This is a genomic window from Halomonas denitrificans (assembly GCF_003056305.1).
Lineage (GTDB): Bacteria > Pseudomonadota > Gammaproteobacteria > Pseudomonadales > Halomonadaceae > Halomonas > Halomonas denitrificans.
In genome coordinates this window covers 112,159-169,098 of sequence record NZ_PYVX01000004.1, presented here as the reverse complement: position 1 = coordinate 169,098, position 56,940 = coordinate 112,159, and the positions used below count along the sequence as shown (strand labels likewise).

The window sequence follows — 56,940 nt, the reverse complement described above, 5'->3', positions numbered from 1 at the left end:
AAAGCGGACTCGAGAAGCTTGCCGAGGAGCAGAGCATTCTTCAGGAGCGGCTCGCCCAGCGCCGCGCCGAGCTCGAGGAGGCCCAGTCGCGGCGGGATACCGCGGCCCGGGAGCTGGGCATGGCCAGCCAGGAGCTCAACCTCACGCGCCCCCTGCTTCAGTCCGGTGCCGTCTCCGAGGTCGAGGTGCTGCGCCTGCGGCGCGAGGTGTCACGGGCCAGCGGCGAGCGCACCCAGGCGGCCGCCCAGGTGGAACGCCTGCAGTCGGCGATCGACGAGGCCCAGGCCCAGCTGCGGGAAGTGGAGCTGAACGCCCGCAACGAGTGGCGGACCGAACTCTCACGCACCCTCGGCGAGCTGGCCGCGCTCGATGAATCGAGCGCCGGGCTCGAGGACCGGGTGCGCCTCTCGGAGATCCGCTCGCCGGTCGACGGCGTGGTGCAGCGCCTGGGGATCAATACCCTCGGCGGGGTGGTGCAGCCCGGTCAGGAGGTGGTCGACATCGTGCCCACTGACGATGCCCTGCTGGTGGAGGCACGCATCGCGCCCCAGGACATCGCCTTCCTGCGGCCCGGCCAGCCGGCCACCATCAAGCTGACCGCCTACGACTTCGCCATCTACGGCGGCCTCGAGGCCGAGCTCGACCACATCAGCGCCGACACCATCACCGACGACGAGGGCAATACCTTCTATCTGGTGCGCGTGCGCACGCGCGAGGACGCCCAGCAGCACCGCGAGTTGGAGGTGATCCCGGGGATGACGGCCCAGGTGGACATCCTGACCGGCAAGCGCACCGTGATGCAGTTTTTGCTCAAGCCCGTGCTGCGGGCCTGGGAGAATTCCATGGGAGAACGATGATGACACAGCTCTTCGTCTCTGACGGCCGTGACGAGAGTCCTCGCTGGCGCGCCGCCTTCGGCGAGATTCGCCTCGCCAGTCGCCAGCAGGCTCGCGCCCAGGTCGGGGAGGGCGACAGCGTCTGGGTGATGAGCCATCTCGAGGCCTGGCCCACCCTGGTTACCCTGCTGAGTGGCCGGGGGGCCATCGTCCAGGTGCTGAGCTATACCCCCGATTCGCTGGAGGCCCTGCGAGCGCTCGATGCCGGCGCCCGCGGCTACGCCCATGCCCTCTCGCCCCCCGAGCTGCTGCGACAGATGGCGCTGGTGACGAGCCATCGGGGGATCTGGGTGCCCCCCGAGCTGCTGGCCCGGGTCATGGGCAGTGCGTACCGGGCCCTGGGGGGCGAGTCGCGACAGCAGGACGAGCTGCTCACGGAGTTGACCGAGCGCGAACGGATCGTGGCACTGGCCGTGGCCGAGGGGCAGAGCAACAAGGAGGTCGCGCGTCGGCTCGAGATTACCGAGCGCACGGTCAAGGCGCACCTCGGTGCCATCTTTCGCAAGCTCGGCGTACGCGATCGGCTGCAGCTGATCCTGAAGCTCGGGCATCGGGAAACCGCCTGAGTCCTCGTCGTAAGTCCCGGCCTCATGCCGATGGCCAGCAGACCTGGCCATGGCCATCGGTACAATAGTGTGGCCTTCGCGGCTGCACTAGTTTCTGAGTATCAGCCGTCCGACCTTGGGCGGCCTCGCACGAGCGTCGTACGCAGGGAGTCGGCTCATGACCATCGCTACCATCATCTCCATCACTGGCCAGGCCTGGGCGCGCGATGCCTCGGGCGAGCTCCGCGAACTGCGGGTGGGTGACACCCTGCAGGAGGGCGAGACCCTTGTCACCTCGGACAATGGCCGGGTGCTCCTCGACTTCGCTGACGGCCTCGATCCCGTCGTGATCGGCAACGGGCAGGAGGTCGCCATCTCGGCCGATCTCGACGCCGAGCAGCCGGTGGCCGCGGAGGAGGCGAGCGTCCAGGACGAGGACCTGGAGGCGCTGCTGGCGGCTCTCGAGGAGGGCGAGGGTGACCTGCTCGAGGGGCTCGATGCCACCGCGGCCGGCGCCGGCGGCGCCGGTGGGCCAGGCGGCGGACACGACTTCGTGCGCCTGGCGCGGATCAGCGAGAACGTCGATCCGCTCTCCTTCGAGTACGGCCTGAATACCCTCGAGGGGACGTCCGAGGTCGAGGGGCAGGCGCTCGATGAGGTCCAGGATTCCTTCCCGACCGTCGAGACCATCGATCTCGACGGCGATGGCGATATGGTCTGGGAGTCGGCGTTGACCGATGGCAGCGGTGGCGGCTCGCTGACGACGTCCGGGGCGCTGCAGATCGATACCGGCAGCGACCTGCTGGCCCTTATCGAGGTGCGGGACGCCGATGGCAACTGGGTCGAGATCCTGGCCGATGCCACCCAGGTGGCCGGTGTCTATGGCGTGCTGACGGTGAATACCGACGGCAGCTGGAGCTATACGCTCAGCGACAATTCCCTCGACCATGAGGGGACCGGTGCCGTCGGCACCGCCGACCAGCTGCAGGACCTCTTCGGGGTGCGCGTGACCGACGACGACGGCGATGTCTCGGCGCCCGCGACGCTCGCTATCGCCATCAATGATGACGGCCCGGAGGCTCAAGACGATATGGCCGGCCTCGTCGAGGACGGCGAGAGCAGCGTCGTCAGCGGCAACGTGCTGGTCAATGACATCGCCGGTGCCGATGCGCCGGCGAGCTTCGTGGGCTGGGGCGACAACGGGGCGGCTCTTACCGAGCTGGCCAAGTACGGCACCCTGACGCTGGACGCCAATGGCGATTACCGGTTCGAACTGGATAACAGCGATCCCGACGTCCAGGCGCTGAGTGCCAGCGACGCCGTCAGCGAGACGCTGACCTACACCATGCGCGACGCCGAGGGTGATACCAGCCAGGCCAGCCTGACCATCACCATCGGTGGGGCCGCGGACAGCGCCGGGGTCACGGTGGCGGCCCGCGGGATTCCCGGTGTCACTGAAGTTTACGAGGCAGGCCTTGAGCCGGATGGCTCCAACGCCGACGGTGATGGCGAGACGGCCGGCGGCAGCTTCAGCGTGTTCGCCACCGACGGCATCGCCAGCCTCACTCTGGGTGGACAGACCTTCACGCTGGACGAGCTCAAGCAGTTCAACGATCAGTCGTCGGATCCGATCGACACCGGCGAGGGTTCCCTGGTCATCACCGGCTACAGCAGTAATGACGGCGATGTGAACGCCACCATCACCTACGAGTACACCCTGAAGGAAGCGCAGGATCACAGCGGTGCGGATAGTGACGAGCGGGTCAGCGACAGCATTGAAGGGTCTCTGACGGGAGTCGGCGGCTCGAGTTCCAGCGGTACCCTGATCATCGATATCGTCGATGATGTTCCGCAGGCGGCTGATGATGCCGTGGGCGAGATCGCCGAAAACAGCAGCGTAAGTATCGACGTTTTCGGCAACGACACCGGCGGGGCCGATGGCGTCGACCTGGCTACAGGCGTGGTGATTGCCAGCGGACCGGGCAAGGGAAGCGTGGTCTACAACGGCGACGGCACTTTCACTTATACCGCCGCGGCTGGTGCCGAGGGCAATGACAGCTTCAGCTACACCATCACCGACGCCGACGGCGACACCGCGACCGCCACGGTGACACTGAGTGTCGCTGAGGACTCTACTCCTACTGTCAGCGTGGCCGATGCCAGCGTCGACGAGACCGGCGGTCTCGAGTCCGATACCCAGGCGTTCAGCACCACCTACGGCAACGACAGCGCCGGTACCCTGGCACTGAGTGCCAGCGGGGCGACCTGGAACGAGACCACCAACACCCTGACGGCCGATAACGGTGACTGGCAGATCGTGGTCAACGGCGACGGCACTTACACCGTGACCCAGCTGCAGGTGATGACGCACCCCGACGGCACGGATCCGAACGACCCGATCACGGTGAACGTGACCGCCAACATCACCGACAACGAAGGCGATCCGGCGACAGACACCTTCAGCGTGACCTTCCTGGATGACGGCCCGGTGGCCGCCAACGACAGCACCACCACCGCGGAAGACACCGCGGTGACCTACAACGTGCTGGCCAACGACGCCCAGGGCGTCGATGGCGCCACCGTCACCGGCATCGTCTCGACCAACGGGGCCGGCAGCGCCGTGGTGACGGGGACCGACAGCGTGACCTACACCCCGGCGGCCGGTGAGGCCGGCAGCATCGAGGTGGTCTACGAGATCACCGATGGCGACGGCGACACCTCGCAGGCGACGCTGACCATCGAGATCGGCGCCGACTCCACGCCGAGCGTGACCGTGGCCAATGCCAGCGTCGACGAGACCGGCGGTCTCGAGTCCGATACCCAGGCGTTCAGCACCACCTATGGCAACGACAGCGCCGGTACCCTGACGTTGAGCGCCGCCGGCGCGACTTGGAGCGAGACCACCAATACCCTGACGGCCGACAATGGCGACTGGCAGATCGTGGTCAACGGCGACGGCACTTACACCGTGACCCAGCTGCAGGTGATGACGCACCCCGACGGCACGGATCCGAACGACCCGATCACGGTGAACGTGACCGCCAACATCACCGACAACGAAGGCGATCCGGCGACAGACACCTTCAGCGTGACCTTCCTGGATGACGGCCCGGTGGCCGCCAACGACAGCACCACCACCGCGGAAGACACCGCGGTGACCTACAACGTGCTGGCCAACGACGCCCAGGGCGTCGATGGCGCCACCGTCACCGGCATCGTCTCGACCAACGGGGCCGGCAGCGCCGTGGTGACGGGGACCGACAGCGTGACCTACACCCCGGCGGCCGGTGAGGCCGGCAGCATCGAGGTGGTCTACGAGATCACCGATGGCGACGGCGACACCTCGCAGGCGACGCTGACCATCGAGATCGGCGCCGACTCCACGCCGAGCGTGACCGTGGCCAATGCCAGCGTCGACGAGACCGGCGGCCTGGACGCCGACACCCAGGCGTTCAGCACCACCTACGGCAACGACAGCGCCGGCACCCTGGCACTGAGTGCCAGCGGGGCGACCTGGAATGGGACCACCAACACCCTGACGGCCGACAATGGCGACTGGCAGATCGTGGTCAACGGCGACGGCACCTACACGGTGACCCAGCTGCAGGCGATGAGCCACCCGGACGGCAGCGATCCGAACGACCCGATCACGGTGAACGTGACCGCCAACATCACCGACAACGAAGGCGATCCGGCGCAGGACAGCTTCACCGTCACCTTCCTGGATGACGGGCCGACCTTCACCAACATCATGGATGCGATTATCGCCAATGAGAGCGGTACGACGGTAACGGGTTTCCATGATCTTGAATTCGGTACAGATGGATTAGGAGAGCTCTCTGTCAATGACCCAACCAATGACTCGTTGAATGGTTCGGTCACCTATATCACCAGCATCAATGCTGACGGTTCGGTAACCAAGCTTGCACAAGTAAGCGGCAGCGATTTCTTTACCCTAACGGTCAAGCCCGACGGTACCTATGACTTCACGTTACACGAGGCACGTCCATCAACTAGCCAGTCCGTGAATTTCGCAAGCGTAAATGGACAGCAGGCCGTAGAGGATCTTGTGATAGGAGATGTCACCTTCAGCGCCGTTGATACTAATGAAAATGGCAGTATCGGTAATGCGGAGACTCTCAAGCCAACAAGCGCTGGTTTCGGCGTGGGCAGTGGTAATGTTGATGCCGGTGAACAGTTCGCTATAAGTTTTACCAATGCGGTCTTGGTTGACAGCGTTAGTTTCGATATCAAACACCAAGGCTCCACAAATTTTGTGATGAGTTGGGTTACCGATACCGGAGAGAAAGGTTTTACTGCCCCTTTAAGTAATGATGGCTGGGTCAGCATTGACCCGTCACTGGACTTTACCAAGATCACGTTCACGATCGAGCAGGGAAGCGGAAAGATCGACGGTGTCGAGTACGATCAACTCCTCTTGCCCGATGACACTGTCTTTGAGTTCGACATTAAAGGTGCCGATGCTGATGGGGATTCATCCGCATCACAGACGTTGAGCGTTACTATTCTCGGTGGGGAGTCTTCTGATGCCAAAATTAACGGCACGATAGGTGACGATGTTGTCGCTGGCACTTCCAGCAGCGACACCTTTCTTGGTGGGCAAGGCGATGACGTGTTGGCTGGGGGCCTTGGTGCGGATACTTTCGTCTGGAACTTCGGTGATCAGGGTACAACTACTGATCCGGCCGAGGATAGTGTCACGGACTTCACCCTTGGCAGCTTTGGCGTAGATGATAATGCCGACAAGCTGGATATCTCGGACCTGCTGAGCAACATGGATGTCGGTTCGGATCTCTCAAGCTTTATCCAGGCCGAGGACAGCGGGACCAATACCGTTCTGCATATCAGCACCACAGGCGGTTTGACATCTGGTGGGAGTGGAATAAGCGGAGCCGATCAGACCATCGTGCTGGAGGGTGTCGCTGCCGGGGCTGATCCTGCCGATTTTATCGAGTCACTGATCCAAACCAATCAGCTCGACATCGAGTAACCGTCCACCTCCGACCCCAGCGCCCGGCATTGGCCGGGCGTTGGCCTTTTTTCTCACGCCGAGCCGTGTAGCCAACCGTGAATTTTTGCTCCAAGGAGTCCGTTCATGTACATCAAGCGCGACAATGATGAGCGCATCGAGCTGGTCAGCCGGGAGGAGACGCCGGAGTGTCGGGAGTATTTGGCGGCGGATTCTCCGGAGCTGCTGGCCTTCCTGATGGAGGGCCAGGTCGGCAGGAGCGCGGCGCGTTTCCAGGCCTCGGATCTGGCCTTCGTGCGGGTGCTGGAGGACGTGATCGAGCTGCTGATGGACAAGGGGGTGATCAGCTTCACCGACCTGCCGGAGCCCGCCCAGGAGAAGGTGATGGAGCGCCAGACCCTGCGGCGCCGGCTCAACGGCCTGCAGCTGGTGACCGGCAGCGATGATGAGGACGGCGTGATCTAGCGCGGCGTGTCATGTTCGGAGAGTTGTGAGCCGGCGTCCGTGAGGACGCCGGCTCTTTTTGATGCTCAGTCCACCGGCTTCTCGTGCTGGCGGATGCCGGGCCCGGTGGCGCCATCCAGGCCCAGCTCGAAGAGCACCCGGGCCTCGTCCCGGTGCTCGACGCCTTCGCCGATGGCCAGGATGCCCAGCGAGTGGCAGAGCGTGGCCATGCCGCGCAGGATGGTCTGCTGCTCTGCGACCCGGTCGATGCCCCGGACCAGGGTGCGGTCGAGCTTGAGGTAGGCGAGCCCCAGGTCCTGCAGGTCGGCGATCCGAGTGAAGGAGGCGCCCACGTGCTCCAGGCCGATCCGGCAGCCCAGCGGCTGCAGGGCGTGGCAGAGGCTGCGAAAGCTCGTCAGGTCGTGGATCGCCATGGCCTCGGGCAGCTCCAGCCACAAGAGCTCGGCGACGTCGGGGCGCGCCTTGAGTCGGGCCTGCAGCTCCATGACGAAGTGCACGTCCTGGATCGACGCCGCCGAGAGGTTGATGCCGAGCGGCTTGCCGCGCTGGGTGATGTCGCGAACGGCCTCGTCGATCACCGCCAGGTCGAGTTGGCTATCGAGCCCCAGGCGCGAGACCCACGGCATGAAGACCCCCGCGGGCTGCCAGTCGCCGGCCAGGCGCAGGCGCGAGGGGCACTCGAAGTGCAGCAGCTCGCCCGTGGCGTCCAGTACCGGGTAGTGGGCCAGGTAGACGCCCTTGGCCATGGCAACCTGCAGGGCGCGGCGCCACTCGTCGTGGCTGGTGAAGAGGCTGTGTCGCTGCGGACCCTCGGCGATCAGTAGACGCTCGTCGCTGCGTGCCTCGGCCGCCGACAGGGTGCCGTCGAGGCTGGCCAGCAGCATGCCGCGCTGATCGCCCTGGGCGTAGTCGATCAACGCACCGGGCAGGCCGATGGCGGTCCGACCGTGTTCACGCAGCGCCGCCAGTCGCCGACCGAGATCGTGGCGCAGCCGCGCCAGGTCGACCTTGCCGGGCAGCAGCATCATGAAGTCGCTGCCGTTGAGCCGGCCCACGATGCCGCCGCCGTGCGCCTGGCCGAACTGTTCCAGGCCGTGGCCCACCTCATGGAGGAGGGCGTCGGTCTCGGCGCGGCCCAGCCGCTCGTTGATCTCGGCCAGGTGGGCCAGGCGGATCAGGGCGAGGGCGCCGCTGGCTCGCGCATCCTGGCTGTCCAGGTGGATCTGCAGCTGCGAGAGCAGCGCCTCGCGATTCAGCACCCCGGTCACCGGGTCGTGCTGCAGCTGCTGTCGCAGCCGGTCGAGTTTCTGGCTTTCCTCGCTCAGCATGGCGTGCACCGCGCCGGAGAGGTGGTTCATGGCCTCCACCACGTCGCGTAGTTCACGGGTCCGCGGGGCGGGGATCGTGGTGAAGCGACGCTCGCCGATCCTCCGGGCCTGATCGACCACGGCGCCCAGCGGTTGCCGGATCTGGCGCACGACCCACCAGGCCAGCAGCAGGCTGATCGCCGCGGCGAGGCCGAACCAGCCCATCAGGCTCAGGGTGCTCGCCCACAGCGAGCGGTAGGCGAAGCTGTGCTGGCTCTCCAGCACCAGGGTGCCGAGCTGTCGCCAGCCGTCCTGGACCACGGCGCGTCCGGCGGGGACCTCGATCTCCACCAGGTCCACGAACCAGGCCGGCACGTCCTCAATGGCATCCGCGCCGAGGCGCCGCTCGAGGATCTCGCCCTCCGGGGAGCGCAGCTCGACCCGCCGGTAGTGACCGGTGTCGAACTGGGCCGAGATCAGCAGCTCCAGGGTGACCGGGTCCTTGGGCATCTGGCTCATCGTCAAGGCCAGGGCGCGGGCGTTGTCGGCGTTCTTGATCAGCACTTCCTGCTGGATGTAGGCCCGGCTGGCATTGACCCCGATGACCAGGCTGCCCCCGAAGGCGAGCAGCAGCAGTACCACGACGATCAGCCAGAGCTGCTTGATGAGTGACATGTCCTACTCCCCTTGAATGAATCCCTGCTGCTGCATGCGATCGATCACGCGTCGCCAGCGCGACAGCCGGACGACCGGGTCGGCGCGGGAGCGCGACGAGCCGGCGGCCCACAGGCCACGGCCGTTGAAGCTGAACAGCGGATCGAGGTCGGTGCGCCGGGAGCCACGGGTGATCGAGGGCACCAGGTTGTCCAGTACCAGCGGGTCCGCCGCGGCCGTCTCGTAGTAGCCCAGCACCATGTGCGCCTGGGTGAGGCTGCTGCGCCCGATGCGCGCGCGCACGTAGATCAGGCGCAGCTGGTCTTCCGGTACGCCGAGCTCCTTGAGGGTGACGTACTTGGCGATGGTGAAGTCCTCGCAGTCGCCCTCGCCGCGTCCCAGGGTCTCCAGCGGCGTGGCCCAGTAGTCTTCCTGGCGCCAGATGTCGATGTCGTCGAGCCAGCGCACCCGCCGGTTGAAGAAGTCGTTGACCTCGCGCAGCCGGGTCTCCAGGTCGGTCGGGCGCAGCCGCTCGAGCAGCGCGAACCACGCCTCGAGGGCCGCGACGCCCGGCGCGCCGTACTGCGCCTGCATGACCCGGCGCAGGCGCTGCGGTTCGAGGCCGGCCGCGACCGGTGACGGCCCGAGCCCCAGGCCCGCAAGCAGCCACAGGCCGCCGAGCCCCGCCAGAAAACGGCGACGCCCGGGCGAGTCGAGTGTCCGGTATGACGGGGGAAACATGGCGTCGGCCTGAATGAGCACTTGCTCAAGTCTAGGGGGAGCAGGCGGCTAATGCGAGCAGGGTGGCCGCCGTGAGGCGGGCGGCCTATCCCTTGCCGGGGCCGAGCCAGACCCGCAGGCGGCCGACCCAGTCGAGCCGGCGGGCGGCCTGGCGCAGGGCGGTTGCCGCGGCGTCGAGATCCTGCCCCGGCGGCAGGGCGTCGACGTAGAGCGAGACGTCGACCCGGTTGTCCAGGTAGTGGAGGTCCAGGTCGACCCGGGCATGCCAGATCGGCAGGTCGTGCCAGGCCTGGTCGAGCACCCCCTCGACGTCGGCACGCAGCGGCGGGGCGGGGCGCAGGCTGTGCTCGGTCTCCCCCGAATCGTCTTCGGGATCGATGTGGAAGGTCACGTCGTGCAGGTTGGGAAAGGTCTCGCGCAGTCGGCGGCTGGCCTCGTTGCCGATCTCGTGCGCCTCGGAGACCGTGACCCGCGGGGGCACCACGATGTGCAGGTCGAGCAGGATGTCGCTGCCGAGCTTGCGGGCGCGCAGGTCGTGCACGCTGCGCACCCCGGCGACCTCCTCGGCGGCGCGCTGCATGGCGTCGCGCTCCTCGGCCGGCAGGGCGGTGTCGATCAGCTCACGGCCGGACTCCCACAGCAGCCGTCCGCCGACCTGGCCGACCATGATGCCCACCACGATGGCGGCGAGGGCGTCCATCCAGCCCACGCCGACCTGGGCGGCCACCAGGCCGATCAGCACCACCACGGTGGAGAGCGCGTCGGAGCGGGAGTGCCAGGCGTTGGCCTCGAGCAGCCGTGAATTGACGCGGAGGGCCACCCGCATGGTGTAGCGGAAGATCCACTCCTTGGCGAGCAGGGCGATCACGGCGATGCCGATGGCCCAGAGGCCCGGGGCGGGGATGGGCTCGCCCTCGAGGAGGCGACCGATGCTCGCCCAGGCGATGCCGCCGGCGACGAAGATCAGCACGCTGCCAAGCCACAGCGTCGCCAGGGTCTCGATGCGGCCGTGGCCGTAGGGGTGGTTGCTGTCGGGTTCCTGGCGGCCGAAGTGGGTGGCGGCGACCACGAAGAGGTCGGTCAGGATGTCCGAGAAAGAGTGGATGCCGTCGGCCACCAGCGCCGCCGAGCCCACCATGAAGCCGGCGATCATCTTGGCCACGCCGACGGCGAAGTCGATGAGGGCACCGATCAGCGTGACGCGATGCGCCTCGCGGGTCTGGGCGGCGCGCGTCGCCGCATCGCCGCGGCCGTTCATCGGCGGTGCATGGGCGCTCGACGACTCCTCCTTCATGTCGTGCGCCTCACTGGCAGCGTCCCGCCTTGTTGAGCACCGGATTGGCGTACTGGGTCAGCCACCAGTGGCTCAGCTCCTCGGGGACCGTCTGCAGTCGCGCCTGGAAGCGGGCGCGGTCGGCGTCGCTGACCTCGCTCATATCCAGCAGCTCCGGCGCCTTGCCCAGCGCCTCGAGGGCCAGGTAGTGGCTGGGGAAGAGGCGGTAGCCGGCCAGCACCTGGCGGTCGATCTCGGCGGCCACCTCGTCGGGGCCCGCGAGGTCGGACGAGAGGGGTGTGCCGAAGGTGAGCTGTACGCGCCCCTTGTGGCCGGTGATGCCGGCGACGATGGAGCTGATGTCCTCGAACTCGCTCTTCTCGTAGTTGCCGCTGTCCTCGAGGGCTCGCAGCTCGCGGGCCTTCTGCAGGTCGCAGGGGTCGTACTCGTAGCTGATCGACACGGGCACCAGGCGCAGCTCGGCGACGGCGTCGCCGATGCCGGCCTGGCGATCCTCGCCGCGCCGCGCCATGGTCAGCATCTTGATGATCGCCGGATCGGTGCGGTCGATGCCGTCCTTGGCACGCCCCTCGCGCTGGGCCATCCAGATCGAGTGGTTGTCCTCGAGGATGGAGTGGCGGATATAGGCGGAGAGCTGCTGGTAGGCGGCCAGCATGGCGCGCTTGCCCCGGGCGCTGCGCGGTACGATGAAGCTCTTGTTGAGCCGCATCAGGTCGTTGACGTAGGGCTTCTTCAGCAGGTTGTCGCCGATGGCGATGCGCACGGTGTCTCGCCCGGCGAGATAGAGCGCATAGTTCACGAAGGCGGGATCCATCGAGATGTCACGATGGTTGCCGACGAAGAGATACCCGGTGCTCGGGTCCAGCTGTTCCAGCCCCTCCACCCGGAAGTCGTCCGTGGAGTTCCTGAGCATGCGCTGCATGTAGCTGGCGATGCGCATCTGGAAATCGTGCACGCTGGCCACGCCGCGGGTCTCGCGGCGAATCGCGAAGCTGGCCAGGGCGCGCGAGAGCCGCGGCATGACGCGGGCCAGGCGCGGCAGCCGGTAGCGGGTCAGGGCGTCCAGCAGTTCGCTGTCGTGGACGAGGCGCTCGAGCACCTCGGCCACCTCGGCGTCCTGGTAGGGGCGAATCTCGGCCCAGGGATCGGCTGCGGGGGTGTCTTGTGTCTCGGTCATGTGTTCCAGGCTGTGGTCGTGGGCGATCAGGCGCTCGGGGCGTCGCCGGCGCTGCCGGCCTCGCCACCCAGCCACTCGATCAGGCGCTCGATATTCTCGGCCAGCGCCTGTGTCATCAGGATGAAATCGGTCTCCAGCCGCACCACGGCGTCGTCGCCGTCGTCGGTCTGAGAGGCCTCGTCGATGAGGGCGTCATCGAAGCGCAGCGACTTGATCGCCAGGTCGTCATGCAGCACGAAGCTTAGCCGGCCCTCGATCGAGAGGGCCAGCTTGCTGGCCTGGCGGCCGCTCTCCAGCAGCTGCTGGATCTCGTCGCTGTCGAGGTCGACCTGGCGGGCGCGCAGCACGCCGTCGTCGCCCTTGGCCTTCAGCTCCACCTGGTCGCCGAGCACCAGGTCGGCGGGGCGCGAGCCGGGGTCGCCGAGCCAGGTGGTCATGGCGCGCATGGGTAGCGTCTGGCTGGCAAGCGGCGTCACCTTGAGGCTGCCCAGGGTCTCGCGCAGCAGGTCGAGGAGCTCCTCGGCGCGGGTGCGCGAGCTTGAGTTGATGGCGATCAGCGACCGGCGGCTGTCCCACCACAGGTCGACCTTCTGGCTGCGCACGAAGGCGCGGGGCAGCAGGTCCTCGTAGACCTGCTCCTTGATGGTGAGCTTCTCCTGGCGGCGCAGCTTGCGCCCCTCGCTGGCCTCGATCGCCTCGCTACGCTCCTCGACCTCCTCGCGGACCACCGAGGCGGGCAGGATGCGTTCCTGGCGCAGTGCGGTCATCAGCCGCTGGCCCTGCAGCTCATGAAGCAGCTGCGTCCCGGCGCGCCCGGCCGGCGCGCACCAGCCGAGGCGGCGGGCTTCGCTGCCGCCCAGCGGACGAAAGGCCTGCTCGCCGAGGGCGGTTTCCAGGCTGGTGGCGTCCAGCTCGGGGGCGTCATGCAGGCGGTAGAGATGCAAGTGCTTGAACCACATGGAGCATTTCCCGGGAGAAAAAGGGGGCATATTATGGCCAAAGGGCGCCGCGGGTGCCAGCGCACGGCGGCATCGCCTGCGCCTCAGTTTCAAACGGTGGTTTGAATGTCGGCGCCCCGGCTGGCTAGAATCGTTCCTTTGCCCGCCGTTCACGATCAAGCCCAGGAGCCTTCTGCATGGATTCTCGCCTCTCCCGTACCACCCTGCGCGTCAGGGGCTACCACCTGGATGGCTATGGCCACGTCAACAACGCCCGCTACCTGGAATTCCTGGAGGAGGGGCGCTGGGCCTATTTCGACGAGCATCCCCGCTTGGCGGCCTTCCTGGGGCGCGGCGACCTGGCCTTCGTCGCGGTCAACCTCAATATCGACTACCGGCGTGCCGCGGTGGCCGGCGACGACCTCGCGGTGCTGACCCGGCTCGCCGAGATCGGCTCGCGTCGGGCCCGCATCCATCAGGAGATTCGGCGCGTGGCCGACGACGCGCTGGTGGCCCGAGCCGACATCACCTTCGTGCTGCTCGAGGTGGCGAGCGGTCGGGCGGTGACGATCGACGGCGAGATCCGCGAGGCAATGGCGGCGCTGGTGCTCGCCTAGCTCCCTTATCAGTATCCGGGATGGTATGATGTAAGGCTGTTATTGCGCGCCATGTCACGGCCACGTGACGCGCCAACCTGTTGCAGTGCAAAGGATTCGACGACCCATGGGTGACATCGCCAGAGAGATTCTGCCAGTCAATATCGAGGACGAACTCAAGCAGTCGTACCTCGATTACGCGATGAGCGTGATCATCGGCCGTGCGCTGCCCGACGTGCGCGATGGTTTGAAGCCGGTGCATCGGCGCGTGCTGTTCGCCATGCACGAGCTCGGCAACGACTGGAACAAGCCGTACAAGAAGTCCGCCCGCGTGGTGGGCGATGTCATCGGTAAGTACCACCCCCACGGGGACAGTGCCGTCTACGACACCATCGTGCGCATGGCCCAGGACTTCTCGATGCGCCACGTGCTGGTCGATGGCCAGGGCAACTTCGGCTCCATCGACGGCGACAGCGCGGCCGCCATGCGTTACACCGAGGTGCGCATGGCCAGGCTCTCCCACGAGCTGCTGGCCGACCTCGAGAAGGACACCGTCGACTGGGTCGACAACTACGACGGCACCGAGCGCATCCCCGACGTGCTGCCGACCAAGGTGCCCAACCTGCTGATCAACGGCTCCTCGGGCATCGCCGTTGGCATGGCGACCAACATCCCGCCCCACAACATGGGCGAGATCATCAACGCCTGCCTGGCGCTGATCGACGACTACACCCTCACCGTCGACGACCTGATCGAGCATGTTCCCGGCCCGGACTTCCCCACCGGCGGCATCATCAACGGCCGCGCCGGCATCCTCGAGGCCTATCGCTCCGGCCGCGGGCGCATCTACGTGCGCGCCTGTCACACCATCGAGCACGACGACAAGACCGGTCGCGACCACATCATCGTCAGCGAGCTGCCCTATCAGGTGAACAAGGCGCGGCTGATCGAGAAGATCGCCGAGCTGGTGAAAGAGAAGCGGATCGAGGGTATCGCCGAGCTGCGCGACGAGTCCGACAAGGACGGCCTGCGGGTGGTGATCGAGGTCAAGCGCGGCGAGTCCGGCGAGGTGGTGGTCAACAACCTCTTCGCCCAGACCCAGCTGCAGACCGTCTTCGGCATCAACATGGTCGCCATCGAGGATGGCCAGCCGAAGATCATGAACCTCAAGGAGATCCTCGAGGCCTTCATTCGCCACCGCCGCGAGGTGGTCACCCGTCGCACCCTCTTCGAGCTGAAGAAGGCTCGCGAGCGCGGCCACATCCTCGAGGGCCTGGCGGTCGCCATCTCCAACATCGACGAGGTGATCGAGCTGATCAAGGCCTCGCCGAGCGCCGCCGAGGCCAAGGAGAAGCTGCTGGCGAAGTCCTGGCAGCCGGGGCAGGTCACCGCCATGCTCGAGCGCGCCGGTGCCACCTCCTGCCGGCCCGAGGACCTGGAGGAGGGCTTCGGCCTCAGCCAGACCGGCACCGACTACCGCCTGTCGCCGGCCCAGGCCCAGGCGATCCTCGAGCTGCGCCTGCACCGCCTGACCGGGCTCGAGACCGAGAAGCTCCTCGACGAGTACCTCTCGATCCTCGAGAAGATCGCCGAGCTCACCGCCATCCTGGCTTCCGCCGACCGCCTGCTCGAGGTGATCCGCGAGGAGCTCGTCGCGGTGCGCGACCAGTTCGGCGACCCGCGCAAGACCGAGATCCAGGCCAGCCACCTCGACCTGCGCCTCGAGGACCTGATCGCCGAGGAGGACATGGTGGTCACCGTGTCCCGCACCGGCTATGCCAAGACCCAGCCGCTCTCCGACTACCAGGCCCAGCGCCGCGGCGGTCGCGGCAAGTCGGCCACCGCCATGAAGGACGAGGACGTCATCGAGCATCTGCTGGTGGCCTCCACCCACGACACCGTGCTGCTGTTCTCCAACCGCGGCAAGGTCTACTGGCTGAAGGTCTACGAGATGCCGGTGGCCAGCCGCGGCTCCCGCGGCAAGCCGCTGGTCAACCTGCTGCCGCTGGACGAGGGCGAGGCGATCAACGCCATCCTGCCGGTGCGCGACTACGACCCGCAGAGCTACATCTTCTTCGCCACCGCCAAGGGCACGGTCAAGCGCACCAGCCTCGAGCAGTTCTCGCGGCCGCGCAGCGTGGGCCTGATCGCCATCGACCTCGACGAGGACGACCGCCTGGTCGGCGCCGCCATCACCTCGGGCGCCGATCACGTGATGCTGCTCTCCTCCAACGGCAAGGCGATTCGCTTCGAGGAGGCCAACGTGCGCGCCATGGGCCGCACCGCCCGCGGCGTACGCGGCATGCGCCTGCTGGACGACGCCGAGGTGATCAGTCTGATCATCCCGCAGAGCCAGCAGATAGACGCCGAGGCGGACGTCGAGGCCGAGGGCGAGGAGGGCGCCACCGTGGAGGCCGGCAACGGCGGCCAGATCTACATCCTCACCGCCAGCGAGAACGGCTATGGCAAGCGCACCCGCCTTGAGGAGTTCCCGCTGCGCGGCCGCGGCGGCCAGGGCGTGATCGCCATGCAGACCAGCGAGCGCAACGGCGCCCTGGTGGCGGCCATGCAGGTCTACTCCGCGGACGAGATGATGCTGATCACCGATCGCGGCACCCTCGTGCGGACCCGCGTCGAGGAGGTCTCCACCACCTCGCGTAACACCCAGGGCGTGATGCTGATCCGCCTCGGCAACGACGAGAAGCTGGTCAAGACCGTGCGCGTCGACGAGCCCGAGGAGGCGGCGGAGCCGGAAGCCGAGGAAGGCACCGCGTCCGCTGGCGAGGACGCGCCCGCAAGCGACGAGAACGAGAAAGAGACCGGCGGCGAGGCCGGCGAGGAATAAGGACACCCAACGCTGATGACACGTCACTACAACTTCTGCGCCGGCCCGGCGGCCCTGCCGGCCGCGGTGCTGGAGCGCGCCCGCGACGAGATGCTGGACTACCAGGGGCGCGGCCTCTCGGTAATGGAGATGAGCCACCGCTCCCCGGAGTACGTGGCCATCGCCGAGCGGGCCGAGGCCGACCTGCGCGAGCTGCTGGCCATCCCGGAGAACTACCGGGTGCTCTTCACCCAGGGCGGCGCCAGCCTGCAGTTCTCCGCGGTGCCCTACAACCTGCTGGGGCAGGGCGGTCGCCCCAACTTCCTGCACACCGGGATCTGGGGCAAGAAGGCGATCGCCGAGGCGCGCCACCTGGTCGGCGACGTCCACATCGCCGCCAGCAGCGAGGGCAACGGCCACAGCGCGGTGCCGCGCCAGGAGGAGATCGTGCTCTCCGACGACGCGGCCTACCTGCACTACACCGCCAACGAGACCATCGGCGGGCTCGAATTCGACTACATCCCCGAGGCGCGTCGCCCCGACGGCACCGAGGTGCCGCTGGTCTGTGACATGTCCTCGAGCATCCTCTCGGGGCCCCTCGACGTCTCCCGGTTCGGCGTGATCTACGCCGGCGCCCAGAAGAACATCGGCCCGGCGGGACTCGTCGTGGTGATCGTGCGCGACGACCTGCTCGACCGTGCCCGCCCCGACATGCCCTCGCTGCTCGGCTACCGGGCGCTCGCGGAGGCCGGCTCCATGGTCAACACCCCGGCGACCTACAGCTGGTACCTGGCCGGACTGGTCTTCGACTGGCTGAAGAACGACATCGGCGGACTGGCCGCCATGGACGCCCTCAATGCGCGCAAGGCCGCCAAGCTCTATGCGGCGATCGACGAGAGCGCGCTCTTCGCCAACCCGATCACGCTCGGCAATCGCTCGCGGATGAACGTGCCCTTCGTGCTAGCCGACGCGAGCCTCGACGCGGCCTTCCTGGCCGAGGCCGAGGCGGCAGGGCTCCTGAATCTCAAGGGGCATCGCAGCGTCGGCGGCATGCGGGCGAGCCTCTACAACGCCGTGCCCGAGGCCGCCGTCGACGCGCTGATTGCCTTCATGGCCGATTTCGAGAAACGCAGGGGATAACTCCATGACCGAGCCTTCCGTCAGCCTCGAGGCGCTCCGCCAGCGCATCGACGCCCTCGACAACGATATCCTGCGCCTGATCAGCGAGCGCGCCGCCTGTGCCCAGGAGGTCGCCGCGATCAAGGCCGAGCACGAGCCCGGCGGCGTCTTCTACCGCCCCGAGCGCGAGGCCCAGGTGCTGCGTCGCGTCATGGAGCTCAACCGCGGCCCGCTGGACAGCGAGGAGATGGCGCGGCTGTTCCGCGAGATCATGTCGGCCTGCCTCGCCCTCGAGCGGCCGGTCAAGGTCGCCTATCTGGGGCCGGAGGGCACCTTCACCCAGCAGGCCTCGCTCAAGCACTTCGGCGAGAGCGCCATCAGCCTGCCGATGGCCGCCATCGACGAGGTGTTCCGCGAGGTGGAGGCCGGCGCCGTCAACTACGGCGTGGTGCCGGTGGAGAACTCCACCGAGGGCGTGATCAACCACACCCTCGACTCCTTCATGGACTCCAGCCTGCGCATCTGCGGCGAGGTGGTGCTGCGCATCCACCATCATTTGCTGGTGGGCGAGACCACCCGCCGGGACAAGGTGTCGCGGATCTACTCCCATCCGCAGTCGTTCGCCCAGTGCCGCAAGTGGCTCGACGCCCACTTCCCCCACGCCGAGCGGGTGCCGGTCTCCTCCAACGCCGAGGCAGCGCGCCTGGTCAAGACCGAGTGGCACAGCGCGGCCATCGCCGGCGACATGGCGGCCAAGCTCTACGGCCTCTCCAAGCTGGCCGAGAAGATCGAGGATCGCCCGGACAACTCGACGCGTTTCCTGATCATCGGCAACCAGGACGTGCCGATCTCCGGCGAGGACAAGACCTCGCTGGTGGTCGCGATGCGCAACCAGCCCGGCGCGCTGCACGATCTGCTCGAGCCCTTCCACCGCCACCATATCGACATGACGCGTCTCGAGACGCGGCCGTCGCGAAGCGGCGTGTGGAACTACGTCTTCTTCATCGACTTCAAGGGGCACCGCGAGGAGCCCCAGGTCGCGGCCATGCTCGAAGAGGTCAAGCTGCGGGCCGCCGAAGTGAAGGTGCTGGGCTCCTACCCGGCCGGCGTACTCTAGGCATGGCGGAGGAGGTGCGCGAAGCGCGGATCCTGATCGTCGGGCTTGGCCTGATCGGCGGCTCGCTGGCCGCCGCCCTCCGTGCCGCCGGTTACGGGGCGGCTAAAGAGGGCGCCGCCGGCTTCGGGGTGGCGAAAGAGGGGGCTGACGGCCAGGGCGAACTCCTGGCCTGCGACCCCGACGCCGGCGAGATCGCCCGCGGCGTCGAGATGGGGCTGATCGATCGCGGCGAGACCCGCCTCGAGGCGCTCATCGACGGGGTGTCGCTGGTGGTGCTGGCGGTGCCCGTGATGGCCATGGGCGGCGTGATGCGCGAGCTCGCCGGCTGCCTGGGGCGGGCCGCCCCGGATGTCGTGGTCACCGACGTGGGCAGCGCCAAGGCGGCGATCCGCCGCTCGGCCATCGACGCCTTCGGCCGGATGCCGACCAACCTGGTGCTGGGCCATCCCATCGCCGGCTCCGAGAAGAGCGGCGTGGCCGCCGCCGATCCCGAGCTCTACGCGCGCCACAAGGTGATCCTGACCCCCGATCCCGATACCGACCCGCTCGCCACGGCGCGGGTGCGGCGGCTCTGGGCGTGCTGCCGGGCCGAGGTGCTGGAGATGGCGGTGGAGCGCCACGACCAGGTGCTCGCCCGCACCAGTCACCTGCCGCACCTGCTGGCCTTTTCGCTGGTCGACACCCTGGCCCGCCAGGACGAGCGGCTGGAGATCTTTCGCTATGCCGCCGGCGGCTTTCGCGACTTCACCCGCATCGCCGGCAGCGACCCGGTGATGTGGCGGGACATCTTCATCGCCAACCGCGACGCGGTGCTCGCCTCCCTGGACGACTTCGAGGCGGGCGTGCGTCGCCTGCGCGACGCCGTGGAGCACGGCGACGGCGACGCCATGCTGGCGACCTTCGATCGCGCCAGCCACGCCCGGCACTATTTCGAATCCCTGCTCAACCAGACCAGTTATCAGGCGGAGTATCAGATGCAACAACACGGCAAGCTGCGCTTCCGGGCGAGCCCCGGCGGCACGGTCGCCGGGCGGATCCGCGTGCCCGGCGACAAGTCGATCTCCCATCGCGCCATCATGCTCGGGGCGCTGGCCGAGGGGGTTACCGAGGTCAAGGGCTTCCTCGAGGGCGAGGACAGCCTGGCCACGCTGCAGGCCTTCCGCGAGATGGGGGTGGCCATCGAGGGGCCCCACCAGGGGCGCGTCACCGTGCACGGCGTCGGCATGCACGGCCTCAAGGCGCCGGCCGGCCCGCTCTACGTCGGCAACGCCGGCACCGCCATGCGCCTGTTCGCGGGGCTGCTCGCCGGACAGGCCTTCGATAGCGAGTTGACCGGCGACGCCTCGCTGACCAAGCGTCCCATGGGGCGGGTCGCCGATCCGCTGCGCCTGATGGGGGCGAAGATCGACACCGCCGAGGGCGGCCGTCCGCCGCTGCACATCCATGGCGGCGCGCCGCTCACCGGCATCACCTATGACATGCCCATGGCCAGCGCCCAGGTGAAGTCCTGCCTGCTGCTTGCTGGCCTCTATGCCGAGGGCGAGACCCGGGTGCGCGAGCCGGCCCCGACCCGCGACCACACCGAGCGGATGCTGGCCGGCTTCGGCTACGCGGTGCACCGCGAGGGCGACACCTGCTGGCTCCAGGGCGGCGGCAAGCTTGTCGCGGCGCCCATCGACGTGCCCTCGGACATCTCCTCGGCGACCTTCTTCCTGGTCGCGGCGGCGATCACGCCGGGCGCGGACCTGGTGCTCGAGCACGTCGGCATCAACCCGACCCGCGTCGGGGTGATCAATATCCTGCGGCTGATGGGCGCCGACCTGCGTCTCGAGAACGAACACGAGGTGGGCGGTGAGCCGGTCGCCGACCTGCACATTCGCTACGCGCCGCTCAAGGGCATCGACATTCCTCTGGACCAGGTGCCGCTCGCCATCGACGAGTTCCCGGCGCTGTTCATCGCCGCCGCCAACGCCACGGGCACGACCCGCCTGCGTGGCGCCGAGGAGCTGCGCGTCAAGGAGTCCGATCGCTTGAAGGCCATGGCCGACGGCCTGGCCACCATCGGCGTCGAGCACACCCTGCTCGAGGACGGCATCGACATCGTCGGTGGCGGCCGGGAGGAGGGCGCCAACTACGGCGGCGGACGTATCGACAGCCTCGGCGATCACCGCATCGCCATGTCGTTTGCCATCGCGGCGCTGCGCGCCGGCGCGCCGATCGAGATCGACGACTGCGCCAACGTCGCGACCTCCTTCCCCGGCTTCATCGACCTGGCGCGGCGCGTCGGGCTGGCCCTCGAGGAGCAGGAGGCGTCATGAGCAGCGCACCGGTACTCACCATCGACGGCCCCGGCGGGGCCGGCAAGGGCACCATCAGCCGCCTGGTCGCCGAGCGCCTGGGCTGGCACCTGCTGGACAGCGGCGCACTCTACCGGCTGACCGCGCTGGCCGCGGCCAAGCACGAGGTGCCGCTGGACGACGAGGATCGACTCGCCGAGGTCGCGCGCAACCTCGACGTGGTCTTCGTCGCCGAGCCCGAGTCGACCCGCGTGCTGCTGGAGGGCGAGGAGGCCACCACGACCATCCGCACCGAGCAGGTGGGCGATGCGGCCTCCCGGGTCGCGGCCCTGCCGGCGGTGCGCCAGGCCCTGCTGCAGCGCCAGCACGACTTCCGCAAGCCCCCGGGGCTGGTCGCCGACGGGCGCGACATGGGCACGGTGGTGTTCACCGAGGCGCCCCTCAAGATCTTCCTCACGGCGAGCGCCGAGGAGCGGGCTCACCGCCGCCAGCGTCAGTTGCAGGAGGCGGGGGTCGATGCTAGTCTATCGAGTCTTCTAAAGGAGATTCAGGCGCGCGATGCACGCGACATGCAACGCAGCGTGGCCCCCCTCAAGCCGGCCGATGATGCCATCACGCTTGACACCACGCGCCTGACGATACCGGAAGTGGTGGATCGGCTGACGGAACTGCTGACCGAGCGTGGTCTGGCATCCGCCACCTGAAACTCCCTTGCGGCGTCCCCGGGAGGATGTGATGACGTGGTCCGGCACTCCCATGTGCCGTAAGCCGGGCCAGGTCGAACCAGCGCCAACATCCCCGGGGGTTTGGTAAATAAGGCCCGCACTCGCTGGTGGTGCGGAGATGGCGGCAACGCCGTACTCAACGTTGATCACGTAGGAACATCATGAGCGAAAGCTTTGCTGAACTGTTTGAACAGTCTCTCCAGGACATCAACATGGAGCCGGGCGCCATCGTCGCGGCTACCATCGTCGACATCGACGGCGACTGGGTCACCGTTAATGCCGGCCTGAAATCTGAAGGCCAGATCCCCGCGGCGCAGTTCCGCGACGAGAACGGCGAGCTCTCTATCGCCGTCGGTGACGAGGTGCACGTCGCTCTGGAAGCCGTCGAAGACGGTTTCGGCGAGACCCGCCTGTCCCGCGAGAAGGCCAAGCGCGCCGAAGCGTGGAAGGTGCTGGAAGCCGCCTTCGAGAAGGAAGAGATCGTCAAGGGCGTGATCAACGGCAAGGTCAAGGGTGGCTTCACCGTCGACGTCGACTCCATCCGCGCCTTCCTGCCGGGTTCCTTGGTGGATGTCCGCCCCGTGCGCGACACCACTCACCTGGAGAACAAGGAACTCGACTTCAAGGTCATTAAGCTCGATCCGAAGCGCAACAACGTTGTCGTTTCCCGTCGTGCCGTGCTCGAGGCCGAGAACAGCGCCGAGCGTGAGGCCCTCCTGGCCACCCTGCAGGAAGGTCAGCAGATCGTCGGTATCGTCAAGAACCTGACCGACTACGGCGCCTTCGTCGACCTCGGCGGCGTCGACGGCCTGCTGCACATCACCGACATGGCCTGGAAGCGCATCAAGCATCCGAGCGAGATCGTGGCCGTGGGCGACGAGATCACCGTCAAGGTGCTCAAGTTCGACCGCGAGCGCAACCGCGTCTCCCTGGGCCTGAAGCAACTGGGCGAAGATCCGTGGGTCAACATCAAGGATCGTTACCCGGAAGGCACCAAGGTGCACGCCACCGTCACCAACCTCACCGACTACGGCTGCTTCGCCGAGCTGGAAGAGGGTGTCGAGGGCCTGGTCCACGTCTCCGAGATGGACTGGACCAACAAGAACATCCACCCGTCCAAGGTCGTGCAGGTCGGCGACGACGTGGACGTCATGGTGCTGGACATCGACGAGGAGCGTCGTCGTATCTCCCTGGGTATCAAGCAGTGCACCACCAACCCGTGGGAAGACTTCAACGCGCGCTACAACAAGGGCGACCGCGTCACCGGCACCATCAAGTCGATCACCGACTTCGGCATCTTCATCGGCCTGGAAGGCGGTATCGACGGCCTGGTGCACCTGTCCGACATCTCCTGGACCGATACCGGTGAGGAAGCCGTGCGCTCCTTCAAGAAGGGCGACGAGGCGGAAGCCGTCATCCTCTCCATCGATCCGGAGCGTGAGCGCATCTCCCTGGGCATCAAGCAGCTCGATACCGATCCGGTCTCCGAGTTCCTGGCCGTCAACGACAAGGGCTCCATCGTCACCGGCCGCGTGGTCGAGGTCGATGCCAAGGAAGCCCAGGTCGAGCTGGCCACCGATGTCGTCGCCGTGCTGAAGGCGTCCGAGATCAGCGCCGACCGCGTCGAGGATGCCCGCAACGCGCTGAACGAAGGCGACAGCGTCGAGGCCCGCATCATCGGTGTCGATCGCAAGAACCGCCAGATCGCCCTGTCCATCAAGGCCAAGGATCAGGACGACACCCGTCAGAACCTCAAGAAGCTGCGCGAAGAGAGCCCCGAGGTGGGTGGTCCGACCACCATCGGCGACCTCATCAAGCAGCAGATGGGTCAGGACTGATACCCGCGGGACGCGTCCCGCTTATCGGTCGACAAGGCGCCGCCCCTCGGGGCGGCGCCTTTTATTTGTGGTGGCCTCGGTATTGGTGTCTGCCTCGACGGCGTTTGGCATTCCAGCCAATAAACTCCATAAAGTATGCAATATTTCTTATAAAATAAGGCGCTCTTCAAGTTTGCGGATTATTGAGAGGCGGATTGCCTGGCAATGTTGGAGACTATTATTTGCCGAACTGGGAAAGAGTGTTCATACTCTTGCCATGCAAGTTTAAACAGGCAATAATGCCTTGCATCCCCTAATGCCCAATAAGGAACTCTTAGATGTCATCGCTGCTCAGCAACTACATGCAGATGGAACAGCAACTGAAGCAACTCCAGTCGGAACTGGACAAGCTCCAGAATGATGATCGCCTCAAGGCCGAGCTCGAGTTCAAGGAAAAGCTCGAGGCGCTGATGCGTGAGTTCGACAAGAGCGCCGCCGACGTCATCGCGCTGCTCAACCCCAAGCCGGCCGCAGCCGCCAGCGCCGCGGCCCCGGCGAGCGGCGGCACCCGTCGCAAGCGCAAGCTGAAGATCTACAAGAATCCCCACACCGGTGAAGTCGTGGAAACTCGCGGCGGTAATCAGAAGACGCTGAAGGCGTGGAAGGACGAGCACGGTTCCGACACCGTCGAGTCCTGGCTGGTGCGCGTCGAGGAGTGATCTCCCGCGCTATCGCCTGAGCGACGCCGCCCTTCGGGGCGGCGTCGTCGTTTCACGCCCTGTGTCGCCAGTACCACCTTGAACCGGCGAGGTCGGGTGATCCCGGGAAGGTGCTTCAACCGCGGCTAGGCGGTATAATTGTGGTCTCCCCGATTAACGGCGATGGCCTCTTTTCCCACCTGGCCTTCGCCTCGACGCTATTGGAAACTCATGAAACAGCAGAACTCCCGACAGCCCGTGGACGAGCGTGAGAAGTTGCGCAAGTTTCGCGAACTCGACGACGCCTTCGCCGAGGCGCTGCGCAGTCTCGACGCCGCCGACAGCAAGTCGGACAGCCCCGAGGGCGAGTCCCTGGGGACAGAGGCCGGCCGTCAGGACGCGGCCAACGAGCCTCAAGACGAGGCGGCGCGCCAGCGCCTCTTCGAGGAGCGCCTGAAGGCGCTGATGAGCGAATATGCCCAGCCGGCGGACAACGTCAGTCGGCTGCTGGAAACCCTGCAGTCTCTCGGTCGCATCGCCTGAGGCGAGGCGGCCGCCTCACCGGTAGCGGAAGACCCTCAGGCTCGGCAGGAACGCCTCGCTCTCCAGGCGCTCGTCGCGGCGTCGGGCCCGGGTGCGCGTGGTCGGTGGGGTCGCGGGCGGGCAGTTGTGATCGGGCAGGCGTCCGTCGGGGCTCGGCACGAACAGCGGCAGGGCGACGTTCATCGCCCGCCGGCTGCGACCATCCTCGAGCGGTTCCCGGTAGAAGAGGTTGGCCCGCATCAGCGGAGCCTGGGTCTGCACCTGGGCCAGCGGCTCGCCGTCGGGAATGCCGCCGAGCCGGCGCAGCTGGATGCGGATGTGGGGCGCGTCGCTGTCCAGCGCCAGCAGCTTCTGCTCGGCCTCGCGTACCGTGAGCCGCTTGATCGAGCGGCCGCTCGAGTACCAGGCGAGGCGCACGCGGGCTATCGGCGCCTCGGCCAGGGGGATCGTGCGCCAGCACTGCTTGAGGTGCAGCCGTGCCAGGCCCGTGCCGCGCAGGTGGTCGTGCAGGGCAGGGTGGCGAAACGGCAGCACCGCCTTGATCTCCGGAATCAGCGACGGCACCTCGCGGCGGATCTCGGCGAGCAGCGCGCCGAAGGCCTGCTTGGTGGCATTGACCTCGCAGGCCGCGTCCATCACCCGCTCATCGGCGGCCACCAGGCCGACATGGCTGCGGGTCGCCCGGCCGTCCTGGCCGTCCTGGTACCAGACATCCAGCAGGCTCCGGCGCAGCCAGGCGGCGTCGGCCGTCGCGTGCTCGAAGGACCAGGCCGCCCCGCGGGAGGTCTCCCAGGTCGCCACCAGGGTTTCGGTCTGCTCCAGCAGGCGGTCGAAGTTCGCCTCCAGCTCGGCAAGCAGCCGGTATTCGGGGCGTTGGCCGCTCCGGGTCACGAGGGCTCGCCGTCCCGGTCGGCACGCGCCAGCAGGGCGTCGAGGTCGGTCTCGTCCATGGCGGGTTCGCCGGCGATGCGGTGGGATTCGTCGGCCCAGGCGCCCAGGTCGAGCAGTCGGCAGCGCTTGCTGCAGAAGGGGCGGTAGGCGTTCTCCTCGCTCCACAGCACCTTCTTGCGGCACTGCGGGCAGGCGACTTCCAGGGGGCGTGGGGTGTCGTTCGGGCTCATGCAATATCGTCCTGGAGGAAGTGTCGGGAAAGGATGGGGATTCAGGGCCCGGGAGGCAAGTCGGCCAGGGCCCGGTAGCGGCGGTCGAGCTCGGCCACCTGGCGCGCCAGGGCGTCTTCGCCTGCGGCGTTGTCGATCACGTCGTCGGCCCGTGCCAGGCGTTCCCGGCGGGGCATCTGGGCGGCGACGATGGCGCGCGCCTGGGCCTCGTCGACGTCGTCGCGCGCCGCGGTGCGGGCGATCTGCACCGCCTCGGGCACGTCGATGACCAGGCAGCGGTCGACCAGCGCCGCCTGACCCGACTCGAAGAGCAGCGGCGAGACCAGCAGCACGTAGGGCGCCGATCGGGCCTCGAGCCGGGCCAGGTGGGCGGTGAGTCGCTCGCGGATGCGCGGGTGGGTGATCGCCTCCAGGCGGTGACGCTGGGCCTCGTCGGCGAACACGACCTCGCGCAGGGCGCGGCGATCGAGGCGGCCGTCCGCGGTGATCACCGCGGCGCCGAAATGCGCGGCGATCTCGTCGAGGGCCGGCTCGCCGGGCTCGACGATCTCGCGGGCCACGTCGTCGGCGTCGACCCAGGGGATGCCCAGCGCCGCGAAGGCGCGGGCCACCGTGGACTTGCCGGAGGCGATGCCGCCCGTCACGCCTATGATCATCGTCGTCTCCCGTGCGGTGTCATGGATCTCGAGGGGTCAGTAGAGCAGCCCGGTATAGATCGCCATCAGCGGCTCGCCCGCCAGCAGGGCGAGCCAGCCGGCCATCACCAGCCAGGGGCCGAAGGGCAGGGGGGCGCCCCGCAGGCGCGGCACCGCCAGCTGGATGAGGATGCCCACCAGCGCGCCGGCCCCGGCGGAGAGGATCAGCACCAGGGGCAGGGTCTGCCAGCCCAGCCAGGCGCCGAGGGCCGCCAGCAGCTTGAAGTCGCCGTAGCCCATGCCCTCCTTGCCGGTGACCAGCTTGAACAGCCAGTAGAAGCTCCACAGCACCAGGTAGCCGGCCATGGCACCGATCACCGCCGAGGGCAGCAGCAGCGGCTGGAAGAGCAGCTGATAGAGCAGGCCTGCCCACAGCAGCGGCAGGGTGAGCAGGTCCGGCAGCAGCTGGGTGCGCAGGTCGATGACCGCCATGGCCAGCAGCGTCAGGCAGGCGCCGAGGATGAACAGGGCCTCGAGCGTGGGGCCGAAGAGGGCCAGCACCGTCAGCGACAGCACGCCGCCGGCCAGCTCGACCAGCGGGTACTGGGGGCTGATCGGCGCCGCGCAGCTGGCACAGCGCCCGCGACGCTTGAACCAGCCGAGCAGCGGGATGTTGTCGTGCCAGGCGATGGGCGCCTCGCAGCGCGGGCAGAGCGAGCGGGGCGTCAGCAGGTTGAAGCGCGGCGTCGCTTCCGGTTCGAGCTCCAGGGCGTCCCGGGCCTCGGCGCGCCAGCCCTGCATCAGCATCACCGGCAGTCGCGTGATCACCACGTTGAGGAAACTGCCCAGGCACAGGCCGAGGACGGCCGCGAGCGGCCAGAGCAGCGAAGGGGGAAGGTCGGCGAGCAAGGGTGACTCCTGTCCGGTCGGTTCCAAAGCGCCATTGTATCGGGGGACGCTCGCGATTGCCCGGCCTCTGCACGTCCTGCCCGGGCTGTCCTGGCGTCCGGCTTTGGTCTAGAATCTGCTCCCTTTCTACTTCCAGGGGCACGATCATGACCCAGATGCTCGGACCGGTGATGCTGGATCTGGAGGGGCAGCGCCTGACCGCCGAGGAGGGCGAGCTCTTGGCGCGTCCCGAGGTCGGCGGGGTGATCCTGTTCGCCCGCAACATCGCCTGTGCGGCCCAGGTCCGCGCCCTGAGCGACGAGATCCGCCGCATCCGCCCCGACCTGCTGCTGGCGGTCGACCAGGAGGGCGGGCGCGTCCAGCGCCTGCGCGAGGGGGTCACCCGCCTGCCGGCCATGGGGCGTCTGGGGCGCGACTTCGCCGCCCAGCCCGAGGTCACCCTGCGCCTCTGCCAGGATGCCGGCTGGATGCTGGGCATGGAGATGGCGGCCTGCGGCCTCGACCTCTCCTTCGCGCCGGTGCTCGACGTCGATGGCGGCACCTCCAGCGTGATCGGGGATCGCAGCTTCTCCGCCGACCCCGAGGCCGTGGCCCGCATGGGGCGCGCCTTCCTCGACGGCCTGCACGAGGCGGGCATGGTCGGCGTCGGCAAGCACTTCCCCGGCCACGGCGGCGTCGCGGCCGACTCCCACCACGAGCTGCCGGTGGATGAGCGGCCGCTGGAGGCGCTGCACGCCCACGACCTGGTGCCCTTCGCCCGGCTGGCGCCGCGTCTCGACGCCGTGATGCCGGCCCATGTCGTCTACTCCGCCTTCGATCACCGCCCGGCCGGCTTCTCGCCGGCCTGGCTCGGGATGCTGCGCGAGAGCCTGGGGTTCAAGGGCGCGATCTTCTCCGACGACCTGAGCATGGCCGGCGCCGCCTTCGCCGGCTCGCCGGGCGAGCGGGCGAAGGCCGCGCTCGCCGCGGGCTGCGACATGCTGCTGGTCTGCAACGACCGCGCCGCGGCCCTCGAGGTCCTCGAGGCCTGCCGGGGCCACCAGGCCAGGCGCCTCTCCCGGCTGCGCTATGCCCGCGCCCGTCCGGAGCTGCAGGCGCTGGGCGCGCTGTCGCGCTGGCGACGCGTCCACGCCCACCTGGAAGCCCTGGCGGCCAGCTGACGCTGGCGCGCCGCCACACCGATTCCACTTGCCGATGATGAGTCGCTAACCGATGCCCACACTCGATACTTCTGCCCAGCCGTCGCTGGACGACATGCGCGAGCTCATGGACAACGCCGACTGCCTGATCTCGCAGTCCGAGGTCGAGCTCGCCCTGGACCGCATGGCCGACGAGATCACCCGCGACTTGGGCGACAAGCTGCCGGTCTTCTACTGCGTGATGAACGGCGGGCTGATCACCACCGGCCACCTGCTCACCCGCCTGGGCTTTCCGGTCGAGGTCGACTACCTCCACGCCACCCGCTATCGCGGCGGCATCCGCGGCGGCGAGCTGTTCTGGCGCGTCTCCCCGGAGGTGCCCATGGCCGGGCGCCACGTGGTGATCGTCGACGACATCCTCGACGAGGGGGCGACCCTCGCCGCCATCCTCGACTACTGCCGCGAGGCCGGGGCGGCGAGCATCTCCACCGCCGTGCTGGTCGACAAGCAGCACGAGCGCAAGGCGGTGCCGGGGCTCAAGGCGGATTACTGCAGCCTGGAGGTCGCCGACCGCTACGTCTTCGGCTTCGGCATGGACTACAAGGGCTACTGGCGCAACGCCCCGGGCATCTACGCGCCCAAGGGGCTCTGATCCGGCCGCGTCAGCCGCGCTAGTCGCGCATCGCGCACCACAAAAAAAACCCCGCGGACCTGGCCCGCGGGGTTTTTTCGTGCCGCTCGGCGGTTGAAGCGCCGCCGGCTCAGGCCAGTCCCAGCTCGTGGGTGGCCTCCTCGCGCATCTTGAACTTCTGGATCTTGCCGGTGACGGTCATCGGGAAGGCGTCGACGAACTTCACGTAGCGCGGCACCTTGTAGTGGGCGATCTGGCCCTTGCAGAAGGCCTTGAGGCCCTCCTCGTCGAGGCTCTCGCCCTCGCTCAGCTTGACCCAGGCCATCACCTCCTCGCCGTACTTCTCGTCGGGCACGCCGATCACCTGGACGTCGGAGATGGCCGGGTGGGTGTAGAGGAAGTCCTCGATCTCGCGCGGGTAGATGTTCTCGCCGCCGCGGATGATCATGTCCTTGATGCGCCCGACGATCGCCACGTAGCCCTCGTCATCCATGGTGGCGAGGTCGCCGGTGTGCATCCAGCCGGCCGTGTCGATGGCCTTGGCGGTGGCCTCCTCGTTCTCCCAGTAGCCGAGCATCACGCTGTAGCCGCGGGTGCAGAGCTCGCCGGTCTCGCCGCGGGCCACCACGGACCCGGTGTCGGGGCTGACCAGCTTGACCTCCAGATGCGGATGGATGGTGCCCACCGTGGTGACGCGCTTCTCCAGCGGGGCATCGGTCTGGGTCTGGAAGCTCACCGGGCTGGTCTCGGTCATGCCGTAGCAGATGGTGACGTCCTGCATGTGCATCTTGTCGATGACCTTGCGCATCACCTCGATGGGGCAGATCGAGCCGGCCATGATGCCGGTGCGCAGCGAGGAGAGGTCGAAGTCCTCGAACTCCGGGTGCTCCAGCTCGGCGATGAACATCGTCGGCACCCCATAGAGAGTGGTGGCACGCTCCTCGGCCACCGCGCGCAGGGTCTCGCCCGCGTCGAAGCCGTCGCCGGGGTAGATCATGGCGGCGCCGTGGGTCACGCAGCCGAGGTTGCCCATCACCATGCCGAAGCAGTGATAGAGCGGCACCGGGATCACCATGCGGTCGGTCTCGTCGAGGGCCATGGTGCGGGCCACGAAGAAGCCGTTGTTGAGGATGTTGTGGTGGGAGAGGGTGGCGCCCTTGGGCGCGCCGGTGGTGCCCGAGGTGTACTGGATGTTGATCGGGTCGTCGAACTGCAGGCCGGCCTGGACCTCGGCCAGCCGCTCGGCGGAGACCGCCTCGGCCTGCTCGAGCATCCGGGGCCAGGTCAGCATGCCGGGCAGGGCGCGTTGCTCGTCGAGGCAGATCACCCGCTTTAGGTCGGGCAGCCGCTGGCAGGCGAGGGGGCCGGCCGCCGACTCGTGGAGCTCCGGCACCAGCTCCGCCAGCGTCGCCACGTAATCGGAGCTCTTGAAGGCGCCCTGCAGGATCAGCGTCGCGGCGCCGGACTGCTTGAGCGCGTACTCGAGCTCGTGGGTGCGATAGCTGGGATTGATGTTGACCAGGATGGCGCCGATCTTCGCCGTGGCGAACTGGGTGATGGTCCATTCGGCACAGTTGGGCGACCAGATGCCGACGCGCTCGCCCTTCTTCACCCCCAGGGCGAGCAGGGCGCGCGCCGCCCGGTCGACCGCCTGCTGCAGCTCCCGCCAGCTGTAGCGCAGCCCCTGGTGACGGCTGATCAGGGCGTCGCGCTCGGCGAAGCGCGCCACGGTATCGTCGAAGCAGTCACCGATGGTCTGGCCCTTGAGGGGCGTGTCGCTGATGCCGCTGACGTAGCTGATCGAGGGATGTTGGCGTGTCATGGAGTCTCTCGTCTCTTGTTGTTGGCCTTTGGCGGTGTACGTGAAACGCAGGATGACGTCGTGGTGAGCGTGCGATCGAGGCGGCGACGGTCGGGGCGGCGTGGTCGGGGCTCAGGCCTCGTGGCCGAGGCCGCGCAGCACCTCCCGGGCGCGGTGATCCACGTCGTCGAGCTCCATGCGCATCAGGCGGATGTCCTCCAGCTGGCGCTCGAGGTTGGCGCGCTTCTCGGCCAGGATCTCCAGCAGGCGCCTGAGCTGGCGCGCATTCCCGTCGGGCATGGCGTCGTACATCATCACCACCTCGCGGATCTCGCCCAGCGAGAAGCCCAGGCGCTTGCCGCGCAGGGTGAGCTTCAGGCGTACCCGGTCCTTCTCGTGATAGATGCGTTTCTGCCCCTCGCGACGCGGGGCCAGCAGGCCCTCCTGCTCGTAGAAGCGGATGGTGCGGGGCGTGACCTCGAACATCTTCGCCAGCTCACCGATGGTGTACTGGCGATGCTGGCGGGGCAGGGCCTCCTGGCCGCTCGCGGTCTCCGGGGAGGTTGACTGTGTCATGACGTTGATCCTGTGACCGGGTGGTGAACCGGCGGTTTCCCACCTCGTCTGGCAACACTAGACGAGGTTGACGTTAACGTAAAGTGCTTGTTCGACCATGGGGTGATATGGGATAAACCTAGCAAGTGCTAGGTTGGGGTTCCGGCGATCGGCCCTCGGGCAGTGCGGCGCGGCCCCCACCTCGAATCGTCACTCATCCAAAGCCGAACAAGAGGGATTCCCCCATGGACTTCTCCCTGACCGATGATCAGAAGGCGCTGGCCGCGGCCGCCGCCGACTTCGCCCGCGCTGAGCTGGCCGACCATGCGGCCGACTGGGACGCGAGCTCCCACTTCCCGGTGGACGTCATCCGCCGGGCGGGCGAGGCGGGCTTTCTCGGCATCTATACCCCCGAGGAGCACGGCGGCCTGGGGCTCTCGCGGCTCGAGGCCTCGCTGATCTTCGAACAGCTCTCCCAGGGCTGCATCGCCACCACCGCCTACCTGACCATTCACAACATGGTCACCTGGATGATCGCCAGCTGGGGCGACGACGCCCTGCGCGAAGTCTGGGTGCCCGCCATGGTAGCCGGTGAGGCGCTGGGCTCCTACTGCCTGACCGAGCCCGGGGCCGGCTCCGACGCGGCGAGCCTGCGCACCAAGGCGGTGCGCGACGGCGACGACTACGTCATCTCCGGCAGCAAGATGTTCATCTCCGGGGCGGGAGCCACCGAGGTGCTGGTGGTGATGGCGCGCACCGGCGCCTCCGACAGCGGCGCCGGCGGCGTCTCGGCGTTCGTGGTGCCGGCGGATGCCGCAGGCATCGAGTACGGCAAGAACGAGGAGAAGATGGGCTGGAAGAGCCAGCCAACCCGCCTGGTCAGCTTCGACGGCGTGCGGGTGCCGGTCACCAATCGCCTCGGCGCGGAGGGCGAGGGCTTCAAGTTCGCCATGAAGGGCCTCGACGGCGGACGGCTGAACATCGCCAGCTGCTCCCTGGGCGCCGCCCAGCAGGCGCTGACCCTCTCCCGGGACTACCTGGCCGAGCGCAAGCAGTTCGGTCGCGAGCTCTCGAGCTTCCAGGCCCTGCAGTTCAAGCTCGCCGACATGGCCAGCGAGCTCACCGCGGCACGGCTGATGGTGCGCCATGCCGCCTGGCGCCTCGACCAGGGCAATCCCGAGGCGACCGCCCACTGCGCCATGGCCAAGCGCTTCGCCACCGACATGGGCTTCAACGTCTGCAACGAGGCCCTGCAACTGCACGGCGGCTATGGTTACATTCGGGAATACCCCCTGGAGCGGCTGGTGCGCGATACCCGGGTGCACCAGATCCTCGAGGGGACCAACGAGATCATGCGCCTGATCGTCGCCCGCCGCCTGCTGGCCGACGGCGTCATCGAGTCGCTCCAGTAACCGCCTCACTCCCTTACCTGAGCCAGGAGATTCCCGGATGTCGGACCTTGCAGTGCTCTTCGACGAGCTGCCTACCCGCGACGGCGGCCGTATCGGCGTGGCCACCCTCAATGCCCCGAAGTCGCTCAACGCCCTGTCGCTGGAGATGATCCACCAGCTCGAGGCCAAGCTCGACGCCTGGGCGGTCGACCGCAGCGTGGTGGCGGTGTGGCTCGAGGGCAGCGGCGACAAGGCCTTCTGTGCCGGCGGCGACGTGGTGGCCCTCTACCGCTCGCTGACCGAGGACGGCGAGAACCGTGGCGCCGGGCGCGACGGCCTGTTCGCCGAGACCTACTTCAGCGCGGAGTACCGCCTCGACTACCGCATTCACACCTACCCCAAGCCGCTGATGGTGTGGGGCGACGGCATCGTCATGGGCGGCGGGCTCGGCCTGATGGCCGGCGGCTTCCAGCGCCTGGCCACCGAGACCACCCGCATCGCCATGCCGGAGATCACCATCGGGCTCTATCCCGACATCGGCGCGAGCTGGTTCCTGGGGCGCATGCCGGCGGGCGTGGGCGCCTACCTGGGCCTCACCGGCGCCCAGCTCAATGCCCGGGATGCCCTCGACCTGGGCCTGGCCGATCGCGTCATCCCGCGCGAGCGTCGCGAGGCGCTGCTCGGCGCGCTGCAGGAGGCCGACTACGGGGATCGCGCCCCGCGGGCCCTGCGCGCCGGCGTGCAGTCGGTGCTCGACGACCACGAGGATCGCGGCGTGGCACCGCCGGCCCAGGTGTGGCCGCACCTCGATCACCTCCAGTCGCTGGTGGGGCGCGTCGACGCCGCCAGCGCCGTCAAGCGCATCCTGCGTGACGCCAGCGAGGATTCCTGGCTCGCCGCCAACCGGGCGCGGCTCGAGGCCGGCTGCCCGGTGAGTGCCCAGCTGGTGTGGCGCATGCTCGAGCGTCACGCCCACACGAGCCTCGCCGATGCCTTCCGCGAGGAGCTCAGCCTCTCGGTGCAGTGCTGCCGGCAGGGGGACTTCGTCGAGGGGGTGCGCGCCCTGCTGATCGACAAGGACAAGGCGCCGCGCTGGTCCCACGCCGCGGTGGCCGAGGTGCCCGAGGCCGATATCCAGGCGCTGATGCGCGCGCGCTGGTCCGCCGAGGAGCACCCGCTTCGCGACCTGGGCGTCGGCCAGCGCGTGGGCTGAGTCCCTCGCGCCTGCGCTCCGCCGCTCCTGAACAACTCACAACGACACAGGAACCACGCCAATGAACATCGCCTTTATCGGCCTCGGCAACATGGGCGCCCCCATGGCCATCAACCTGCTCAAGGCCGGGCACGACGTGACCGTCTTCGACCTGGTGGAAGAGGCCATCCAGGCCCTGGAAGCCGAGGGTGCGAGTCGCGCCGCCAGTGCCGAGGCCGCGGCCTCGGAGGCCGAGGTGGTCGTCTCCATGCTGCCGGCCGGGGCCCACGTGCAGAGCCTTTATCTCGGACGCGACGGTGCGCCGGGCCTGCTCGACGCCCTGGAGCACCGGCCGCTTTTGATCGACTCCTCGACCATCGCGCCGGACGATGCGCGCCTGGTGGGCACCGCCGCCGCCGAGCGCGGCTTCACCTACCTGGATGCCCCGGTCTCCGGCGGGGTGGGGGGCGCCAAGGCCGGCACCCTGACCTTCATCGTCGGCGGGGAGGCGGCCGGCTTCGAGCAGGCCAGGCCGCTGCTCGAGGCGATGGGCAAGAACATCTTCCATGCCGGCGAGAGCGGCGCCGGCCAGGTGGCCAAGATCTGCAACAACATGCTGCTCGGCATCCTGATGTCGGGCACTGCCGAGGCGCTGGCCCTGGGCGTGAAGAACGGCATGGATCCGGCGGTACTCTCCGAGATCATGAAGCAGAGCAGTGGCGGCAACTGGGCGCTCAACGTCTACAACCCCTGGCCCGGGGTGATGGAGGGCTCGGCGGCCTCCCGGGACTACCAGGGCGGCTTTTTGACCGACCTGATGGCCAAGGACCTGGGGCTCGCCTGGGAGCTGGCGCTGGGCTCGAAGTCCAGCGTGCCGATGGGCTCCCAGGCGCGCAACCTCTTCGCCCTGCACAGCGCCCAGGGCAGCGGCCGGCTCGACTTCTCCAGCATCCAGACCCTCTATCGCCAGGGGGAGGATCAGGGCAAGTCGTAGCGCGGGCCCCGGCCGCCGCCAGGATGCGGCGCGACCCGCGCCTACACGGCCGTGGCGAAAACGGGCACACTCTCGTGCCCGTTTCCCGTCGAGAGCCTGCATGAGCGTACCCCCTTCCTCTCCCTCTTCGCCCTCCGCCTCCCGGGCGTCGCGTCCCGCGCGCCGCGAGCTGCTCGAGGGGCCCATCGCGGCGACCCTGCTGCGCAAGAGCCTGCCGGTGGTGGTCGGCATGCTCGCCATGCTGAGCTTCAACCTGGTGGATGCCTGGTTCATCTCCCGGCTCGGCACCGAGGAGCTGGCGGCGGTCTCCTTCACCTTCCCGGTGGTGTTCACGGTGATCAGCCTGGCCATTGGCCTGGGCATCGGCACTTCTGCGGTGGTGGCGCGTCGGCTGGGGCAGGGCGAGCTTGCGACGGTGCGCCGCCGCGCCACCGATGCGGCCCTGCTGGCGGCGGTGGTCGGCGTCGCCATGACCGTGCTGGGGCTCGCGACCCTGGAGCCGCTGTTTCGCCTGATGGGCGCCGATGACGTGCTGATGCCCCATATCCGCGACTACATGGGCCTCTGGTACCTGGGTGCGGCCGCGATGATCGTCCCCAGGGTGCTGAACAGCATCCTGCGCGCCCACGGCAACACCGCCACCCAGGGGCTGATGATGGCGCTGGCCGCCGGCATCAACGTGCTGCTCGACTGGTGGCTGATCTTCGGCGCCGGGCCCTTCCCGGCGCTCGGCGTCAGCGGGGCGGCGCTCGCCACCGTGCTCAGCTGGGGGCTGATGACGGCGGTCCTGCTCTGCCATCGCGAGCTGCGCGCGCTCTTCGACCTGGCCGACCTCGACCTCAAGGGACTGGCCGCCTCCTGGCGGGAGCTCGGTCGCATCGCCGGGCCGGCGGCGCTCACCAGCGTCTTCACGCCCATCGCCCTGGGGCTTTTGACCCGTATCATCGCCGACCACGGCCACGCCGCCGTGGCGGGCTACGGTGTCGGCAGCCGCATCGAGGCGATCTCCCAGATCGTGGTGCTGGCGCTCTCCATGACCCTCTCGCCGCTGGTCAGCCAGAACGCCGGCGCCGGCCAGCATGATCGGGTGCGCCGGGCGATCTTCGGCTGCTTCGGCTTCGTGCTGGCATGGCAGCTGCTGGTGTGGGGCGCGCTGCAGGGGCTGGCGCCCTGGCTGGTGGAGGGCTATGCCGAGAGCGACGCGGTGGCCGGGGTGCTGCGCAGTTTCCTGTGGTGGGTCCCCCTGGGGCTCGGCGCCCAGGGCGTGGTGATCCTCGCGGTCTCGTCGCTCAATGCCCTGCACCGGCCGGCGCTGGCCATGCGCCTGTCGGTGGTGCGGCTGTTCGTGCTCACCGTGCCGCTGGCCTGGCTGGGCGGTCGCCTGGCCGGCAGCAGCGGGGTCTTCGTTGGCGTGCTCGCCGCCAACTTGCTGGTCGGGGGGATCGCCTGGTGGCAGATCCGTCGCCAGCTCTCGCCCCGGGCGCCCTGACGCGGACGCCGGCCGGCGTCGAGCCGGCGCATCGGGCTTGGCAGCGGGGTGTTATTGGTCTACATTTGTTAAAAATGTAGAAATTAATGCCACGCCACTCGAGGAAGCCCCATGAGCCAGATCACCCCCGTCACCTGGGACGACCCCCTCCGCCTGATCGACCAGCTCAGCGAAGAGGAGCGCATGGTCCGTCAGACGGCCCATGACTACTGCCAGGAGAAGCTCCTGCCGCGGGTGCTGGAAGCCAACCGTCACGAGCGCTTCGATCGCGAGATCATGAACGAGATGGGCGAGCTGGGCCTGCTCGGCGCGACCATCGACGGCTACGGAGGCGCCGGGCTCAACTACGTGAGCTACGGCCTGATCGCCCGCGAGGTGGAGCGGGTCGACTCCGGCTACCGCAGCGCGATGAGCGTGCAATCGAGCCTGGTGATGTACCCGATCCACGCCTTCGGCAGCGAGGCCCAGCGCGAGAAGTACCTGCCCAAGCTGGCCAGCGGCGAATGGGTGGGGGCGTTCGGCCTCACCGAGCCCGACCACGGTTCCGACCCGGGCGGCATGAGCACCCGCGCCACCCGCATCGACGGCGGCTGGCGGCTCAACGGCACCAAGACCTGGATCACCAACTCGCCGATCGCCGACGTCTTCGTGGTCTGGGCCCGGGACGAGGAGGGCGTGGTCAACGGCTTCATCCTCGAGAAGGGGATGAAGGGGCTCTCCGCGCCCAAGATCGAGGGCAAGTTCAGCCTGCGCGCCTCCGTCACCGGCCAGATCGCCATGCAGGACGTGGAGGTCGGCGACGACGCCCGCCTGCCCGGCGTCAAGGGGCTCAAGGGCCCGTTCTCCTGCCTCAACCGTGCCCGCTACGGCATCGCCTGGGGCACCATGGGCGCCGCCGAGGCCTGCTGGCACGCCGCCCGCGACTACACCCTGGAGCGCAAGCAGTTCGGCCGCCCCCTGGCCGCCAACCAGCTGATCCAGAAGAAGCTCGCCGATATGCAGACCGAGATCGCCCTGGGCCTGCAGGCGGCGCTGCGGGTGGGACGGATGATCGACGAGGACCAGCTGGTGCCCGAGGCAATCTCGCTGATCAAGCGCAACAACTGCGGCAAGGCGCTGGACATCGCCCGGGTGGCCCGCGACATGCACGGGGGCAACGGCATCAGCGACGAGTACCACGTCATCCGCCACGTCATGAACCTCGAGGCGGTGAACACCTACGAGGGCACCCATGACGTCCACGCCCTGATCCTCGGGCGTGCCCAGACCGGCATCCAGGCCTTCACCGGCTGAGCGTGACGGCTCGCCCTCTCTTGCTAAGGAGTCCGTGATGAGTCGACCCCTCGACGGTGTCGTGGTGCTGGATCTGTCGCGGGTGCTGGCCGGGCCCTGGGCCGGCCAGCTGCTGGCCGACCTGGGCGCCCGGGTGATCAAGGTCGAGCACCCCACGCGCGGCGACGATACCCGCGGCTGGGGCCCGCCCTGGCTCGACGGCGACCAGGGCGCCGAGCGCCAGGCGGCCTACTACCTCTGCGCCAATCGCGGCAAGCAGTCGCTGGCGGTCGACATCGCCAGCGAAGGCGGCCAGGCCCTGGTCAGGGAGCTCGCCAAGGGCGCCGACATCCTGCTCGAGAATTTCAAGGTCGGGGGGCTTAAGAAGTACGGCCTCGACTACCCGAGCCTCAAGGCCCTCAACCCGCGCCTGATCGGCTGCTCGATCACCGGCTTCGGCCAGGACGGCCCCTACGCCCATCGCGCCGGCTACGACTTCATGATCCAGGCCATGGGCGGGCTGATGAGCCTCACCGGCGAGCCCGACGGCATGCCGATGAAGACCGGTGTGGCGATCACCGACGTGATGACCGGTCTCTACGCTGCGGTCGGGGTGCTGGCGGCCCTTCACGAGCGCGGGCGAACGGGGAGGGGGCGCCACATCGACGTGGCGCTGCTCGACGTTCAGGTCGCCACGCTCGCCAACCAGGCGCTCAATGCCCTGACCAGCGGCGCATCGCCAGCGCGGCACGGCAATGCCCATCCCAATATCGTGCCCTACCAGGCCTTCGCCTGCGCCGACGGCCATCTGGTGCTCACCGTGGGCAACGACAGCCAGTTCGCGCGCCTGGCCAAGCTGCTGGGGCATCCCGAGTGGGCGGAGGATCCCGCCTATGCCACCAACGCCGCGCGCGTCGACAACCGCGAGGTGCTGGTGGCGATGATCCAGTCGCGGCTGCTGGATGGCGAGCGCGACGCCTGGCTCGCCGAACTGGAGGTGCGCGGCATCCCGGCAGGCCCCATCAATTCCCTGACCGAAGTGTTCGACGACCCCCAGGTGCGCCATCGCGGCCTGCGGCGGACGATCGATCAGGACGGCCGGCGAGTGCCCCAGGTGGCGAACCCGCTGCGCTTCGATGGCGAGGCGCTCACCAGCGAGGTCGCGCCGCCCCGGCTCGGCCAGGACAGCGACGCCATCCTCGCCGAGATGGGACTGACGGCGGAGGACATCGCCCGGCTCCGGCGAGAGGGCATCGTGCGCTGACGGCCACCGCGCCACCCCCGTTCAACGACGCCACCGCAGACGCCTGCGGTGGCGTTTTCGTTTCCTCCAGGGTGCTGGGAGCGTCGGTGTCGACGCCCGAGGCCCCGATGGGCACGACCAGGGTCGAATTCGTCATGCAATGCATGCAGAAAGATGCACATGGAGCATAAAAAAGCGTCAGGTGTGAAGGGGTAGCGAAATTGAAGCGTGCGCACCCGCAAGACTACTGTGTTTCGGGAATCGGGGGAGGCCGCATTCAACGGGCTTTATGCAAACCGTCGGGCGCCGCTGCTGCTGCCCATCGTGCAGGGCGTGGGCATGGACCCGATCCACTTCGCGGCCGTACTGGGTGTGAACCTGGGAATGGCCAACATCACCCCGCCGACCACGCCCCTGCTCTATCTGGGGTCGCAGGTGACCGCCACGCCCGTCAACGAGATGCTCAAGCCGACGCTGATCCTGATCGTGTTCGCCTGGCTGCCGACGCTGATGCTGACCACCTTCATTCCCGAACTGGCGCTGTTCCTGCCTGAGCTGCTGCTGGGGTGATGACTGCGGGCATGGGAACTCCCATGCCTGGCCTCGACACCCGCGAGGCGTGAAAGATCAAGACGTGAAAAGCCCCCTTCCAGGCGCCTGGGAGGGGGCTTTTTTCGGCGTCGAGGGGGTCAGGCGCCGCGCACGGCGAGGCTGTCGTAGTCGGCCAGCACGTCCTTGCGGAAGGGCAGTCGCGCGCGCACGTCGGCGATGACCTCGCGGTCGATGGTGACGACCTGGAAGGCCTCCTCGTCTCCCAGCACCGTGGGAGGCACCGTGTCATCGATCCAGGGAGGGCAGAGCATCGACTGGCCGAAACTCGGGCCGCTGCGGTTGACGCTCAGGAAGTAGACCTGGTTCTCCAGGGCTCGCGTGGTGACGAACTGCCGCCAGGAGTGGAAGGAGAGGTCCTTCGAGAAGGCCACGGGGTGCAGGATGACGTCGACGTTCAGCTCCCGGCAGAGGCGGCGGGAGAGCTCGGGGAAGCGCATGTCGTAGCAGATGATGATGCCCGCCCTGACGCCGTCGATCTCGAAGACGGAGAGCTGGTCGCCACGGGTGAAGTATTTGAACTCGTGGGAGTCGCCGTACTCGGCCGTGTGCATCTTGTCGTAGTGGGTCAGGTAGTCGCCATGGCGGTCGATCACGACCTGGCTGATGTAGGTCCGGTCGCCTTCGCGGCGGGGCGTGCCATAGCAGACCGCCACCCGGTGCTCGCGGCAGAAGGCGGCAAAGCGCGCGTAGAACTCGCCCTCGAGGGGCTCGGCGAACTCGTCGATCCGCTGGAAGTTCTCCTTCGAGTACTCCATCGTCGCCAGTTCCGGCAGGACGATCAGGTCGACCGGCTGCGCTCGTATCTGTTCGCCGAGCCGGTCGATCACCGAGTCGACGTGGGCGCGCTGCTTCTCTCGGGTGTCGATGGCAGGGATGTGAATCTGTGCGGCGAGTATGCGCATACCGATGCGGCTCCGTTACGGTCGATGTCGGGTAAAATCCCCTGTTTAAGGAGCGATGGCTTCATCCACACGCTCAAGGGCATGGTGCTCGGCCTGAGCCATCGGATCTCTGTCTCCGGTGACGAGCCGTTCATGAAGAACGAGCTGCTCCACCTGATCCTCTCTCCCATCTGCAAGAACAAGGTGTGGCGCCTCTCCGGGCTGCTGCCGGGCGTCTCGGGCACGGACTCGCGTGAGCCGGTCAGCCAGCGCGTGGTGTTCTCCTACCTCGGCAAGCACGTCAGCCATCGCGCCGCCCTCAAGCGCTGCGGCATCCATGAAGCGGACGCCGACGAGAAGGACCCGGAGATCGAGGCGCGCATCGCAATCACATCGACCCGGAGAACGGCGTCTTTCGCGCCCTGCCGCGCTAGGGCCGTTCGCGACCTGGGGTGGAGGCGCCGGCCGCCATCGCGATGATGCCGTGCCCTCGTGGCTGCCCGTTCTCCTCACGATGCCCCGTCGTGCCCGCCGCAGCTCAGCGCGGAGAGAAGCGCCGGGTGAGGCCGGTCTCGGCGATCATCCGCGTGGAGATCTCCTCCACCGAGAAGCGCGTGGTGTCGATGTAGGGCACGTGCAGCTGGCGATAGAGCCCCTCGGCCTGCTCGACCTCCTGAACGCACTGGTCCATGGAGCTGTAGCGGCTGTTGGGGCGCCGCTCGTGGCGGATCGCCGCCAGCCGCCGCGGGTCGATGGTCAGGCCGAACAGCTTGTGGCGATGCTGGGCCAGCACCTTGGGTAGCTTGAGGGTGCCGTTCTCGTCCAGGTCGTCCTCGGTGAGCGGGTAGTTGGCGGCGCGGATGCCGAACTGCAGCGCCAGGTAGAGCGAGGTCGGCGTCTTGCCGCAGCGCGAGACCCCCACCAGGATGATGTCGGCCTGGTCGTACTGGTGCGTGCGCGCCCCGTCGTCGTTGTCCAGCGCGAAGTGCACCGAGTGGATGCGGTCCATGTAGACGTCGTCGCGACCGATGGCGTGGGTACGCCCGACGCTGTAGGAGGAGTGGGCCTCCAGCTCCTCCTCGAGGGGCTTCAGGAAGGTCGAGAAGATATCCACCTTGAAGCCCGGCGCCTCGCGAATCACCGCGCGGATCTGCTCGTCGACGACGGTGTCGATGATGATCGGCTGCTCGCCGTCGCGGGCCGCCGTGGCCTCGATGATCGCCACCAGGGTGCGGGCCTTGTCGAGGGAGTCGATGTAGGGCTTTGTGAGCATGCGGATCTCGACGCTCTCGAACTGGGCCAGCAGGCTGCGGCCGAGACTCTCGGCGGTGATGCCGGTCCCGTCGGAGATGAAGAAGGCAGTGCGCGTCATGGCGGGTCGCTGTCGTCCGGTCGGGTGGGGCGTCCATTGTCGGCGCTGGTCGGCCCCTCGGCAAGGGCCTGGCGGCGGCCTTCCGCGGCCCGCCACTACAGGAAACCGGCCTCAGGCCCCGCTGTTGTAAAAAACCTCCAGTGACTTCGATGTTAGACCAATGGCGAATATGGCGGGCCGCTGGTAGAGTCGCCAACATTCCCATCATGCCCCTGACCCGCGAGTGAGTATCGCGAGCGAGGCTCACCGGCGTGATGCACTCGTCGACGATTTTTCTGGGAGGTCTCATGGACGATTACATTCAGTGGTTCGATCAGCTGGGCATGGCGGACGTCGAGCGGGTCGGCGGCAAGAACGCCTCCCTCGGCGAGATGATCTCCAACCTGGCCGATGCCGGCGTCACGGTGCCCGGCGGCTTCGCCACCACGGCGCATGCCTATCGGGAGTTCCTCTCCCACGAGGGGCTCAACGATCGCATCAACCAGGCGCTGGCGACCCTGGACGTCGACGACGTCAACGAGCTCGCCCGGGTCGGCGCCCAGATCCGCCAGTGGGTGATCGATACGCCGCTGCCGCCGACCTTCGAGCAGTACCTGCGCGAGAGCTACGACAAGCTCCTGGCCATGCACCCCAACCTCAAGGTGGCGGTGCGCAGCTCGGCGACCGCCGAGGACCTGCCGGACGCCTCCTTCGCCGGCCAGCAGGAGACCTTCCTCAACATCGAGGGCTTCGACAACATCAAGCGCGCCGTGCACGAGGTGTTCGCTTCGCTCTTCAACGACCGGGCCATCTCCTACCGCGTGCACCGCGGCTACGCCCACGAGAACGTGGCGCTGTCGGCGGGCATCCAGAAGATGGTGCGCTCCGAGACCGGCGCCTCGGGCGTGATGTTCACCCTCGACACCGAGTCCGGCTACCGCGACGCGGTCTTCGTCACCGCCTCCTGGGGCCTGGGCGAGACCGTGGTGCAGGGCGCCGTGAACCCCGACGAGTTCTACGTCCACAAGCCGACCCTCGAGGCCGGGCGTCCGGCGGTACTGCGTCGCAACCTCGGCTCCAAGCTGATCAAGATGATCTACACCGACGACACCAGCGCCGGCAAGTCGGTCGAGACCGTCGACGTGCCGCTGGCCGATCGCGGACGCTTCTGCATCAATGACGAGCAGATCATGGACCTCGCCCGCCAGGCGGTGACCATCGAGCAGCACTACCAGCGGCCCATGGACATCGAGTGGGCGCTGGACGGCGACGACGGCAAGCTCTACGTCGTCCAGGCGCGTCCCGAGACCGTGGTCTCCCAGCAGGAGGGCGGCAAGCTCGAGCGCTTCCAGCTCAAGGAGAAGGGCCGCACCCTGGTCTCCGGCCGGGCTATCGGCCAGCGCATCGGCAGCGGCGCGGTGAAGGTGGTCTTCTCCCCGGACGACATGGAGAAGGTGCATCCCGGCGACGTGCTGGTCACCGACATGACCGACCCGGACTGGGAGCCGATCATGAAGCGGGCCTCGGCCATCGTCACCAACCGCGGCGGGCGCACCTGCCACGCGGCGATCATCGCCCGCGAGCTGGGCATCCCGGCGGTGGTCGGCTGCGGCGACGCCACCGACGCGCTGGCCGATGGCCGCGACGTCACCGTCTCCTGCGCCGAGGGCGATACCGGCCACGTCTACGAGGGGCTGCTGGACTTCGATCGCCGCGTGACCAGCGTCGATGCGATGCCCGAGATCCCCTTCAAGATCATGATGAACGTCGGCAACCCGGACCGCGCCTTCAGCTTCGCCAGCCTGCCCAGCGCCGGCGTCGGCCTGGCGCGCCTCGAGTTCATCATCAACCGCATGATCGGCGTGCACCCCAAGGCGCTGCTCGAGTACGACACCCTGCCCGCCGACCTGCAGCAGACCATCGACCTGCGCACCGCCGGCTACCCCGATCCGGTCGAGTTCTACGTCGAAAAGCTGGTCGAGGGGATCTCCACTCTGGCCGCCGCCTTCTACCCGCAGCGGGTCATCGTGCGCCTCTCGGACTTCAAGTCCAACGAGTACGAGAACCTGATCGGCGGCAAGCTCTACGAGCCCGGCGAGGAGAACCCGATGCTCGGGTTCCGCGGCGCGGCGCGCTACATCTCCGAGTCCTTCCGCCCCTGCTTCGAGCTGGAGTGCCGGGCGCTGAAGCGGGTGCGCGAGGTGATGGGCCTGGACAACGTCGAGATCATGGTGCCCTTCGTGCGCACCCCCGACGAGGGCCGCCAGGTGGTGGAGCTGCTGGCCGCCAACGGCCTCGTCCGGGGCGAGAACGGCCTCAAGGTCATCATGATGTGCGAGCTGCCGGCCAACGCCCTGCTGGCCGACGAGTTCCTCGAGCACTTCGACGGCTTCTCCATCGGCTCCAACGACCTGACCCAGCTGACCCTGGGGCTGGATCGTGACTCGGGCATCGTCGCCCACCTCTTCGACGAGCGGAACCCGGCCGTCAAGAAGCTGCTCTCCATGGCCATCCAGGCCTGCCGCGCCCAGGGCAAGTACATCGGCATCTGCGGCCAGGGCCCCTCGGACCATCCGGACCTCGCCAAGTGGCTGATGGAGCAGGGCATCGACTCGGTCTCCCTGAACCCGGACGCCGTGCTCGAGACCTGGTTCATGCTGGCCGGCGAGACCCTCGGCTAGGCCCGCGTCCGCTTCCCGCGCCCAGCGACCCCGCCTCTCGAGGCGGGGTTTTTCATGGGCGCGTGAGTGAGGCGTTGAGGGGAGGGCTCGGGTGGAGTCGACACGGATCGTCAGCCTGCTAACATTGCGCCGGTTCACCTTTGACAAGAGACGCCGGCTCACGGCGCGAGCGCGGCGCCAGGCGCCGCCCCGACGACCACCTGAGGAGAAGTCCCTTGGCCAGTTTTACCCTGAACGGCGAGCCGGTCAGCGTCGAGGTATCCCCCCAGACCCCTTTGCTGTGGGTGCTGCGGGATCACCTCGGCATGACCGGCACCAAGTTCGGCTGCGGCATCGCCCAGTGCGGCGCCTGCACCGTCCACCTCGATGGCGAAGCCACCCGCACCTGCGTGCTGCCGGTCTCCGCCGCCGAAGGCGCCGAGATCGTCACCATCGAAGGACTCTCGGCCGACGATGACCACCCCCTCCAGCTGGCCTGGCGCGAGCTGCAGGTGCCCCAGTGCGGCTACTGCCAGTCGGGCCAGATCATGCAGGCCGCCGACTTCCTGAGCCGCAACGCCGACCCCAGCGATGCCGAGGTCACCGAGGCCATGGCCGGCAACCTCTGCCGCTGCATGGCCTACCGGCGCATCCACCGGGCGGTGAAGCGGGCCGCCGAGATTTCCCAGGCCCGCGAGGCCGACATGGCCGGGGTCGGCGTCTTCGACCCGGCCCGCTCAGAGGAGGTGACCCATGGCCAGGTTTGACGATGCCCTGGCGGCCGTCGAGGCCCGCCAGGACGAGGGGCGGGGCATCTCGCGCCGCGGTTTCTTGATCGGCACCATGGCCGGCTCGGCGATGCTCGCCTTCGGCCTCTCCGGTATCGCCGGCGCAGCGGGCGACTCCGCCAGCGAGGCGCTGGCCGCCGGGCGCTACGAGCCGACGATCTGGTACGCCATTTCGCCCGACGGCACCGTGACGGTGCACATCACCAAGGCCGAGATGGGCCAGCACGTCGCCACCAGCCTGGCGCGCCTGGTCGCCGAGGAGCTCGAGGCGGACTGGTCCTCCATCGAGGTGGTCTACGTCGACAGCGACCCCAAGTGGGGCTACATGGTCACCGGCGGCAGCTGGTCGGTGCACCACAGCTACCTGCCGCTCTCCCGGGCCGGCGCGGCCGGGCGTATCGCGCTGATCGAGGCCGGTGCCAAACTGCTCGGCGTCGACGCAGCCGACTGTCGCGCCCGCCAGGGCCGGGTCATCTGCGGCGATCGCTCCCTGGGCTATGGCGAGATCGTGGCGCAGGCGGGACTCGAGCGCACCTTCTCCGAGGAGGAGCTCGAGGCGATCAGCCTCAAGCCCGCCGGCGAGCGCCGGGTGCTCGGCACCCAGGGCGGCGCCCTGGACGTGCCGGCCAAGGTCAACGGCGAGGCGGTCTACGGCATCGACGTCAGCGTCGAGGGGATGCTCCACGCCCGCCCGGTGCTGCCGCCGACCCGCTTCGGCTCCAAGCCGCTCTCGGTGGATGACAGCGCCGCGAAGCAGGTCGAGGGCTACCGCCAGACGATCGAGCTCGACGACCCCTCCGGTGTCTGCCAGGGCTGGCTCGCGGTGATCGCCGACAGCACCTCGGCGGCGATGCGCGCCGCCGACGCCCTGAAGGTCGAGTGGCAGCGCGGCGACAGCTACGCCGTCACCGAGGCGGACATCCAGCAGCAGGGCCATGCCCTGGTCGAGGCGCCGAGCCGCGACAACGGCTCGCTGTTCGTCGACATCGGTGACGCTAGCGCCGGCCTCGAGGGGGCGAGCCGGGTGGTCGAGTCCACCTACACCACCTCGAGCGTGCTGCACTTCCAGCTCGAGCCGGTCAACGCCACCGTGGTCGAGGAAGACGGCCACTGGCACGTGCACTGCGGCAACCAGCAGCAGACGCTGGCGGTGGGGATGCTGGCCAAGGCGCTCGAGGTCGATGAGAGCCAGGTCACCCTGCACCAGTACTACCTGGGCGGCGGCTTCGGTCGGCGTCTCTATGGCGACTACACCATCCCGGCGGCGCTGGCGGCCAAGGCGCTGGGGCGCCCGGTGAAGATGCTCTTCACCCGCCCCGACGACACCCGCTTCGACTGCGTGCGCTCGCCCTCGGTGCAGCGTCTGCGCTCCGGGCTCGACGAAAGCGGCCGGGTGGTGGCCTCCGAGCATGCCGCCGCCGCCGGCTGGCCGTCGGCGGCCATGGCGCCGGCGTTTCTCGCCGAGACGGTCGAGAACGGTGGCAAGCTCGACTCCTTCGCCATCAGCGGCGCCGACCACTGGTACGACGTCGGCGCCCAGCGGGTCTGGGCCCAGCAGAATCACAAGGCCCACGAGGTGTTCGTGCCGGGCTACCTGCGCTCGGTGGGGCCGGGCTGGACGACCTGGGCGGTGGAGCAGCACATCGACGAGCTGGCGCTTGCCGCCGGTGGGGATCCCGCGCGTTTCCGGCTCAATCTGCTCAAGGCCGAGGGGCGCAACGCCGGCCAGGCGCCGCACAGCCTCGGCGGCGCCGAGCGCCTGAAGGCGGTGCTCGAGCGCGCCATGGCCAAGGCCGACTGGGACGGCCGCGAGAGCCTGCCCGATGACGTCGGCCTGGGCGTCGCCCTGACCTTCGGCCAGGAGCGCAACATGCCGACCTGGGTGGCCTGCATCGCCCGGGTGCGGGTCGACCGCGGCGACGGCACGATCGCCGTCGAGCGGCTGACCGCGGTGGCCGATGCCGGCACCCTGGCGCACCCCGACGGCGCCATGGCGCAGCTCGAGGGCTCGCTGCTGTGGGGGCTGTCGATGGCGCTCCACGAGGGCACCGAGTACCGCAAGGGTAAGCCCGAGGCGCTCAACCTCGACGCCTACACGCCGCTGCGCATGGACCAGGTGCCGGAGATGGACCTCGAGTTCGTCGACAGCGACGCCATGCCGGTGGGCCTGGGTGAGCCCGGCACCACCGTGGTCGCCCCGGCGATCGCCAACGCCGTCCAGCACGCCGTGGACGTGCGCCTGCGCGACCTGCCGATGCGCGCCGCGGCGCTCAAGGCCGCCCTCTAGGCGAGCGGCCATCCCCGTCCCGGCGCGACCGGGGCGGGGCCTTCCTGTGTGAGGCCTATCATGCAATACCTTGATCTGATGGTGATCCGCCAGGCGCTCGCCTGGGCGAGAGCGGGCGAGACGCTATGGCTCTGCACGGTGCTCTCCACCTTCGGCTCCTCGCCCCGGGAGCCGGGCGCCTGGCTGGTCGCGCGCCGCGACGGCCAGCACGCGGGTTCGCTCTCCGGCGGCTGCGTCGAGGAGGACTTCCTCGCGCGCCTGGCCGACGGCGCCTTCGCGGCGCCGGTGCAGCGGGTGCGCTATGGCGAGGCCGCGGATGGCCTGAGCGGCCCGGGCGTGACGCTGCCCTGCGGCGGCATCCTCGAGGTGCTGGTGGAGCGGCTTGCACCGGGGCCCGAGACCCTCGCGCACCTCGAGGCGCTGGAGGCGGCGCTGACCGGCCAGCGCCCGCGGCTGCGCCGCGTCGACCTGGCAAGCGGCGAGTGCGTCCTCGAGGACGATACCGGCCTCGGCGCGCGGGTGCTCTGGCCGGAGGCCCCGAACGGCGAGGCGCCGCGCCACGTCCGGCTGCGCGTCGGCCCCGCGGCGCGGCTGGTGCTCGCCGGGATGTCGCCGGTGGCCGAGGCCTGCGCCGAGTTCGCCCAGCGTCTCGGCTTCGAGGTCGTCGTCTGCGACCCGCGCCCGGCGGCGCTCGAGGGGCTGGCGCTGGCCGGCGTCGAGCGGTTGGCGTCGCTGCCCGCGACCTTCATCGCCGACGGCGGCTGCCATGCGGCCAGCGCCGTGGTGGCGCTGACCCACGATCCCCGTCTCGACGACCTGACGATGATCGAGGCGGTGAAGAGTCCCGCCTTCTACATCGGCGCCATGGGCTCGCGGAAGACCTCCGCGGCGCGCGCCGAACGGCTCCGGCGCAGCGGCGGCCTCATCGAGGCCGAGATCTCCCGCCTGCACATGCCGATCGGCCTGGGGCTCGGCAGCAAGACGCCGGCGGAGATCGCCCTGGCGGTGATGGCCGATATCGTGCGGGTGCGTCGCGGCCGGGAGCGGGACGCGCTGTGACCTCGGTGGCCGATGCCAAGCGTGTCGTCACCCTGGTGATGGCGGCGGGGCGCTCGCGGCGCTTCGGGCCCGCCGACAAGCGCCTGGCGCGCCTGGCGGATGGCCGCACCCTGCTGGCGGCGAGCCTCGAGGCGAGCCTGGCCCTGTCGCCGCACCGCCGGCTGGTGGTGCGGGCCGGCGAGGGGCTCGCCGCCCTGGGCCTCGACGCCGGGCCCGGGGCGCCGCGGCCGCTGGTCGCCCCCCGGGCCGACGAGGGGCTCGGGGCGAGCCTCGGCGATGCCTTCACGCGGCTGCTCGCCGATCTCGAGCTGCGGGACGTCGAGGCGGCGGCGGTCTGGCTCGGCGACATGCCCGCCGTTGCGCCCGCGACCTGTTGGCGCCTTTCGGCGGCCGCCGCGCCGGGGCGCATCGTGCGGCCCAGCCACGCCGGTCGCCCCGGCCATCCGGTGCTCTTCGGCCGGGCCTTCTGGCCGCGCCTGGCCCGACTGGCCGGCGGGGAGGGCGCCCGCGGCGTGATCACCGCCCACCCCCGGGCCTGTCGGGAGATCGAGGTCGACGATGCCGGCGTGCATCGCGACGTCGACACTCCGGCGATGTTGGCGGACCTCTCGCACTTTCCGTGAGGCCCTGCCCTGAGCCTTCTCTTGAGGGCGCCTGCCCGTAGTAGACGCTCGGTAGAGACGACGACGCCCGGCCACTGGCCGGGCGTCGTCGTTGAACGGGACGGTGGCGTGGCGTCAGTCGGACTTGGAGCCGTCGGCCTCGCCCAGCCACTGCGCGACCAGCTCGGGGTGCGCCTCGACCCAGGCGCGGGCGTTGGCCTCGTAGTCGCCGTTGGCCTGGTTGGCCTCCATCAGTCCCTGCACGTCCTCGGCACTCCACGCGAAGCGATCCAGGATCGCGGTGATCTCGGGCTGCTCCTCGGCGAGCCCCTGGCGCGTCACGGTGTGGATGCGCTCGTCCCGGGAGTAGAGGCCCTGGGGGTCCTCCAGGTAGCGCAGCGACCGCCCCGAGAAGACCGGATGCGGGGCCCAGGCGGTGACCACGATCGGCTCCTGACGACCCATCGCGGTCTCCAGGGTCTTGGTCATGGCCGCGTCGCTGCCGGCGATCAGCCGCCAGTCGTCGAGGCCGTAGGCGTCCATGGCCCGCTCGGTCAGGGCCATGATGCCGGCGCCCGGGTCGATGCCGTGGATGCGCTCGCCGAAGGCGTCACCGGCCTCGGCCAGGTCCGCGATCGAGGTCGCCTCGGCGTAGTCGGGCACGGCCAGGCCGACGCGGGCGTCGGTGAGGTTGGGGCCGAGGTCGTCGACCCGGTCGCCCGCGGCCTCGAAGTAGCTGGCCTGGGTGACCGGCAGCCAGGCGCCGGTAAAGGCATCCAGCTCGCCGACGGAGAGCCCCTGCCAGATCGCGGCAAGGCTCACCGAGCGGACATCCACCTCGTGGCCGGCGTCCTCGAGGACCGCCTTGAGCACGTAGGTGCTGGCCTGACCGGTGGCCCACTCGCCGATGCCGAGGCGCAGGGTGTCGGCCTGGGCCAGCGGGCTGATGGCGCCGAGCAGCAGGCCGGTGGAAGCGAGCAGCGTACGCAAGGTCATCTCAAACATCTCCAGCAGGGGCAGAATAAGCACTTTCGGACGGCCCATGATACCCGTTCTGGCGCCATGACGAAGCCTTCTTGCACATGCCCTGCACGTTGTCTGACTAGACTGCGGATACGTTTCCCCATCAAGGAGGTCGTCATGAAGCGTACCGGTTACTCCTCATCGCTGGTGATGGGCGTCGCCCTGGGGCTGGCGCTTGCCGCCGCGCCGCTGCTGGCGCAGCCCGGCAACGGCCAGGGCGTCGGCAAAGGCGCCCAGCAGGCGGGCCAGGGGCAGCAGGTTCGGGGCAACCCGGGGCAGGGCGGCCATGGCCAGCGGGGCAAGGGCCCGTCCGGCGAGGACGAGCGCTACCGTCAGGCGCGACACGACGACGATCGCTACCGGGATCGCGCGCATGACCGCGACTTCGATCGCGATCATGACGACTGGCGGGATCGACGCCTGCGCATCGACGAGGACGACATCCGCGATATCTTCCATCGCCGTCGCGACTATCTCCACTACGACGAGCGCGACCGCTTGCCGCCCGGCATCCGCATGAACCTGGAACGCGGCAAGCCCCTGCCGCCGGGGATCGCCAAGAACTTCGACCCGCGCCTGCGCCGCGAGCTGCCGCACTACGAGGGCTACGAGTGGCGCCGCGTGGGTGCCGATGCCGTGCTGGTCGACATCACCAACGACATCATCCACGAGGTGATTCACGACATCCTGCGTTGAGCACCGCGCGCCGGCGGTGAGGCGCCAGCGGGAAGGGGGAGAAGAGGAGGACGGTCATGCTGGAGCCCCTGGATGTCAGCCAGGTGTATCGACGCTGTGCCACCGAGGCGTTCGCCTTCGAGATCACCAGCGAGCTCGAGTCGCTGGACCTGCTGAGCGGGCATGAGCGGGCCCGGGACGCGCTGAATTTCGGCACCGCGATGCGCAGCGACGGCTTCAACCTCTTCGTGCTGGGCACCCCCGGGCACGACCGGGAGAGCCTGGTGGGGCGCTTTCTCGCCGAGCAGGCCCAGCGCGGCCCGGCGCCCGGCGACTGGTGCTATCGCTACAACTTCGAGGACCCCTCCGTGCCGCTGGCGCTCTCGCTGCCGGCGGGCATGGGGCGCGCGCTGCGCGAGGACCTGGACGGCCTGATCGAGGAGCTGCGCAGCGCCATTCCCTCGGTCTTCGAGAGCGAGGAGTACCAGAACCGCCTCCACGAGCTGAAGCAGGCCATGAGCGAGCGGCAGCGCGATGCCGTCGAGGCCGTGCGCCACGAGGCCCGGGAGCACGGCATCCTGCTGCTCTCCACCCCCAACGGCTTCACCTTCGCGCCGGCCTCGGGAGACAAGATGATGGCGCCAGAGGCCTTCGAGAAGCTGCCGCCCGAGGAGCGCGAGCGCATCGAGCAGAAGGTCGAGGAGCTCCAGCGTACGCTCACCCTGGCGATCCGCCAGATGCCGCGCCTCGCCAAGCAGCTCCGCCAGCAGGCCAACGAGCTCAACGCGGAGATGCTCGAGTCGGCCATCGGCTCGCCGCTGGAGGAGCTCAGGGAGCGCTACGCAGACCAGCCGGGCGTGATCACCCACCTTGACGCGATCCGCGAGGCGATCCTCTTCAATGCCGACTCCTTCATCGACGAGGACGCCGACATCCCGGCGGAGGCGGTGTTCAGTCGCTTCCAGATCAACCTGCTGGTGGACAACGCCGAGGCCCAGGGGGCGCCCGTGGTCCATCAGGATCTGCCCACGCACCAGCACCTGGTGGGCCGCATCGAGCACCAGGTGCACAACGGCACCCTGATCACCGATTTCCTGCTGATCCGCCCCGGCGCCCTGCATCGCGCCAACGGCGGCTACCTGGTGCTGGACGTGCGCGGCGTGCTCACCCAGCCGGGCGCGTGGGAGACCCTCAAGCGGGTGCTGCGGGCCGGCGAGATCCGCACCGAGTCCCTCGAGCAGGCCTACGGCCTGATCAGTACCGTGACCCTGGAGCCGCAGCCGATCCCGCTGGACATCAAGATCGTGCTGCTCGGCGACCGGCTGCTCTACTACCTGCTCTGCGAGCACGACCCGGAGTTCCTGGAGCTCTTCAAGGTGCAGGCCGATCTCGAGGACGCGCTCGATCGCGACCCCGAGCACGAGGCCTTCTACGCCCGCATGGTGGCGACCCTGGCGCGTACCGCGGCGCTGCGGCCCCTGGATCGCGGGGGGGTGGCCGCAGTGGTCGAACGCGCCAGCCGCCTGGCCGACGACCAGCGCAAGCTCTCGGCGCGCCACCGCGACCTCCACGACCTGCTGCTCGAAGCCGACCACTGGGCCGGCCAGGAGGACGCCCGGGTGATCGGCCGGGCCCATGTCGAGCGGGCGGTGGCGCAGCAGCTCTGGCGGGCGGGTCGCCTGCGCGAACGCAGCCACGAGCTCTTCACCCGCGGCACCCTGATGGTCGCCACCGAGGGGCGCGTGGTCGGCCAGGTCAACGGCCTCTCGGTGATGCAGCTGGGCGAGATGGCCTTCGGCCAGCCCTCGCGCATCACCGCCACGGCGCGTCCCGGCGAAGGCCGGGTGGTCGATATCGAGCGCGAGGCGCGCACCGGCGGGCGGATCCATGCCAAGGCGGTGATGATTCTCTCCCGCTACCTGGCCAGCCGCTTCGCGGCCCTGGCGCCGCTGTCGCTCTCGGCGAGCCTCGCCTTCGAGCAGTCCTACGGCGGCATCGAGGGCGACAGCGCCTCGGTGGCCGAGGTCTGTGCCCTGGTCTCGGCCATCGCCGGGGTGGGGCTCGATCAGGCCTTCGCCGTGACCGGCTCCATCGACCAGCACGGCCGGGTCCAGGCGGTGGGCGGGGTGAACGAGAAGATCGAGGGCTTCTTCGACGTCTGCCGCTCTCGCGGCCCGCTCTCGGGCCAGGCGGTCATCCTGCCCCGCACCAACGTCGAGCACCTGATGCTCAAGGGCGAGGTGCGCGAGGCCATCGAACGGGGGCAGTTCCGGGTCTTCGCGATCTCCCGGGTGGACGAGGCCCTGTCGCTGCTCACCGGCCTGCCCATCGGCGAGGCCGACGGCGAGGGGCGCTTTCCCGAGGGCAGCCTCGAGGCGCGGGTGGCCGAGCGGCTGGCGCAGTTCCGCGAGGCGGTGACGCAGGCCCGGCGGGCGGAGCGTGGCCTCGCCGACGGCGAGACCGGGGAGGAGGGCGACGGGGAGGACGACGACGATGCAACCTGACGAGGCCGAGCCGCCCCTCGCGGGCGAGCCGGGCGCCGGGGCGGCCGGCAGGGACGTCCGGGTCGTGCGGGTCCTGACCCTGCTCGATGCCTCGCGCCACAGCCTGGCCGCCCTCGCCGCCGCGGTGGAGCTCGCGACGGCGCGCCACGCGGAGCTGGTGGCGCTGTTCGTCGAGGACCAGGAGCTCGTCAGCAGCGCCGGCTTCCCCTTCGCCCGGGAGATCGGCGCGGTCTCCGGGCGGGTGCGACGGCTCTCCCGTGAGGACCTGCTGGCCGGCCAGGCGCGCCAGGCGCGCCGTGTGACCGAGGCGCTGGAGGCCGCGGTGGCAGGCCGGGAGCTGCGTCACGAGCTTCGCGTCAGTCGCGGCAGGATCGTCAGCGAGGCGCAGGCCCTGGCCGGGCCGGGCGACGTGCTGCTGCTGGGCAAGGCCGGCTTCTCGGGGCACTGGGGCGTGCGCCTGGGCTCCACCAGTCGCGCCCTGATGCTGTCGGCGCCCTGCACGGTGATCATCTGGGACGAACGGCTGCCGCTGGCGCGCGGCCCCCTGCGCACCCTAGGCGAGCCGCCGGCCGCCCTGGAGATCCCCGACGTCCTGGCGCGGCTGTTCGAGGAGGTGGAGGTCCTCGAGGCGAGCGATGCGCGAGAGCTCGAGCGCCGGCTTCGGGGGGCCAGAAGCGGGGCGCTGCTGCTGCATCGCCCGCGGCTCGCCGAGCTGGCCGAGCAGGACCCCGACCTGCTGGCGCGGCTGCCGATCCCCGTCATCGTCGTGCCTTGAGCGACGTCTTGGGGCGACAGGCGATCGCGCCGCGCGATGTAGCCCCACAGGAGGGCGAGAATTTGGCAAGATGGCGCCCCCTGAACAGGCCACGCGGACATCGATCGCAATGACTTACTTGCTGGTGATGGGGGGCCTCACGCTCTCCGTCTGCTTTACCCTGGGCTGGGGGCTGGTCGGCGCGGGACGCTGGCTGGCTCGTCGGCTGCCCGGCGGGGCCGGCAGCGCGTCTCGCCGTCCGGCGCGGCGGACGGCGAATCGCGCCAAGGCCTCTCCCAAGGGCTCTCCCAAGCCCAAGCCGGCCGCCAAGACCTCGAGCAAGGCCCCGACCAAGGCCTCGAGCCGTAGCCGAACCGCCAAGGCCCCGTCGGAACCCTGGCCCCTGACCCGCTGGCTGGCCCGGCGGCGCTCCTCGCTGCCGCTGGGGCTGCTGGCGCTGCTGCTCTATGCCGGCAGTCGCCTGGCCGAATACGGCATGGCCTTTCGTCCCCACGAGGCTCCCGGGGAGTTTCACCGCCTCGTCGAGGTCCTCGGCTACGGCGCTGCCGGGCTGCTGGCGCTGGCGGCGGTGAGCCTGCTCGCTGCCTGGCGCTGTCAAGAGTGATCGGGCGTTGCCGAGCGGCTAGCGGCGCAGCCAGTTGCGCAGCTTGACCAGCAGCAGGGCGCCGTCCCCCAGGCGTCGCCGCTCGGCGATCAGCCCGGCCAGCAGGGCCGGGCGGTCGGTGATGATGCCGTCCACCCCCAGGTCGATCAGTCGCGACATGGCGTCGCGCTCGTTGAGGGTCCAGGCGTGCAGCGCGTAGCCATAGTGGCCGGCCAGGCGGATCTCCTCCTCGTCGATGCGGTTGTGGCGCAGCGCCAGGGCATCGAAGCCTTGGCGCTCCAGGCTGCCCGACAGCACCAGCTGGGCCAGCAGGGTGGTGCCCAGGCGCGGCTCGCGTCTCGCCACCTCGCGCAGCAGCCAGGGCGAGCGGGTGGCCACGCGCATCTCCCCCATGACGTCGGGATCGCCACAGGCCAGGGCGCCGATCCGGTCCTCGGCCCGCGCCCGGCAGGCCAGGCGCTGCGCTCGCTCCCGTCGCAAGTCGTCGAGCACCGCCTCGACCAGATCGAGCTCGCGGCCGGGATCGGGCTTGAGCTCGATCAGCAGCCAGGCGTGTCCCCGCACCGTCGCCAGCGCCTCGTCGAGCCCCGGGATCCGCTCGCCGGCGAAGGCGGGATCGAACCAGCGGCCGACGTCGAAGGCCTCCAGCGAGCCACGGGTCAGGCTGCCGAGGGGCCGGTCGTCGCCGGTCAGGCGCTGGAGGCTCTCGTCGTGATAGAGCACGACCCGGTCGTCGGCGGTCAGGCGCACGTCGATCTCGATGCCGTCCGCGCCGTCCCGGATGGCCCGGTCCAGCGCCGCGAGGGTGTTCTCCGGCGCCTTCAGGGAGCTGCCGCGGTGGGCGATGATCTCGACCTCGTCGCGGATCTCGAAGCGGTGGACGATCAGCCAGGCCTGGCCGATGGCGAAGAGCAACACGGCGAGCTCCACGGCCCAGGCCAGGCGGTGCGGATGGCTGCCCGGCGGGGGCGGCTCGGGGCGTGGCTCGCGGTGAGCCAGGCGCAGGTAGAGGCAGGTGGCCTGCAGGGCGTTGGCGGCGATGCCGCCGAAGGTGATGGCCAGGGTGACGAGCAGGTAGGCGGTGAGGTAGGCGAGCATGGCCGGGATCAGCACCGCGTGACGCTCGGGCAGCCACCACAGCAGCGGCGTGACCACCCGGTCGAACAGGGCGGTGGCGAGCAGCGGCAGGCCGACGATGCCGAACAGCAACAGCAGCACCGCCGCGGCGATGTGGCGCCCCTCGCCCCGGGTCAGCCGCACGCTGCGCGCCAGCGCCGCCCGGGGCGACAGTCCCTCCAGGGTCAGCACCGTCAGCGCCAGGTGCCAGCGCACGTAGAGGCCACCCGCCAGCAGCGCCCAGGCGAACACCGGCACGATGGCGCTGGCGACGAAGGCCCAGAAGGCCGGGGGGCGTACGCGCTGCACGAAGTAGGGGTCCAGGGCCCCGAGGAAGAACTCGTGCAGCCCGGCGATGGCCAGTGCCGGGGGGAGCAGCAGCAGCAGTTGGGTGCCGACCTGCAGCACGACCAGCCCACCGATCGCCGGCAGGCGGCGCAGGGTGGCCCAGAGCGCCTCGAAGGCCAGGCGGACATGGCGGCCGTGCGGGCGCACGGCGACGAGGATCATCCCGGACTGCTGCAGGTAGAGCACCACGAAGGTCAGGCCCAGCGCGGCCAGCAGCCACAGCAGGCCCTGCGGGCTCATCAGCAGGGCGAACAGCTCGGCGTTGGTGATCACCGGGCGGCCGAACTCGCCGAGCAGGCTCGACAGCGTCCAGCCCACGGCCGGCAGCAGCAGGCTCGAGGCCAGCAGGGTGAAGAAGAGGTGGTAGGCGATCAGCGGGCGCAGGTGCTCGCGCAGGGTGCGCAGCACGTCGCCGCTCAGTCGTGACAGGGCCAGCATGGACGCTCGAGGGTGACTGTGATGCCGTCAGGGTGGCATCGCGCCTGCCGACTGGGCAATGGGCGGGCATCCGCCTCGAGCGTTCGAGGGCCCCGCGGACTG

At 68.9% G+C, this 56,940-nt stretch carries 47 protein-coding genes (1 of these 47 only partly in view); 32 read left to right on the top strand and 15 right to left on the bottom strand.

Annotated elements, in window-relative coordinates; all coding sequences use genetic code 11:
- From C9F13_RS12435 to C9F13_RS12420, 4 genes are all read left to right on the top strand, one after another.
- Nucleotides 1-857 carry the 3' portion of an HlyD family type I secretion periplasmic adaptor subunit gene (locus tag C9F13_RS12435; RefSeq protein ID WP_108446588.1) on the top strand. 571 nt of this gene lie to the left of the window's left edge, so only the last 857 of its 1,428 coding nucleotides appear in the window; its start codon lies off the left edge, out of view; it ends in the stop codon at nt 855-857.
- The gene (locus C9F13_RS12430; RefSeq protein WP_245888777.1) at nt 857-1,462 is read left to right on the top strand and encodes a response regulator transcription factor; all 606 of its coding nucleotides are present in this window, start codon (nt 857-859) and stop codon (nt 1,460-1,462) included. The genes C9F13_RS12435 and C9F13_RS12430 overlap by 1 nt, the downstream gene beginning before the upstream one ends.
- Nucleotides 1,463-1,619: 157 nt before the next feature.
- Nucleotides 1,620-6,452: a retention module-containing protein gene (locus C9F13_RS12425; RefSeq protein ID WP_108446586.1), complete on the top strand. Its 4,833-nt coding sequence runs from the start codon at nt 1,620-1,622 to the stop codon at nt 6,450-6,452.
- 105 nt (nt 6,453-6,557) lie between these two features.
- On the top strand, nt 6,558-6,896 hold the full coding sequence (locus tag C9F13_RS12420) for a tryptophan synthase subunit beta like protein (RefSeq protein ID WP_108446585.1): 339 nt from the start codon (nt 6,558-6,560) through the stop codon (nt 6,894-6,896).
- A 65-nt stretch (nt 6,897-6,961) separates the two neighbouring features.
- On the opposite strand, the gene C9F13_RS12415 is transcribed toward C9F13_RS12420, so the two are convergent.
- The 5 genes from C9F13_RS12415 to C9F13_RS12395 all read right to left on the bottom strand — a co-directional run bounded on the left by C9F13_RS12415 (nt 6,962) and on the right by C9F13_RS12395 (nt 13,028).
- On the bottom strand, nt 6,962-8,878 hold the full coding sequence (locus C9F13_RS12415; RefSeq protein WP_108446584.1) for an EAL domain-containing protein: 1,917 nt from the start codon (nt 8,876-8,878) through the stop codon (nt 6,962-6,964).
- Nucleotides 8,879-8,881: 3 nt separating this feature from the next.
- Nucleotides 8,882-9,598, bottom strand: coding sequence for a transglutaminase-like cysteine peptidase (locus C9F13_RS12410; protein WP_108446755.1), 717 nt, complete (start codon nt 9,596-9,598; stop codon nt 8,882-8,884).
- 85 nt (nt 9,599-9,683) lie between these two features.
- The gene (locus C9F13_RS12405; RefSeq protein ID WP_108446583.1) at nt 9,684-10,856 is read right to left on the bottom strand and encodes a cation diffusion facilitator family transporter; all 1,173 of its coding nucleotides are present in this window, start codon (nt 10,854-10,856) and stop codon (nt 9,684-9,686) included.
- A 46-nt stretch (nt 10,857-10,902) separates the two neighbouring features.
- On the bottom strand, nt 10,903-12,069 hold the full coding sequence (locus tag C9F13_RS12400) for a 1-acyl-sn-glycerol-3-phosphate acyltransferase (RefSeq protein ID WP_108446754.1): 1,167 nt from the start codon (nt 12,067-12,069) through the stop codon (nt 10,903-10,905).
- A gap of 26 nt (nt 12,070-12,095) precedes the next feature.
- Nucleotides 12,096-13,028 carry a recombination-associated protein RdgC gene (locus tag C9F13_RS12395; protein WP_108446582.1) on the bottom strand — a complete coding sequence of 311 codons (933 nt, stop codon included), beginning with the start codon at nt 13,026-13,028 and terminating at the stop codon, nt 12,096-12,098.
- A 176-nt stretch (nt 13,029-13,204) separates the two neighbouring features.
- On the opposite strand from C9F13_RS12395, the gene C9F13_RS12390 reads away from it, so the two are divergent.
- The 9 genes from C9F13_RS12390 to C9F13_RS12350 all read left to right on the top strand — a co-directional run bounded on the left by C9F13_RS12390 (nt 13,205) and on the right by C9F13_RS12350 (nt 24,743).
- Nucleotides 13,205-13,624, top strand: coding sequence for an acyl-CoA thioesterase (locus tag C9F13_RS12390; protein ID WP_108446581.1), 420 nt, complete (start codon nt 13,205-13,207; stop codon nt 13,622-13,624).
- A 106-nt stretch (nt 13,625-13,730) separates the two neighbouring features.
- Nucleotides 13,731-16,448: a DNA gyrase subunit A gene (gene gyrA, locus C9F13_RS12385; RefSeq protein ID WP_108446580.1), complete on the top strand. Its 2,718-nt coding sequence runs from the start codon at nt 13,731-13,733 to the stop codon at nt 16,446-16,448.
- A 15-nt stretch (nt 16,449-16,463) separates the two neighbouring features.
- Nucleotides 16,464-17,567 (top strand): 3-phosphoserine/phosphohydroxythreonine transaminase, encoded by a 1,104-nt coding sequence (gene serC / locus C9F13_RS12380; RefSeq protein WP_108446579.1) that lies wholly within the window; start codon nt 16,464-16,466, stop codon nt 17,565-17,567.
- Between the two features lie 4 nt (nt 17,568-17,571).
- Nucleotides 17,572-18,663 carry a prephenate dehydratase gene (pheA, locus tag C9F13_RS12375; RefSeq protein WP_108446578.1) on the top strand — a complete coding sequence of 364 codons (1,092 nt, stop codon included), beginning with the start codon at nt 17,572-17,574 and terminating at the stop codon, nt 18,661-18,663.
- A 2-nt stretch (nt 18,664-18,665) separates the two neighbouring features.
- Complete coding sequence (locus C9F13_RS12370) at nt 18,666-20,981, top strand: bifunctional prephenate dehydrogenase/3-phosphoshikimate 1-carboxyvinyltransferase (protein ID WP_108446577.1); 2,316 nt, start codon at nt 18,666-18,668, stop codon at nt 20,979-20,981.
- Nucleotides 20,978-21,664: a (d)CMP kinase gene (gene cmk / locus C9F13_RS12365; RefSeq protein WP_108446576.1), complete on the top strand. Its 687-nt coding sequence runs from the start codon at nt 20,978-20,980 to the stop codon at nt 21,662-21,664. Before C9F13_RS12370 ends, cmk begins: the two co-directional genes overlap by 4 nt.
- Nucleotides 21,665-21,846: 182 nt before the next feature.
- Nucleotides 21,847-23,523: a 30S ribosomal protein S1 gene (rpsA, locus tag C9F13_RS12360; RefSeq protein ID WP_108446575.1), complete on the top strand. Its 1,677-nt coding sequence runs from the start codon at nt 21,847-21,849 to the stop codon at nt 23,521-23,523.
- 317 nt (nt 23,524-23,840) lie between these two features.
- Nucleotides 23,841-24,221 (top strand): histone-like nucleoid-structuring protein, MvaT/MvaU family, encoded by a 381-nt coding sequence (locus C9F13_RS12355; protein WP_108446574.1) that lies wholly within the window; start codon nt 23,841-23,843, stop codon nt 24,219-24,221.
- Nucleotides 24,222-24,431: 210 nt separating this feature from the next.
- Nucleotides 24,432-24,743: a hypothetical protein gene (locus C9F13_RS12350; protein ID WP_170121151.1), complete on the top strand. Its 312-nt coding sequence runs from the start codon at nt 24,432-24,434 to the stop codon at nt 24,741-24,743.
- Nucleotides 24,744-24,758: 15 nt separating this feature from the next.
- On the opposite strand, the gene C9F13_RS12345 is transcribed toward C9F13_RS12350, so the two are convergent.
- From C9F13_RS12345 to C9F13_RS12330, 4 genes are read right to left on the bottom strand one after another with little or no spacing between them, the layout of a single operon-like run.
- Nucleotides 24,759-25,634 (bottom strand): DNA replication terminus site-binding protein, encoded by an 876-nt coding sequence (locus tag C9F13_RS12345; protein ID WP_108446573.1) that lies wholly within the window; start codon nt 25,632-25,634, stop codon nt 24,759-24,761.
- The gene (gene yacG / locus C9F13_RS12340; RefSeq protein WP_108446572.1) at nt 25,631-25,864 is read right to left on the bottom strand and encodes a DNA gyrase inhibitor YacG; all 234 of its coding nucleotides are present in this window, start codon (nt 25,862-25,864) and stop codon (nt 25,631-25,633) included. Before yacG ends, C9F13_RS12345 begins: the two co-directional genes overlap by 4 nt.
- Before the next feature lie 41 nt (nt 25,865-25,905).
- On the bottom strand, nt 25,906-26,520 hold the full coding sequence (gene coaE, locus C9F13_RS12335; RefSeq protein WP_108446571.1) for a dephospho-CoA kinase: 615 nt from the start codon (nt 26,518-26,520) through the stop codon (nt 25,906-25,908).
- A gap of 36 nt (nt 26,521-26,556) precedes the next feature.
- Nucleotides 26,557-27,408 (bottom strand): prepilin peptidase, encoded by an 852-nt coding sequence (locus C9F13_RS12330; protein WP_108446570.1) that lies wholly within the window; start codon nt 27,406-27,408, stop codon nt 26,557-26,559.
- A 146-nt stretch (nt 27,409-27,554) separates the two neighbouring features.
- On the opposite strand from C9F13_RS12330, the gene nagZ reads away from it, so the two are divergent.
- Nucleotides 27,555-28,568 (top strand): beta-N-acetylhexosaminidase, encoded by a 1,014-nt coding sequence (gene nagZ, locus C9F13_RS12325; RefSeq protein WP_108446569.1) that lies wholly within the window; start codon nt 27,555-27,557, stop codon nt 28,566-28,568.
- 52 nt (nt 28,569-28,620) lie between these two features.
- On the top strand, nt 28,621-29,199 hold the full coding sequence (locus C9F13_RS12320) for a hypoxanthine-guanine phosphoribosyltransferase (RefSeq protein ID WP_108446568.1): 579 nt from the start codon (nt 28,621-28,623) through the stop codon (nt 29,197-29,199).
- A gap of 109 nt (nt 29,200-29,308) precedes the next feature.
- On the opposite strand, the gene C9F13_RS12315 is transcribed toward C9F13_RS12320, so the two are convergent.
- Nucleotides 29,309-31,000: an AMP-binding protein gene (locus C9F13_RS12315; protein ID WP_108446567.1), complete on the bottom strand. Its 1,692-nt coding sequence runs from the start codon at nt 30,998-31,000 to the stop codon at nt 29,309-29,311.
- Nucleotides 31,001-31,111: 111 nt separating this feature from the next.
- Nucleotides 31,112-31,555, bottom strand: a complete 444-nt coding sequence (locus C9F13_RS12310; RefSeq protein WP_108446566.1) for a MerR family transcriptional regulator — start codon at nt 31,553-31,555, stop codon at nt 31,112-31,114.
- 224 nt (nt 31,556-31,779) lie between these two features.
- On the opposite strand from C9F13_RS12310, the gene C9F13_RS12305 reads away from it, so the two are divergent.
- From C9F13_RS12305 to C9F13_RS12275, 7 genes are all read left to right on the top strand, one after another.
- Nucleotides 31,780-32,946, top strand: a complete 1,167-nt coding sequence (locus C9F13_RS12305; protein WP_108446565.1) for an acyl-CoA dehydrogenase family protein — start codon at nt 31,780-31,782, stop codon at nt 32,944-32,946.
- A gap of 37 nt (nt 32,947-32,983) precedes the next feature.
- Nucleotides 32,984-34,138, top strand: coding sequence for an enoyl-CoA hydratase/isomerase family protein (locus C9F13_RS12300; RefSeq protein WP_108446564.1), 1,155 nt, complete (start codon nt 32,984-32,986; stop codon nt 34,136-34,138).
- A gap of 61 nt (nt 34,139-34,199) precedes the next feature.
- Nucleotides 34,200-35,111: a 3-hydroxyisobutyrate dehydrogenase gene (mmsB, locus tag C9F13_RS12295; protein ID WP_108446563.1), complete on the top strand. Its 912-nt coding sequence runs from the start codon at nt 34,200-34,202 to the stop codon at nt 35,109-35,111.
- A gap of 100 nt (nt 35,112-35,211) precedes the next feature.
- Nucleotides 35,212-36,600, top strand: coding sequence for an MATE family efflux transporter (locus C9F13_RS12290; RefSeq protein WP_108446562.1), 1,389 nt, complete (start codon nt 35,212-35,214; stop codon nt 36,598-36,600).
- 111 nt (nt 36,601-36,711) lie between these two features.
- A complete protein-coding gene (locus C9F13_RS12285; RefSeq protein ID WP_108446561.1) occupies nt 36,712-37,893 on the top strand; it encodes an acyl-CoA dehydrogenase in 1,182 nt (393 codons plus the stop codon).
- A 37-nt stretch (nt 37,894-37,930) separates the two neighbouring features.
- Complete coding sequence (locus C9F13_RS12280; RefSeq protein ID WP_108446560.1) at nt 37,931-39,136, top strand: CaiB/BaiF CoA transferase family protein; 1,206 nt, start codon at nt 37,931-37,933, stop codon at nt 39,134-39,136.
- Nucleotides 39,137-39,343: 207 nt separating this feature from the next.
- Nucleotides 39,344-39,685: a TRAP transporter large permease subunit gene (locus tag C9F13_RS12275; RefSeq protein WP_245888776.1), complete on the top strand. Its 342-nt coding sequence runs from the start codon at nt 39,344-39,346 to the stop codon at nt 39,683-39,685.
- A gap of 119 nt (nt 39,686-39,804) precedes the next feature.
- On the opposite strand, the gene C9F13_RS12270 is transcribed toward C9F13_RS12275, so the two are convergent.
- A complete protein-coding gene (locus C9F13_RS12270) occupies nt 39,805-40,629 on the bottom strand; it encodes a carbon-nitrogen hydrolase family protein (RefSeq protein WP_108446559.1) in 825 nt (274 codons plus the stop codon).
- Between the two features lie 132 nt (nt 40,630-40,761).
- Here C9F13_RS12270 and C9F13_RS12265 point away from each other — a divergent pair, with 132 nt between their 5' ends.
- Nucleotides 40,762-41,088, top strand: a complete 327-nt coding sequence (locus tag C9F13_RS12265; protein WP_157955197.1) for a hypothetical protein — start codon at nt 40,762-40,764, stop codon at nt 41,086-41,088.
- 58 nt (nt 41,089-41,146) lie between these two features.
- On the opposite strand, the gene ppsR is transcribed toward C9F13_RS12265, so the two are convergent.
- The gene (ppsR, locus tag C9F13_RS12260; RefSeq protein ID WP_108446557.1) at nt 41,147-41,980 is read right to left on the bottom strand and encodes a posphoenolpyruvate synthetase regulatory kinase/phosphorylase PpsR; all 834 of its coding nucleotides are present in this window, start codon (nt 41,978-41,980) and stop codon (nt 41,147-41,149) included.
- Nucleotides 41,981-42,267: 287 nt separating this feature from the next.
- Between ppsR and ppsA the strand changes: the two genes are divergently transcribed.
- From ppsA to C9F13_RS12235, 5 genes are all read left to right on the top strand, one after another.
- Nucleotides 42,268-44,640 carry a phosphoenolpyruvate synthase gene (ppsA, locus tag C9F13_RS12255; protein ID WP_108446556.1) on the top strand — a complete coding sequence of 791 codons (2,373 nt, stop codon included), beginning with the start codon at nt 42,268-42,270 and terminating at the stop codon, nt 44,638-44,640.
- Nucleotides 44,641-44,855: 215 nt separating this feature from the next.
- Nucleotides 44,856-45,386 (top strand): (2Fe-2S)-binding protein, encoded by a 531-nt coding sequence (locus C9F13_RS12250; protein WP_170121150.1) that lies wholly within the window; start codon nt 44,856-44,858, stop codon nt 45,384-45,386.
- Nucleotides 45,373-47,694, top strand: coding sequence for a xanthine dehydrogenase family protein molybdopterin-binding subunit (locus C9F13_RS12245; protein WP_108446555.1), 2,322 nt, complete (start codon nt 45,373-45,375; stop codon nt 47,692-47,694). Before C9F13_RS12250 ends, C9F13_RS12245 begins: the two co-directional genes overlap by 14 nt.
- A gap of 60 nt (nt 47,695-47,754) precedes the next feature.
- A complete protein-coding gene (locus tag C9F13_RS12240; protein ID WP_108446554.1) occupies nt 47,755-48,753 on the top strand; it encodes an XdhC family protein in 999 nt (332 codons plus the stop codon).
- Nucleotides 48,750-49,376: a nucleotidyltransferase family protein gene (locus C9F13_RS12235; RefSeq protein ID WP_245888775.1), complete on the top strand. Its 627-nt coding sequence runs from the start codon at nt 48,750-48,752 to the stop codon at nt 49,374-49,376. Before C9F13_RS12240 ends, C9F13_RS12235 begins: the two co-directional genes overlap by 4 nt.
- Before the next feature lie 114 nt (nt 49,377-49,490).
- Here C9F13_RS12235 and C9F13_RS12230 read toward each other — a convergent pair whose 3' ends face one another.
- Nucleotides 49,491-50,351: a glycine betaine ABC transporter substrate-binding protein gene (locus C9F13_RS12230; protein WP_211310962.1), complete on the bottom strand. Its 861-nt coding sequence runs from the start codon at nt 50,349-50,351 to the stop codon at nt 49,491-49,493.
- Between the two features lie 144 nt (nt 50,352-50,495).
- Here C9F13_RS12230 and C9F13_RS12225 point away from each other — a divergent pair, with 144 nt between their 5' ends.
- The 4 genes from C9F13_RS12225 to C9F13_RS12210 all read left to right on the top strand — a co-directional run bounded on the left by C9F13_RS12225 (nt 50,496) and on the right by C9F13_RS12210 (nt 54,936).
- A complete protein-coding gene (locus tag C9F13_RS12225; RefSeq protein WP_245888774.1) occupies nt 50,496-51,074 on the top strand; it encodes an anti-virulence regulator CigR family protein in 579 nt (192 codons plus the stop codon).
- 56 nt (nt 51,075-51,130) lie between these two features.
- On the top strand, nt 51,131-53,557 hold the full coding sequence (locus tag C9F13_RS12220) for a Lon protease family protein (RefSeq protein ID WP_108446552.1): 2,427 nt from the start codon (nt 51,131-51,133) through the stop codon (nt 53,555-53,557).
- Nucleotides 53,547-54,332, top strand: a complete 786-nt coding sequence (locus C9F13_RS12215) for a universal stress protein (RefSeq protein WP_108446551.1) — start codon at nt 53,547-53,549, stop codon at nt 54,330-54,332. The genes C9F13_RS12220 and C9F13_RS12215 overlap by 11 nt, the downstream gene beginning before the upstream one ends.
- 109 nt (nt 54,333-54,441) lie before the next feature.
- A complete protein-coding gene (locus C9F13_RS12210; protein ID WP_157955196.1) occupies nt 54,442-54,936 on the top strand; it encodes a hypothetical protein in 495 nt (164 codons plus the stop codon).
- An 18-nt stretch (nt 54,937-54,954) separates the two neighbouring features.
- Here C9F13_RS12210 and C9F13_RS12205 read toward each other — a convergent pair whose 3' ends face one another.
- The gene (locus C9F13_RS12205) at nt 54,955-56,838 is read right to left on the bottom strand and encodes a glycerophosphodiester phosphodiesterase (RefSeq protein WP_108446549.1); all 1,884 of its coding nucleotides are present in this window, start codon (nt 56,836-56,838) and stop codon (nt 54,955-54,957) included.
- Between the last annotated feature and the right edge of the window lie 102 nt (nt 56,839-56,940).

What these genes read in the sequence shown, in the direction of transcription:
- C9F13_RS12285 (WP_108446561.1), top strand. Translation starts at nt 36,712, where the DNA reads ATGAGCCAGATCACCCCCGTCACCTGGGACGACCCCCTCCGCCTGATC.
- rpsA (WP_108446575.1), top strand. Translation starts at nt 21,847, where the DNA reads ATGAGCGAAAGCTTTGCTGAACTGTTTGAACAGTCTCTCCAGGACATC.
- C9F13_RS12225 (WP_245888774.1), top strand. Translation starts at nt 50,496, where the DNA reads ATGAAGCGTACCGGTTACTCCTCATCGCTGGTGATGGGCGTCGCCCTG.
- C9F13_RS12305 (WP_108446565.1), top strand. Translation starts at nt 31,780, where the DNA reads ATGGACTTCTCCCTGACCGATGATCAGAAGGCGCTGGCCGCGGCCGCC.
- C9F13_RS12300 (WP_108446564.1), top strand. Translation starts at nt 32,984, where the DNA reads ATGTCGGACCTTGCAGTGCTCTTCGACGAGCTGCCTACCCGCGACGGC.
- C9F13_RS12390 (WP_108446581.1), top strand. Translation starts at nt 13,205, where the DNA reads ATGGATTCTCGCCTCTCCCGTACCACCCTGCGCGTCAGGGGCTACCAC.
- C9F13_RS12265 (WP_157955197.1), top strand. Translation starts at nt 40,762, where the DNA reads ATGAAGAACGAGCTGCTCCACCTGATCCTCTCTCCCATCTGCAAGAAC.
- C9F13_RS12230 (WP_211310962.1), bottom strand. Translation starts at nt 50,351, where the DNA reads ATGACCTTGCGTACGCTGCTCGCTTCCACCGGCCTGCTGCTCGGCGCC.
- C9F13_RS12270 (WP_108446559.1), bottom strand. Translation starts at nt 40,629, where the DNA reads ATGCGCATACTCGCCGCACAGATTCACATCCCTGCCATCGACACCCGA.
- C9F13_RS12215 (WP_108446551.1), top strand. Translation starts at nt 53,547, where the DNA reads ATGCAACCTGACGAGGCCGAGCCGCCCCTCGCGGGCGAGCCGGGCGCC.
- C9F13_RS12415 (WP_108446584.1), bottom strand. Translation starts at nt 8,878, where the DNA reads ATGTCACTCATCAAGCAGCTCTGGCTGATCGTCGTGGTACTGCTGCTG.
- C9F13_RS12290 (WP_108446562.1), top strand. Translation starts at nt 35,212, where the DNA reads ATGAGCGTACCCCCTTCCTCTCCCTCTTCGCCCTCCGCCTCCCGGGCG.
- C9F13_RS12220 (WP_108446552.1), top strand. Translation starts at nt 51,131, where the DNA reads ATGCTGGAGCCCCTGGATGTCAGCCAGGTGTATCGACGCTGTGCCACC.
- cmk (WP_108446576.1), top strand. Translation starts at nt 20,978, where the DNA reads ATGAGCAGCGCACCGGTACTCACCATCGACGGCCCCGGCGGGGCCGGC.
- ppsR (WP_108446557.1), bottom strand. Translation starts at nt 41,980, where the DNA reads ATGACGCGCACTGCCTTCTTCATCTCCGACGGGACCGGCATCACCGCC.
- gyrA (WP_108446580.1), top strand. Translation starts at nt 13,731, where the DNA reads ATGGGTGACATCGCCAGAGAGATTCTGCCAGTCAATATCGAGGACGAA.
- C9F13_RS12370 (WP_108446577.1), top strand. Translation starts at nt 18,666, where the DNA reads ATGGCGGAGGAGGTGCGCGAAGCGCGGATCCTGATCGTCGGGCTTGGC.
- C9F13_RS12410 (WP_108446755.1), bottom strand. Translation starts at nt 9,598, where the DNA reads ATGTTTCCCCCGTCATACCGGACACTCGACTCGCCCGGGCGTCGCCGT.
- pheA (WP_108446578.1), top strand. Translation starts at nt 17,572, where the DNA reads ATGACCGAGCCTTCCGTCAGCCTCGAGGCGCTCCGCCAGCGCATCGAC.
- C9F13_RS12245 (WP_108446555.1), top strand. Translation starts at nt 45,373, where the DNA reads ATGGCCAGGTTTGACGATGCCCTGGCGGCCGTCGAGGCCCGCCAGGAC.
- C9F13_RS12315 (WP_108446567.1), bottom strand. Translation starts at nt 31,000, where the DNA reads ATGACACGCCAACATCCCTCGATCAGCTACGTCAGCGGCATCAGCGAC.
- C9F13_RS12355 (WP_108446574.1), top strand. Translation starts at nt 23,841, where the DNA reads ATGTCATCGCTGCTCAGCAACTACATGCAGATGGAACAGCAACTGAAG.
- serC (WP_108446579.1), top strand. Translation starts at nt 16,464, where the DNA reads ATGACACGTCACTACAACTTCTGCGCCGGCCCGGCGGCCCTGCCGGCC.
- C9F13_RS12240 (WP_108446554.1), top strand. Translation starts at nt 47,755, where the DNA reads ATGCAATACCTTGATCTGATGGTGATCCGCCAGGCGCTCGCCTGGGCG.
- C9F13_RS12310 (WP_108446566.1), bottom strand. Translation starts at nt 31,555, where the DNA reads ATGACACAGTCAACCTCCCCGGAGACCGCGAGCGGCCAGGAGGCCCTG.
- ppsA (WP_108446556.1), top strand. Translation starts at nt 42,268, where the DNA reads ATGGACGATTACATTCAGTGGTTCGATCAGCTGGGCATGGCGGACGTC.
- C9F13_RS12430 (WP_245888777.1), top strand. Translation starts at nt 857, where the DNA reads ATGACACAGCTCTTCGTCTCTGACGGCCGTGACGAGAGTCCTCGCTGG.
- C9F13_RS12210 (WP_157955196.1), top strand. Translation starts at nt 54,442, where the DNA reads ATGACTTACTTGCTGGTGATGGGGGGCCTCACGCTCTCCGTCTGCTTT.
- C9F13_RS12280 (WP_108446560.1), top strand. Translation starts at nt 37,931, where the DNA reads ATGAGTCGACCCCTCGACGGTGTCGTGGTGCTGGATCTGTCGCGGGTG.
- C9F13_RS12350 (WP_170121151.1), top strand. Translation starts at nt 24,432, where the DNA reads ATGAAACAGCAGAACTCCCGACAGCCCGTGGACGAGCGTGAGAAGTTG.
- C9F13_RS12405 (WP_108446583.1), bottom strand. Translation starts at nt 10,856, where the DNA reads ATGAACGGCCGCGGCGATGCGGCGACGCGCGCCGCCCAGACCCGCGAG.
- C9F13_RS12400 (WP_108446754.1), bottom strand. Translation starts at nt 12,069, where the DNA reads ATGACCGAGACACAAGACACCCCCGCAGCCGATCCCTGGGCCGAGATT.
- mmsB (WP_108446563.1), top strand. Translation starts at nt 34,200, where the DNA reads ATGAACATCGCCTTTATCGGCCTCGGCAACATGGGCGCCCCCATGGCC.
- coaE (WP_108446571.1), bottom strand. Translation starts at nt 26,520, where the DNA reads ATGATCATAGGCGTGACGGGCGGCATCGCCTCCGGCAAGTCCACGGTG.
- C9F13_RS12425 (WP_108446586.1), top strand. Translation starts at nt 1,620, where the DNA reads ATGACCATCGCTACCATCATCTCCATCACTGGCCAGGCCTGGGCGCGC.
- C9F13_RS12205 (WP_108446549.1), bottom strand. Translation starts at nt 56,838, where the DNA reads ATGCTGGCCCTGTCACGACTGAGCGGCGACGTGCTGCGCACCCTGCGC.
- C9F13_RS12420 (WP_108446585.1), top strand. Translation starts at nt 6,558, where the DNA reads ATGTACATCAAGCGCGACAATGATGAGCGCATCGAGCTGGTCAGCCGG.
- C9F13_RS12320 (WP_108446568.1), top strand. Translation starts at nt 28,621, where the DNA reads ATGCCCACACTCGATACTTCTGCCCAGCCGTCGCTGGACGACATGCGC.
- yacG (WP_108446572.1), bottom strand. Translation starts at nt 25,864, where the DNA reads ATGAGCCCGAACGACACCCCACGCCCCCTGGAAGTCGCCTGCCCGCAG.
- nagZ (WP_108446569.1), top strand. Translation starts at nt 27,555, where the DNA reads ATGACCCAGATGCTCGGACCGGTGATGCTGGATCTGGAGGGGCAGCGC.
- C9F13_RS12395 (WP_108446582.1), bottom strand. Translation starts at nt 13,028, where the DNA reads ATGTGGTTCAAGCACTTGCATCTCTACCGCCTGCATGACGCCCCCGAG.